General features: G+C 61.7%; 48 protein-coding genes and 1 tRNA gene (1 of these 49 only partly in view). 34 read left to right on the forward strand and 15 right to left on the reverse strand.

Annotated features, from left to right (window positions below):
* The 3 genes in view from ACX3P0_RS08160 to speB are tightly spaced (at most 38 nt apart) and all read right to left on the reverse strand, a layout consistent with a single transcriptional unit that may run on beyond the window.
* Positions 1–366: the beginning of an aminoglycoside phosphotransferase family protein gene (locus ACX3P0_RS08160; RefSeq protein ID WP_459087874.1), read on the reverse strand. It extends 477 nt beyond the left edge of the window; the window shows 366 of its 843 coding nt (coding positions 1–366); it begins with the start codon at positions 364–366; the stop codon falls past the left edge of the window.
* Entirely contained in the window at positions 363–1295 is a 933-nt protein-coding gene (gene argC, locus ACX3P0_RS08165; protein WP_459087806.1) for an N-acetyl-gamma-glutamyl-phosphate reductase, read from the reverse strand. The genes ACX3P0_RS08160 and argC overlap by 4 nt, the downstream gene beginning before the upstream one ends.
* Before the next feature lie 38 nt (positions 1296–1333).
* A complete protein-coding gene (gene speB, locus ACX3P0_RS08170; RefSeq protein WP_459087807.1) occupies positions 1334–2332 on the reverse strand; it encodes an agmatinase in 999 nt (332 codons plus the stop codon).
* 118 nt (positions 2333–2450) lie between these two features.
* Here speB and ACX3P0_RS08175 point away from each other — a divergent pair, with 118 nt between their 5' ends.
* The 4 genes from ACX3P0_RS08175 to ACX3P0_RS08190 all read left to right on the forward strand — a co-directional run bounded on the left by ACX3P0_RS08175 (position 2451) and on the right by ACX3P0_RS08190 (position 6107).
* Positions 2451–3659 (forward strand): acyltransferase family protein, encoded by a 1209-nt coding sequence (locus ACX3P0_RS08175; protein ID WP_459087808.1) that lies wholly within the window; start codon positions 2451–2453, stop codon positions 3657–3659.
* Positions 3660–3676: 17 nt separating this feature from the next.
* The gene (locus ACX3P0_RS08180; protein ID WP_459087809.1) at positions 3677–4975 is read left to right on the forward strand and encodes a DUF445 domain-containing protein; all 1299 of its coding nucleotides are present in this window, start codon (positions 3677–3679) and stop codon (positions 4973–4975) included.
* 67 nt (positions 4976–5042) lie between these two features.
* Complete coding sequence (locus ACX3P0_RS08185) at positions 5043–5474, forward strand: phasin family protein (protein ID WP_459087810.1); 432 nt, start codon at positions 5043–5045, stop codon at positions 5472–5474.
* 102 nt (positions 5475–5576) lie between these two features.
* Entirely contained in the window at positions 5577–6107 is a 531-nt protein-coding gene (locus ACX3P0_RS08190; protein WP_459087811.1) for a MaoC family dehydratase, read from the forward strand.
* Positions 6108–6130: 23 nt separating this feature from the next.
* On the opposite strand, the gene ACX3P0_RS08195 is transcribed toward ACX3P0_RS08190, so the two are convergent.
* A complete protein-coding gene (locus ACX3P0_RS08195) occupies positions 6131–6760 on the reverse strand; it encodes a MarC family protein (protein ID WP_459087812.1) in 630 nt (209 codons plus the stop codon).
* Positions 6761–7003: 243 nt separating this feature from the next.
* On the opposite strand from ACX3P0_RS08195, the gene gyrA reads away from it, so the two are divergent.
* Positions 7004–9811 carry a DNA gyrase subunit A gene (gene gyrA, locus ACX3P0_RS08200; protein WP_459087813.1) on the forward strand — a complete coding sequence of 936 codons (2808 nt, stop codon included), beginning with the start codon at positions 7004–7006 and terminating at the stop codon, positions 9809–9811.
* A gap of 57 nt (positions 9812–9868) precedes the next feature.
* On the opposite strand, the gene ACX3P0_RS08205 is transcribed toward gyrA, so the two are convergent.
* A complete protein-coding gene (locus ACX3P0_RS08205) occupies positions 9869–10012 on the reverse strand; it encodes a hypothetical protein (RefSeq protein WP_459087814.1) in 144 nt (47 codons plus the stop codon).
* 169 nt (positions 10013–10181) lie between these two features.
* Between ACX3P0_RS08205 and coaD the strand changes: the two genes are divergently transcribed.
* The 14 genes from coaD to glpK all read left to right on the forward strand — a co-directional run bounded on the left by coaD (position 10182) and on the right by glpK (position 22923).
* Entirely contained in the window at positions 10182–10682 is a 501-nt protein-coding gene (gene coaD / locus ACX3P0_RS08210) for a pantetheine-phosphate adenylyltransferase (protein ID WP_459087815.1), read from the forward strand.
* Between the two features lie 16 nt (positions 10683–10698).
* Entirely contained in the window at positions 10699–11286 is a 588-nt protein-coding gene (locus tag ACX3P0_RS08215) for a peptidylprolyl isomerase (RefSeq protein ID WP_459087816.1), read from the forward strand.
* A gap of 39 nt (positions 11287–11325) precedes the next feature.
* On the forward strand, positions 11326–11841 hold the full coding sequence (locus ACX3P0_RS08220; RefSeq protein ID WP_459078626.1) for a peptidylprolyl isomerase: 516 nt from the start codon (positions 11326–11328) through the stop codon (positions 11839–11841).
* Positions 11842–11847: 6 nt separating this feature from the next.
* A complete protein-coding gene (locus ACX3P0_RS08225; protein WP_459087817.1) occupies positions 11848–12300 on the forward strand; it encodes a DMT family transporter in 453 nt (150 codons plus the stop codon).
* Positions 12300–13376 (forward strand): tRNA preQ1(34) S-adenosylmethionine ribosyltransferase-isomerase QueA, encoded by a 1077-nt coding sequence (gene queA, locus ACX3P0_RS08230; protein ID WP_459087818.1) that lies wholly within the window; start codon positions 12300–12302, stop codon positions 13374–13376. The genes ACX3P0_RS08225 and queA overlap by 1 nt, the downstream gene beginning before the upstream one ends.
* The gene (gene tgt, locus ACX3P0_RS08235) at positions 13373–14503 is read left to right on the forward strand and encodes a tRNA guanosine(34) transglycosylase Tgt (RefSeq protein ID WP_459087819.1); all 1131 of its coding nucleotides are present in this window, start codon (positions 13373–13375) and stop codon (positions 14501–14503) included. Before queA ends, tgt begins: the two co-directional genes overlap by 4 nt.
* Before the next feature lie 85 nt (positions 14504–14588).
* Positions 14589–14825: an Lrp/AsnC ligand binding domain-containing protein gene (locus tag ACX3P0_RS08240; protein WP_459087820.1), complete on the forward strand. Its 237-nt coding sequence runs from the start codon at positions 14589–14591 to the stop codon at positions 14823–14825.
* Positions 14826–14908: 83 nt separating this feature from the next.
* Positions 14909–16321 (forward strand): circularly permuted type 2 ATP-grasp protein, encoded by a 1413-nt coding sequence (locus tag ACX3P0_RS08245; RefSeq protein ID WP_459087821.1) that lies wholly within the window; start codon positions 14909–14911, stop codon positions 16319–16321.
* 21 nt (positions 16322–16342) lie between these two features.
* A complete protein-coding gene (locus ACX3P0_RS08250; RefSeq protein ID WP_459087822.1) occupies positions 16343–17284 on the forward strand; it encodes an alpha-E domain-containing protein in 942 nt (313 codons plus the stop codon).
* 61 nt (positions 17285–17345) lie between these two features.
* Positions 17346–18140, forward strand: coding sequence for a transglutaminase family protein (locus ACX3P0_RS08255; RefSeq protein ID WP_459087823.1), 795 nt, complete (start codon positions 17346–17348; stop codon positions 18138–18140).
* Positions 18141–18169: 29 nt separating this feature from the next.
* The gene (locus ACX3P0_RS08260; RefSeq protein ID WP_459087824.1) at positions 18170–18901 is read left to right on the forward strand and encodes a peptidase; all 732 of its coding nucleotides are present in this window, start codon (positions 18170–18172) and stop codon (positions 18899–18901) included.
* A 100-nt stretch (positions 18902–19001) separates the two neighbouring features.
* Entirely contained in the window at positions 19002–19769 is a 768-nt protein-coding gene (locus ACX3P0_RS08265) for a DeoR/GlpR family DNA-binding transcription regulator (RefSeq protein ID WP_459087825.1), read from the forward strand.
* 122 nt (positions 19770–19891) lie between these two features.
* Positions 19892–21391, forward strand: a complete 1500-nt coding sequence (gene glpD, locus ACX3P0_RS08270; RefSeq protein ID WP_459087826.1) for a glycerol-3-phosphate dehydrogenase — start codon at positions 19892–19894, stop codon at positions 21389–21391.
* Between the two features lie 38 nt (positions 21392–21429).
* A complete protein-coding gene (gene glpK, locus ACX3P0_RS08275) occupies positions 21430–22923 on the forward strand; it encodes a glycerol kinase GlpK (protein WP_459087827.1) in 1494 nt (497 codons plus the stop codon).
* Between the two features lie 57 nt (positions 22924–22980).
* On the opposite strand, the gene ACX3P0_RS08280 is transcribed toward glpK, so the two are convergent.
* Positions 22981–23418 (reverse strand): BA14K family protein, encoded by a 438-nt coding sequence (locus ACX3P0_RS08280; RefSeq protein ID WP_459087828.1) that lies wholly within the window; start codon positions 23416–23418, stop codon positions 22981–22983.
* A gap of 369 nt (positions 23419–23787) precedes the next feature.
* Here ACX3P0_RS08280 and ACX3P0_RS08285 point away from each other — a divergent pair.
* A tRNA-Lys gene (locus ACX3P0_RS08285) sits at positions 23788–23862 on the forward strand.
* 16 nt (positions 23863–23878) lie between these two features.
* On the opposite strand, the gene dprA is transcribed toward ACX3P0_RS08285, so the two are convergent.
* The 4 genes from dprA to ACX3P0_RS08305 are packed head-to-tail and all read right to left on the reverse strand — an operon-like array spanning position 23879 to position 27877.
* Positions 23879–25003, reverse strand: coding sequence for a DNA-processing protein DprA (gene dprA, locus ACX3P0_RS08290; protein WP_459087829.1), 1125 nt, complete (start codon positions 25001–25003; stop codon positions 23879–23881).
* Positions 25000–25599 carry a glycerol-3-phosphate 1-O-acyltransferase PlsY gene (plsY, locus tag ACX3P0_RS08295; RefSeq protein WP_459087830.1) on the reverse strand — a complete coding sequence of 200 codons (600 nt, stop codon included), beginning with the start codon at positions 25597–25599 and terminating at the stop codon, positions 25000–25002. Before plsY ends, dprA begins: the two co-directional genes overlap by 4 nt.
* A 32-nt stretch (positions 25600–25631) precedes the next feature.
* Positions 25632–26918 (reverse strand): dihydroorotase, encoded by a 1287-nt coding sequence (locus tag ACX3P0_RS08300; protein WP_459087831.1) that lies wholly within the window; start codon positions 26916–26918, stop codon positions 25632–25634.
* Positions 26915–27877: an aspartate carbamoyltransferase catalytic subunit gene (locus ACX3P0_RS08305; RefSeq protein WP_459087832.1), complete on the reverse strand. Its 963-nt coding sequence runs from the start codon at positions 27875–27877 to the stop codon at positions 26915–26917. Before ACX3P0_RS08305 ends, ACX3P0_RS08300 begins: the two co-directional genes overlap by 4 nt.
* 163 nt (positions 27878–28040) lie before the next feature.
* On the opposite strand from ACX3P0_RS08305, the gene ACX3P0_RS08310 reads away from it, so the two are divergent.
* Positions 28041–29672 (forward strand): DNA alkylation response protein, encoded by a 1632-nt coding sequence (locus ACX3P0_RS08310; RefSeq protein WP_459078643.1) that lies wholly within the window; start codon positions 28041–28043, stop codon positions 29670–29672.
* Positions 29673–29877: 205 nt separating this feature from the next.
* Complete coding sequence (locus ACX3P0_RS08315; RefSeq protein WP_459078792.1) at positions 29878–30207, forward strand: DUF6105 family protein; 330 nt, start codon at positions 29878–29880, stop codon at positions 30205–30207.
* Here the strand turns inward: ACX3P0_RS08315 and ruvX are convergent.
* Positions 30137–30631: a Holliday junction resolvase RuvX gene (gene ruvX, locus ACX3P0_RS08320; RefSeq protein ID WP_459087833.1), complete on the reverse strand. Its 495-nt coding sequence runs from the start codon at positions 30629–30631 to the stop codon at positions 30137–30139. The two genes, ACX3P0_RS08315 and ruvX, sit on opposite strands and share 71 nt — an antisense overlap.
* A 70-nt stretch (positions 30632–30701) precedes the next feature.
* Between ruvX and ACX3P0_RS08325 the strand changes: the two genes are divergently transcribed.
* The 8 genes from ACX3P0_RS08325 to ACX3P0_RS08360 all read left to right on the forward strand — a co-directional run bounded on the left by ACX3P0_RS08325 (position 30702) and on the right by ACX3P0_RS08360 (position 37861).
* The gene (locus tag ACX3P0_RS08325) at positions 30702–31409 is read left to right on the forward strand and encodes a metal-dependent hydrolase (protein ID WP_459078645.1); all 708 of its coding nucleotides are present in this window, start codon (positions 30702–30704) and stop codon (positions 31407–31409) included.
* An 83-nt stretch (positions 31410–31492) separates the two neighbouring features.
* Positions 31493–31780, forward strand: coding sequence for an Asp-tRNA(Asn)/Glu-tRNA(Gln) amidotransferase subunit GatC (gatC, locus tag ACX3P0_RS08330; protein ID WP_459078646.1), 288 nt, complete (start codon positions 31493–31495; stop codon positions 31778–31780).
* 75 nt (positions 31781–31855) lie between these two features.
* A complete protein-coding gene (gene gatA / locus ACX3P0_RS08335; protein WP_459087834.1) occupies positions 31856–33337 on the forward strand; it encodes an Asp-tRNA(Asn)/Glu-tRNA(Gln) amidotransferase subunit GatA in 1482 nt (493 codons plus the stop codon).
* 152 nt (positions 33338–33489) lie between these two features.
* Positions 33490–34284, forward strand: coding sequence for a YdcF family protein (locus tag ACX3P0_RS08340; protein WP_459087835.1), 795 nt, complete (start codon positions 33490–33492; stop codon positions 34282–34284).
* A 146-nt stretch (positions 34285–34430) separates the two neighbouring features.
* On the forward strand, positions 34431–35834 hold the full coding sequence (locus ACX3P0_RS08345) for an L-serine ammonia-lyase (protein ID WP_459087836.1): 1404 nt from the start codon (positions 34431–34433) through the stop codon (positions 35832–35834).
* Between the two features lie 65 nt (positions 35835–35899).
* The gene (locus ACX3P0_RS08350) at positions 35900–36337 is read left to right on the forward strand and encodes a DUF1489 family protein (protein ID WP_459087837.1); all 438 of its coding nucleotides are present in this window, start codon (positions 35900–35902) and stop codon (positions 36335–36337) included.
* A gap of 97 nt (positions 36338–36434) precedes the next feature.
* Complete coding sequence (locus ACX3P0_RS08355; RefSeq protein ID WP_459087838.1) at positions 36435–37166, forward strand: vWA domain-containing protein; 732 nt, start codon at positions 36435–36437, stop codon at positions 37164–37166.
* The gene (locus ACX3P0_RS08360; protein ID WP_459087839.1) at positions 37166–37861 is read left to right on the forward strand and encodes a J domain-containing protein; all 696 of its coding nucleotides are present in this window, start codon (positions 37166–37168) and stop codon (positions 37859–37861) included. Before ACX3P0_RS08355 ends, ACX3P0_RS08360 begins: the two co-directional genes overlap by 1 nt.
* 39 nt (positions 37862–37900) lie before the next feature.
* Here the strand turns inward: ACX3P0_RS08360 and ACX3P0_RS08365 are convergent, their stop codons facing one another.
* A complete protein-coding gene (locus tag ACX3P0_RS08365; RefSeq protein WP_459087840.1) occupies positions 37901–39274 on the reverse strand; it encodes a D-alanyl-D-alanine carboxypeptidase in 1374 nt (457 codons plus the stop codon).
* Positions 39275–39684: 410 nt separating this feature from the next.
* On the opposite strand from ACX3P0_RS08365, the gene clpS reads away from it, so the two are divergent.
* The 3 genes from clpS to ACX3P0_RS08380 all read left to right on the forward strand — a co-directional run bounded on the left by clpS (position 39685) and on the right by ACX3P0_RS08380 (position 43728).
* Positions 39685–40014: an ATP-dependent Clp protease adapter ClpS gene (clpS, locus tag ACX3P0_RS08370; protein WP_459087841.1), complete on the forward strand. Its 330-nt coding sequence runs from the start codon at positions 39685–39687 to the stop codon at positions 40012–40014.
* A 6-nt stretch (positions 40015–40020) separates the two neighbouring features.
* Positions 40021–42513, forward strand: coding sequence for an ATP-dependent Clp protease ATP-binding subunit ClpA (clpA, locus tag ACX3P0_RS08375; protein WP_459078655.1), 2493 nt, complete (start codon positions 40021–40023; stop codon positions 42511–42513).
* Between the two features lie 201 nt (positions 42514–42714).
* Positions 42715–43728, forward strand: a complete 1014-nt coding sequence (locus ACX3P0_RS08380) for a glycoside hydrolase family 25 protein (RefSeq protein WP_459087842.1) — start codon at positions 42715–42717, stop codon at positions 43726–43728.
* 789 nt (positions 43729–44517) lie between these two features.
* Here the strand turns inward: ACX3P0_RS08380 and ACX3P0_RS08385 are convergent.
* Positions 44518–44700: a YegP family protein gene (locus ACX3P0_RS08385; RefSeq protein WP_459087843.1), complete on the reverse strand. Its 183-nt coding sequence runs from the start codon at positions 44698–44700 to the stop codon at positions 44518–44520.
* 159 nt (positions 44701–44859) lie between these two features.
* Between ACX3P0_RS08385 and ACX3P0_RS08390 the strand changes: the two genes are divergently transcribed.
* Entirely contained in the window at positions 44860–45108 is a 249-nt protein-coding gene (locus ACX3P0_RS08390) for a GIY-YIG nuclease family protein (RefSeq protein ID WP_459087844.1), read from the forward strand.
* Between the two features lie 143 nt (positions 45109–45251).
* Here ACX3P0_RS08390 and ACX3P0_RS08395 read toward each other — a convergent pair whose 3' ends face one another.
* Entirely contained in the window at positions 45252–45740 is a 489-nt protein-coding gene (locus ACX3P0_RS08395; RefSeq protein WP_459087845.1) for a DUF4145 domain-containing protein, read from the reverse strand.
* A 218-nt stretch (positions 45741–45958) separates the two neighbouring features.
* Entirely contained in the window at positions 45959–46831 is an 873-nt protein-coding gene (locus ACX3P0_RS08400) for a COG3904 family protein (protein ID WP_459087846.1), read from the reverse strand.
* Positions 46832–46992 lie beyond the last annotated feature (161 nt).

A 46992-nucleotide genomic window follows, 5' to 3' on the forward strand; every position in this document is an offset into this window, starting at 1 on the left:
TTGCGGCGGGGCAGGGCGGTCCGATGGGCGATGCAGCCTTGCCAGCACGTCGGCTGCTATCTCGGTTGCGGCCTCGTCCCCTTCAATATCGAGAACCGATGTGAGCAACCGGTCGCCGCCATATTCGAGCAGCATCTGGCGGCGGTCGCGTCCATAGAGGCGCACGGCCCCTTCGCCCCCGCGCCATTTGAGGAAATGCGCGCCGCGCAATTCGTCTTCGGCATCGTCGAACGGCTTGAGCGCCTTGACTACGGCAAGGCTGCCATCGGCGCGGGTAACTTTCCAGATGCGGCTGGCGAAGGTGTCGGCAATCAGCACCGCGCCGCCGATCTTCCAGCGGCGCGGAAAGGCCGGCGGCTTCATCAGGGATGGAGGCCGAGCATCAGGTTCATGTTCTGCACCGCAGCGCCGGACGCACCCTTGCCGAGATTGTCATAGACGGCGACGAGCAGCGCCTGGGCCCGATCGTCATTGGCGAAGACGTAGAGCTTCATGCGGTTGGTGCCGTTCAAATGCTCCGGTTCCAGTTCGGGCAGGCGTTCCACCTGTGCAAAGGGCGCGACCTCGACCACGCTGCCTTCGATCCCGGCAAAATGATCGGCGATGGCCTCGTGCAGTTGAGCACCAGTTGGCACATAGTCCAGATTGCCGAGTTGCAGCGGCACGACGGTCAGCATGCCTTGCGCGAAATTGCCGACCGCCGGCTGCATGATCGGATCGTGCGTCAGCTTGGCGTACGTTTTCAGTTCCGGCACATGCTTGTGGTGCAGGCTGAGGCCATAGGGCAGGAACTCGGGCGCGTTTTCGCCCTGGGCGACATAATCCTCGATCATCGGGCGGCCACCGCCGGAATAGCCGGTGACGCCGTTGACCGTGACCGGATAGTCAGGAGGCAACAGGCCGGCCGCAATCAGCGGGCGTAGCGTGGCGATCGGCCCCTGCGGCCAGCAGCCGGGATTGGCGACGCGCTTGGCCGCGGCGATGCGCTGCGGCTGATCCTTGTCCATCTCGGCAAAGCCGTATTGCCAGCCGTCCGCCACGCGATGCGCGGTCGAGGCATCGATCACGCGGGTGGTGTCATTGGCTATCAGCGAGACGCTTTCTTTCGCCGCGTCGTCGGGCAGGCACAGGATGGCGACATCGGATGCGTTGAGGTATTCGGCCCGCGCGGCAGTTTCCTTGCGCCGCTCCGTCGGGATCGAGATGATCTCCACATCCTTGCGGTCGGCGAGCAGCGCACTGATCTGAAGGCCGGTCGTGCCGTGTTCGCCGTCGATGAAGATTTTCGGTTTCATGGTATCGTGCGTCCGTTAAAATGCCTGATAATTCAAGACTATATGCCGCTTCCCGGATTCGACGACGTAACGCCGTTGTCGGTCTCCGTCAGCCTGGCCTTTCGTTCCGCCAGCAGGCCCAGATACTGCATGGCAATGGTCGAGCCGGCGATCGCCGTAATATCGGCATGATCGTAGGCGGGTGCAACCTCGACGATGTCGGCGCCGACAATGTCGATCTGGTTCAACTGGCGAAGCGTCGACAGCATCTTTGCCGAAGACGGCCCGCCTGCCACCGGCGTGCCGGTGCCGGGCGCATAGGCCGGATCGAGGCAGTCGATGTCGAAGGTCACATAGGTCTTCCTGCCGCCGGTGCGCTCGACGATGGCATAGGCGATGTCGGCGGCCCGCATCTCCTCGATCTCATGGCCGTACAGAATCTTGATGCCAAAAGTTTCCGGCGCGTGCGTGCGGATGCCGATCTGGATCGAGCGGTCCGGGTCGATGACGCCTTCCTTGACGGCGCGCCCGACGAAGGAGCCGTGATCGATGCGCTTGCCGTCGTCGGGCCAGGTATCCTGATGCGCGTCGAACTGCACCATGGCCAGCGGCCCGTGAATGGCCGCGTGCGCCTTGAGCAGCGGCCAGGTGATGAAATGATCGCCGCCAAGCGTCAGCAGGAACGCGCCGGACTTGAGGATTTTTGCGGCTTCGCGCTCGATGGTGCCGGGCGTCTTCTGGTGGTTACCGCTGTCCAGCAGGCAATCGCCATAGTCGACCACGGCAAGCTGTTCGAAGATGTCGCGCGCGAACGGGTATTGCGGGTCGTTGTCGAGGATGGCGGCGGCGCGGCGGATGGCCTGCGGCCCGAACCGCGCGCCGGACCGGTTGGTCACGGCGGCGTCGAAGGGAATGCCCCAGACGACGGCGTCGGCGCCTTTCACGTCCTTGGTGTATTTGCGCCGCATGAAGGACAATGCGCCGGCATAGGTAGGCTCCAGTGAGGCGCCGGTCTTGCTCCGGGCGGTAAAAGCGTGGTCGATACTGTTGTTCGCCATCGTGATTCCTCATGGTGGTTGTCGGGTGCACCACTATAGAACCGGCAGGAAACTTGCCAGTCACAGCTCTGCGAAACCGCTGGCCGCGCGCTGCGACGATAAGAAGAGGCGGTTCGGAATGACGCAGGCAGCTTTTGTCGGCCGCATCGGCGGCGCGGTCCATGCCGCGCCGGCCGTCGGCGAACGCTTCACCGTGCTGGACACCTTTCGCGGCCTGTGTGCGCTTCTGGTGGCGCTGTTTCACTTTCCGACCAGTTCGGCGATTTCACAAAACGCCTTCGTCGGCGCCTCCTACCTGTTTGTCGACTTCTTCTTCGTCCTCTCCGGCTTCGTCATCGCCAGCAGCTATGCGAACCGTCTCTCGCGCCCGGACGAGGTCGCTCGCTTTGGCCTTGTCCGCTTCGGCCGGCTTTATCCGCTGCATCTGTTCATGCTGATGGCGTTTGCCGCTTTCGAGGCGCTTCGGCTGGTCCTGCCGCAGGTGAACGGTGGCGGCGACGCGCCGTTTACTGGCGCTTTCGACTTTCAAAGCCTTCTTGCCAATCTGTTCCTGCTGCAAGGCATGGGCGTCGAGGACCAACTGACCTGGAACGGGCCAAGCTGGAGCATTTCGGCGGAGTTCTTCGCCTATCTGCTGTTTGCCGGCATCGTGCTTGCGGCCGGCCGCCGTGCCTGGATCGGGCTTGCCGCCGCAGTCGTCGTCGCGCCTGCTGTCCTGCTGGCATTCTCGGAGCATCACATGGACGTGTCCTACGATCTCGGCTTCGTGCGTTGTTTCTACGGGTTTTCATTGGGCGCGCTGCTGTCGCTGTTTCAGCATGACGCCATCACGGCGGCTCGCCGCTCGCTGTCCGGCCGCGCAAACCGCACGATCTGGACACTGGCGGAACTCGCCATGATGGCCGTCATCGTGTTGTTCGTTACGCTGGCTGGAGACAATAATCTCGGGATCGCCGCGCCTTTCGTCTTCGTGGCAGCGCTGTATCTGTTTGCGCATGAAGGAGGCGCCATCAGCGCGTTGCTGCGCAACCGCGCCATGCTGATGCTCGGAACGCTCTCCTATTCGATCTACATGATCCATCTTTTCGTTCAGGGGCGGATGATAAACGCCGGCGGAATCCTGGAGAAAATCCTGCATGTCGATCTCGTCAGCGATCTCTTGCTGCGCGGCGAACCTGCCATCGGTTTTGGCCCGCAATCCCCGTGGATCGGCCTTGCCGCCGCGCTGTCGATGCTTTGCCTGGTCGTTGCCGCCTCCTGGTTCACCTGGCGCTTCGTCGAAATGCCGGCGCTTGGCTGGTTCCGCCGCCTGGCGAAACGAATATGAAACAGTCGGAACGCAGCATGCCAGCACCACAACGCGACGGAAACGATGGTCTTGCGCAAGCCGGCGTCGATACGGCGGTCAAGCTGGCGGCGCTGCGCCGCACCAAATTCGTCGCCGCCGCGGCCCTTGTGCTGTGCGCTGCGGTATTCGCCGTGGCCAAGTCGTTCCAGGGCCGCTATCCGCTGCTTGGGTTCGTGGCGGCGTTTGCCGAGGCCGCGATCATCGGCGGGCTGGCCGACTGGTATGCGGTGGTGGCGCTGTTTCGGCGGCCGCTCGGCCTGCCCATCCCGCATACCGCGATCATCCCGGCAAACCAGGAACGGATCGCCGATAATCTCGGCCGCTTCATCGAGGTGAATTTTCTGGCGCCGGGGCCGGTGCGCGAAAAACTCAACGAGGTCGATTTCGCCGCGCTGGTCGCCGACTGGCTGTCCGATGCCGGGCGGGCAGACGGCCTGTCGCGCTTCGTTGCCCGCCTCGTGCCGCAGACGCTGGACGCGATCGAGCAGTCGGGCCTGCGCGGCTTTTTTACCAGCCGCCTGATGGAGCAGGTCGAAAAGGTGCAGCTTGCGCCGCTTGCCGCCGAATTGCTGTCGGCCTTCACCGACGACCGCCGCCATCAAAGACTGTTCGACGAATTCATCAGGGTGATCGGCCGGTTCCTGAGCGACGAAAAGGCGCTCGCGGCGATGCGCGAAAAAATACACGCCGAATTGCCGTCGCTGTTCAATCTGTTTCGTGCCGACGCCTATCTGCTGAAGAAGATCGTGGCGTCCGCCGGTTCCTTGCTGGAGGAGGTGAGGGCGGACCCCGATCATCCGATGCGCGAAGAGTTCGACCGCTTTGTCGTGACCTTCATCGAGCGGCTGAAGACGTCGAAACCCTATGCGCGGCGCGCCGAAAAGCTGAAACACGACTTCCTGGCCCGCCCGGAACTGCGCGAAATGGCGCTTACTCTATGGGCAAGCATGCGCCAGTTCATCGAGCAGGACGCGCAGGCTGAAAATTCCACCATCAGGGCGCATCTGGCCGGCATGTTCGTGGAAGTCGGAAAACACCTGACCGACGACGCGCAGATACGAACGGACATGAACAAGGGTTTTGTCGTGGCGCTGTCGTCCTTCGTCGAAAGCCAGAAAAGCGGCGTCTCCACCTTCATTGCCGATCAGGTCAAGCGCTGGGATCTGGGGCAACTGACGCGGCTCATCGAAATCAACATCGGCCGGGACCTACAATATATCCGCTTCAACGGCATGATCATCGGTGGCCTGGCCGGGCTGGTGCTCTATTCGGCGCAACTGCTCCTTGCCGATTGACGATGCGGACGGCTTGTCTATTCTCAATGGTGTAGTGTCGGCTTTGCGGAATCGGGAGAAGACAGTCATGGCCAAGCAATCGGAAACCCCTTCCTTCATGGATATGTTCACGAAGTTCGGCCACGATCTGAAGCTTCCCGATGTGGACATAGAATCCATTCTTGACCATCACCGCAGGAACCTCGAGGCGCTGGAGCAGTCGGCCAAGGCGACGGCGGCTGGCGCCAGTTCGCTGATGAACCGGCAGCGCGAGATGCTTCAGGAAACCTTGCGCGAGGCGACGGAAATGGCCCGCAGCTACCGCGCACCCGGCGATGCGCAGAAGCTGATCGCGCAGCAGACGGAATTCGCCAAGAAGGCCTTCGAAAGCGCGGTCAGCAACGCCAGCGAGGTGGCCGAACTGGTCAAGAAGTCCGGGACCGAATCCATCGACATCCTGCGCAATCGCATCAAGGAAGCGATGGCGGAGGTTCGTTCCGGCTACGAGAAAGGCAAATAGGCCATTTAACCCCGATAGATTGGAACCGAACCACGTCGAAATGGATTTGTCCCAGGTCTTGGGATGGGATGCCCCGCGGCGCAACGAGGCAAAACGCAGTAGATGACGAAAACGCCACCGACCTATGAGCAACTCAGGACCATGCAAGGGCAGGAACTGGGCGTGTCCGACTGGATAATTGTCGACCAGGCGCGTATCGACCAGTTCGCGGAATGCACGGGCGACCGCCAGTGGATTCATATCGACCCCGAGCGGGCCAAGCGCCAGAGCCCATTCCGCACGACGATCGCGCATGGCTACCTGACCCTGTCGGTCATCGGCTGTCTCAGCCAGGAAATGGGCGTGATTCCCGAAAACACCCAGGCCGCGTTCAATTACGGGCTGGACAGGGTGCGCTTCATCTCGCCCGTCAAGGTCGGTTCGCGGATAAGGCTGCGTGCGACCCTTCTTTCCATGGAGGATAAGGGGCCGGGCCAGTATCTCATGAAGGTTGCCAACACCATCGAGATCGACGGCGAGGAAAAGCCCGCCTTGATGGCCGAGACGCTCGCCATGTTCTACGAGCGTCGCAAGAAGAAGGCGGCTGCCGCATCGCCGTGCCCCGAAATGGCAAAGGAAGCCCGGAGGCTTTAGCCGACCATTAGCGCCTCGAGGCTCTAGCCGATCATCAGCGCCTTGATGCCGTCGGCGACGAACTGCACCGCCAGGGCCGCCAGGATGACGCCGAGAAGCCGTGTCAGGATGGACCGGCCCGTCTGGCCGAGGAAACGGTCGATGCGCTCCGACAGCACGAACACCAGAAAGGTGATGGCGAGGCAGACGAAGATGATGCCGACCAGAGCCGCCTGCGCGGCAACCCCCTGAAACGTGCCGGACAAAAGCACAGTGGCCGAAATCGCGCCGGGGCCGGCGATCAGCGGGATCGCCAGCGGAAAGGCGGCGATGTTGTGGATGTGGTCGCGGGTGATGGCGACCGCGCCGATCTTCTCCTTGCGGTCCTGACGGCGCTCGAACACCATTTCGAACGCGATGAAAAACAAGAGGAACCCGCCCGCGACGCGGAAGGCGGGAAGCGTGATGCCGAATACCGAGAGGATAGACGCGCCGGCAACGGCAAACAGCGCCATCACCACGAAGCCGATGATCGAGGCGCGGATCGAGACCTGCCGGCGTTGTTCGCGGTTCATGCCGTGCGTCACGGCTAGGAAAAGCGGGGCCAGGCCGGGTGGATCGATGGTCACCAATATGGTGACGAAGGCATTGAAAAGGCTGTCGAAATTTGGCATGTGCCATTCCCCTCGGCGTCAGGCTAGCGCGATCGGCCAAGCCGCGCCAGCCCCGGTTTCGTGGTGTTTTCCCCGCCCGGTCCGGTAGCGTTGCCGGGCATGCTGTCGCAGTTCGACAAAATTCCCGATATCCATTTGAATTTTCTGGAAAATTCAACGCTGGAAAACTTGCCGTTTCATTGGAGAAATCGTTGGCCTTCCTATATAAACACTCAGTGATTCCCAAATTTCGTGTGATCTGATTTGACCGACCAAAAACCACCTCGCGGCGCCGAAGGCGGCCCGACAGGCATTGAGCCGATCTCCATCATCGAGGAGATGCAGCGCTCTTATCTCGACTACGCCATGAGCGTCATCGTCAGCCGTGCGCTGCCGGACGTGCGCGATGGCCTGAAACCGGTACACCGGCGCATCCTCTATGCGGCGCATGAGAGCGGCTACCACTGGAACCGCAAATATGTGAAGTCGGCGCGCCCCGTCGCCGACGTGATGGGTAAATACCACCCGCACGGCGACGCCTCGATCTACGACGCCTTGGTGCGCATGGCGCAAGACTGGTCGCTGCGGGTGCCGCTCGTCGACGGACAGGGCAATTACGGCTCCATCGACGGCGATCCGCCGGCGGCGATGCGCTACACGGAAGCGCGGCTCACCAAGGTGGCGCACGAACTGCTCGAGGATATCGACAAGGATACGGTCGATTTTCAGGACACCTACGACGCTTCCGGCAGCGAGCCGCGCGTCCTGCCGGCGCGCTTCCCCAATTTGCTCGTCAACGGTTCGGGCGGCATCGCCGTTGGCATGGCGACCAACATTCCGCCGCACAACCTTATGGAAGTCTGCAACGGCGCCATTGCGCTGATCGACAATCCGGCGATGGATTTGCCGGACCTGATGGAAATCATTCCCGGACCGGATTTCCCCACGGGCGCCATCGTGCTTGGCCGCTCAGGCATCTACAGCGCCTACGCCACCGGTCGCGGCTCCATCGTCATGCGCGGCCGCGCCAGCGTCGAGCCGCGCGGCAACGACCGCGAATCCATCGTCATCACCGAGGTTCCCTACCAGGTGAACAAGGCGACGATGATCGAAAAGATGGCCGAACTAGTGCGCGACAAGCGCATCGAAGGCATTTCCGATATTCGCGACGAGAGCGACCGGCAGGGCTACCGCGTCGTCATCGAGTTGAAGAAGGACGCCAACGCCGAGGTCATCCTCAACCAGCTTTACCGTTTCACGCCGCTGCAAACCTCGTTTGGCGCTAACATGGTCGCGCTGAACGGCGGCAAGCCGGAGGTGATGAACCTCACCGACATGCTGAAGGCCTTTGTCAGCTTCCGCGAGGAAGTGATCAGCCGGCGCACGAAATTCCTGCTGAAGAAGGTGCGCGACCGCGCGCATATCTTGGTCGGTCTGGCGATCGCCGTCGCTAATATCGACGAGGTGATCAAGCTTATCCGCTCCGCCCCCGATCCGGCGACGGCGCGCGAGCAGTTGATGGAGCGGCGCTGGCCGGCCGGTGACGTCGAATCGCTGATCCTGCTAATTGAAGATCCGCGCCACCGCATCAACGACGACAAAACCTACAATCTCTCCGAGGAACAGGCGCGCGCCATCCTCGAACTGCGCCTGCAACGCCTGACCGCGCTTGGACGCGACGAGATCGCCGATGAGTTGAACACGATCGGTGCAGAGATACTCGACTATCTCGACATCTTGTCGTCACGCCTGCGCATCCAGCAGATCGTCAAGGACGAACTTGCCGCCGTGCGCGACGAGTTTGGCACGCCGCGCCGCACCGAGCTTACCGACGGCGGCTCGGATATGGATGACGAAGACCTGATCCCGCGTGAGGACATGGTCGTGACCGTCAGCCACACCGGCTACATCAAGCGGGTGCCGCTGTCGCTTTACCGGGCGCAGCGCCGTGGTGGCAAGGGCCGCTCCGGCATGTCGACCAGGGACGAGGATTTCGTCACGCGCCTGTTCGTCGCCAACACGCATACGCCGGTGCTGTTCTTCTCGTCGCGCGGCATCGTCTATAAGGAAAAGGTGTGGCGTCTGCCCATCGGCAACCCGCAGTCGCGCGGCAAGGCGCTGATCAACATGCTGCCGCTCGAGCAGAACGAGCGCATCACCACCATCATGCCGTTGCCCGAGGATGAGACGAGTTGGGGCGAACTCGACGTCATGTTCGCAACCACGCGCGGCACGGTGCGGCGCAACAAGCTTTCGGATTTCGTTCAGGTCAACCGCAACGGCAAGATCGCCATGAAACTGGAGGAAGAGGGCGACGAGATTCTCGGCGTCGAAACCTGCACCGACAATGACGACGTGCTTTTGACGGCGAATTCGGGCCAGTGCATCCGCTTCCGGGTAGACGATGTGCGCGTGTTCCAGAGCCGCAATTCGGTCGGCGTGCGTGGCATCGCCATGGCCAATGGCGACCGGGTCATCTCCATGGCGGTGATCGAGCATGTCGATGCCGCGCCGGCGGAGCGGGCAGCCTATCTCAAGCGAGCCGCAGTCGAGCGTCGCCTGCTTTCGGGGACTGGCGACGAAGAAGAGATCGCGCTGACCAATGAGGAGGTCAGCGAGGAGGCCGAGCTTTTAGACGACCGCTACGAACATCTGAAGCAGCATGAGCAGTTCGTGCTGACGGTGACCGAGTTCGGCTATGGCAAGCGTTCGTCGTCCTACGATTTCCGGCTGACCAATCGCGGCGGCAAGGGCATTCGCGCCACCGACGTCTCCAAGGTCGACGAGATCGGCAAGCTGGTGGCGGCATTCCCGGTCGGCAATGACGACCAGATCATGCTGGTTTCGGACGGCGGCACGGTCATCCGCGTGCCGGTCGCGGGCATTCGCTTTGCCAGCCGCGCGACCAAGGGCGTGACCATCTTCCATACGGCCGAAGGCGAAAAGGTCGTGTCCGTGGAGCGGATTTCAGAACCGCAGACCGACGATGAAGGGGAAGAGCCCGGCAGCGTCGGAAATGGGGACGCAACCCCCGTTGTCGAAACCGATTCTCCGGATGAAAGCCAAGGCTGAGGATTAAACCTGCACGCGCCGGCGAAAAGCCGGCGGTGCTTTGCAGAAGAACAGGCGTCAGAAGCGGGCGTTGAGGTCGAAACCGCTGGAGCGCTTGGCCTTGGTTCTGACGCGCACGCGCTCGGCCTCCTGATGCAGGCCGAAAAGAGTGGCAATCAGCATGGCGACGGTCATTGCGATAGCGAGCATGTAGATCATCATGGTTTTAATCTCCTGCTTCATTAACGTTCAGGTAGGAATTTGGTTTCATCCCGGTAAGGGTCACGATAGTGAACGCTCTGTGAAGAACGCGTGATCGACCCGTTCATCGGGCGTTCATCCACCGTCGTCCGATTGCCTTTGACCGGCTGTCTCGCTAGAAGCACCTGCCATGACAGAACGCATTGTCCTTTATGCCGGCTCCTTTGACCCGCTGACCAACGGCCATCTCGATGTGCTGAAGGCGTCGCTTGCGGTTGCCGATACCGTTTATGCCGCCATCGGCGTTCATCCCGGCAAGAAGCCGCTGTTCTCGTTCGAGGAGCGGGTAGCCCTCATCGAGCAGGCCACGCGTGAAGAGTTCGGCGGCGACGGCGCGCGCATCAAGGTCGTCGCCTTTGACGGGCTGGTGATCGATGCAGCGAAAAAGCATGGCGCGTCGATCATGATCCGCGGCCTGCGCGATGGCACCGATCTCGACTACGAGATGCAGATGGCCGGCATGAACGAAACCATGGCGCCCGACCTGCAAACCGTCTTTTTGCCGGCAAGTCCTTCAGTACGCACGATTACCGCCACATTGGTCCGCCAGATTGCCTCAATGGGCGGCGACATCCGCCCCTTCGTGCCCGCAGCAGTCGTCGGCGCGCTCACTTCCAAATTCGCGAAATAGCCCCGGAGTTTTCCCAATGCAGCTTAAAAAGCTCGCCGCGTATTTTCTCGTTATCGCCGGATTGCTGGCCGGCTCCGCGACGGCTTTTGCCGCCGAGCCTGAGAACACCATGGTAATCACCCTCAAGGATGGCGATGTGACCATCGCGCTGCGGCCGGATCTCGCGCCCAAGCATGTCGCGCAGATCAAGAAGCTGGTTCGCGACGGCGCCTATGACAATGTCGCTTTCCACCGCGTCATCGACGGCTTCATGGCCCAGACGGGCGACGTGCGCTACGGCGACATGAAGGACGGGTATAATGCCGAAGCCGTCGGCACCGGCGGTTCGGACCTGCCCGACCTGCCGGCGGAATTCTCCACCAGCGAACATTTCGTGCGCGGCGTGGTCGGCATGGCGCGGTCGCAGGACCCGAATTCGGCCAATTCGCAGTTCTTCATCATGTTCGCGCCCGCATCCTCGCTCGATGGGCAATACACCATCGTCGGCACCGTCGAGAGCGGCATGGAACTGGTGGACAAGATCAAGAAGGGCGACCAGGCGCAGAACGGCGTTGTCGCCGACCCCGACAGCATGCTCAAAGTGCGCATTGCCGCCGACAAATAAACAGAACCACATTATTGTTTCCAAAAGGATATTTCTGACATGGCTGAGATCAAGGACCGCGAGAACGCGCTCATCATGGAGACGAGCAAGGGCAAGGTCGTCATCGAACTGTTTCCCGACCTGGCGCCCGGCCATGTCGGCCGCATCAAGGAACTGGCGCGCGAAGGCGCGTATGACGGCGTGGTGTTCCACCGCGTCATCGACGGTTTCATGGCCCAGACCGGCGACGTGAAATTCGGCAAGACCGGCAGCAAGGATTTCGCGCCGGCGCGCGCCGGCATGGGCGGTTCCGAGAAGCCGGACCTCAAGGCCGAGTTCTCCAACGTCAATCACGCCCGCGGCACCTGCTCCATGGCCCGCTCGCAGAACCCGAATTCGGCCAATTCGCAGTTCTTCATCTGCTTTGGCGACGCCGCCTTCCTCAACCGCCAGTATACGGTCTGGGGCCAGGTCATCGAAGGCATGGAAAATGTCGACAAGATCAAGCGCGGCGAGCCGGTGCAGGATCCCGACACGATCGTCTCGGTGAAGGTCGCCGCCGACGTCGCCGCGTAAACCCACATGATCTGGGGCGTGCTCTGGGGTGCGTTCGGCGTGGTGGCCGGGTCCTTCCTGGCCATCCAGGCGCCGATCAACGCTGCGCTCAGCCGAGGGCTGGGCATGCCGCTTGCGGCAGCGGCGGCATCCTTCCTGGCAGGCACAGTGGCGCTGTTCATTGTGACGGCCGTGGTATCCCAGGCGCAAGGCGTATCGCTTGCCTGGCGCGCGCCACCGCTCTGGATGTTCGTGGCCGGCGGCTGCCTGGGCGCCGCCTTCGTCACCGCCATCATCATCCTGATACCCAGGCTTGGGGCCGCATCCACGATGGGCTTCGTGGTTGCCGGCCAATTGTGCGCTGGCATTCTGGTCGACCGGATCGGCTTTCTGGGCCTGGCGGTGCGCGAGATTTCTGTCGGTCGCATCGCCGGCGCGGTGCTGTTGCTCGCGGGCGCCGTGCTCATACGGATTTACTGATGCGCGTCGACCTTTTCGATTTCGATCTGCCGGAGGCGTCCATCGCGCTACGCCCGGCGGCCCCGCGCGACAGCGCCCGATTGCTGGCGGTCAGGCCGGGCGAGGGGCTCGAGGACCGGCTTGTCAGCGATCTTCCTTCCATGCTGAAGGAGGGCGACGTCATGGTGTTCAACGACACCAAGGTCATCCCGGCCCAATTGAAGGGCATGCGCCGGCGCGGCGAGGCGGTGGCGCAGGTCGAGGCGACGCTGCATATGCGCACCGGCCCGGATCGCTGGCTGGCCTTCATGCGGCCCGGAAAGCGCGTCGCCGAGGGCGACCGCATCCATTTCGGCCATGACGGAAATTCCTGCTTTCTCGGGCAGTTGGACGCAACGGTGATTGAAAAAGGCGAGGGCGGCGAGGCGCTGCTCGGCTTCGATGTTTCCGGGCCGTTCCTGGACGAGGCGCTGCATAGCGTGGGCCACATTCCCTTGCCGCCCTACATCGCCTCCAAACGCGACGACGACGAGCGCGATGTTCGCGACTATCAGACTATCTACGCCCATGAAGAGGGTGCGGTCGCTGCCCCCACCGCTGGCCTGCATTTCACGCCGGAACTGTTTGCTGCCCTCGACGCAAAGGGCGTTGAGCGCCATTTCGTGACGTTGCACGTCGGCGCCGGCACCTTCTTGCCGGTAAAGGCGGACGATACCGCCGACCACAAGATGCATTCCGAAATCGGCTCTGTTCCGCCGGCGGTTGCCGAGGCGCTGAACGCGGCCAGAGCGCGCGGTGGTCGGATCATTGCTGTCGGCACCACGTCGCTTCGGCTGCTGGAAAGTGCTGCCGGCAAAGACGGCAAGCTCGCCGCATGGTCCGGGCCGACCGACATTTTCATCACGCCGGGCTATCGCTTCAAAATGGTGGACATGCTGATGACCAATTTCCATCTGCCGCGCTCGACGCTGTTCATGCTGGTTTCGGCGTTTTCCGGGCTTGAAACCATGCGTGCCGCCTATGCGCATGCCATTGAAACCGGCTATCGCTTCTATTCCTACGGCGACGCCAGCCTGCTGTTCAGGCAAGAAAAATGACCACAGAATTCTCCTTCAAACTCCTGGCCACTGACGGCAAGGCGCGGCGTGGCGAAATTTCGATGCCGCGCGGACAAATCCGCACCCCGGCCTTCATGCCGGTCGGCACCGGCGGCACCGTGAAAACCATGTATATGGACCAGGTGCGCGATCTGGGCGCCGATGTCATCCTGGGCAATACTTATCATCTGATGCTTAGGCCCGGCGCCGAGCGTGTCGCAGGACTCGGCGGATTGCACGAATTCGCCCGCTGGCCGCACCCGATTTTGACGGATAGCGGCGGGTTTCAGGTCATGTCGCTGTCGAAATTGCGCAAGCTGACCGAAAAGGGCGTTACCTTCCGCTCGCATATCGACGGCGCGGCCTATGAAATGACACCGGAACGCTCCATTGAGATTCAGGGTCTGCTCGATTCCGATATCCAGATGCAGTTGGACGAATGCACCGCGCTTCCGGCCGAGCACAAGGAAATCGAGCGCGCCATGGAATTGTCGGTGCGCTGGGCCGAGCGCTGCAAGACGGCCTTTGGCGACCAGCCCGGCAAGGCGATGTTCGGCATCGTGCAGGGCGGCGATATTGCCGATTTGCGCGTGCGCTCCGCGCAGGCGCTCGCCGCCATGGAACTGAAGGGCTATGCGGTCGGCGGGCTGGCGGTCGGCGAACCGCAGGCGGTGATGCTCGACATGCTCGAAATTACCTGTCCCGAACTCCCTTCGAACAAGCCGCGCTATCTGATGGGCGTCGGCACGCCCGACGATATCTTGAAATCGGTGGCGCGCGGCATCGATATGTTCGATTGCGTCATGCCCACCCGCGCCGGCCGCCACGGCCTCGCCTACACGCGGCGCGGCAAGGTCAATCTGCGCAACGCCCGCCATGCCGACGATCCGCGCCCGCTGGACGAGGAAAGCGATTGCCCGGCCGCCCGCGATTATTCCCGCGCTTACCTGCACCATCTGGTGCGTTCGCAGGAGGCGCTGGGGGCGATGCTCCTGACCTGGAACAATCTTTCCTATTACCAGAAGCACATGCAGGACATCCGTGCCGCCATCGAGACACAAACTTTCGAGGCGAGGGCGGCGGAAATCTCCGAAGGCTGGGCAAGGGGCGATATCCCGCTGCGCTGAGCCTGATGAAGCGCGCGATGCTTGAAAGGCCGGCTGCAGTCTGCGACAAGAGCAGGCATCAGCGTACAATAGACAGGACCGTGCCATGAAGGCGTTTTTCGTGCAGATAAAATGCGATCTGGGCAACGCCTATGACGTGGCGAGCGCGCTTGCGGATGCCGAGATCGCCTCTGAAATCTACTCGACGGCCGGCCAGTACGACCTGCTGGCCAAATTCTATGTCGATGACGCGGAAGACATCGGCCATTTCGTCAATCAGAAGGTGCAGGTCATCCCCGGCATCAAGGACACTTTCACGACGGTGACTTTTCGCGCCTTTTGAGCGCCGTTCCGCTGCGTAATCCCTAAATCGCTTGCTTTTCTTGCTTTCCGCATTTGAAATGGCGGCGGCAGGAGAGCGGGCGATTGACAGCTTTCGACGAGATGCTTCCGGAAACATCGGGACTGAGAAGTCCTTATTTCGTGTACGATCGCTGGTTGAAGGAACAGGAGCCGGAAAGGCTCACCCAGAAAATGCAGGACGCCGAGCGCGTCTTCCGCAAGACGGGCATCACCTTTGCCGTCTATGGCGAGCAGGAGGCGGCCGAGCGGCTGATCCCGTTCGACATCGTGCCCCGCATCATTGCCGGCAACGAATGGCGCAGGCTGACCCAGGGCATCGAGCAGCGCGTGCAGGCGCTCAACGCCTTTCTCGACGACATCTACCATCGCCAGGAAATTTTGCGCGCGGGCCGCATTCCCAGGGAACTGATCGCCAATAATGAGGCTTTTCTGCCGGAAATGATCGGCGTGCGGCCGCCGGCCGGCGTCTACACCCACATTATCGGCGTCGATATCGTGCGCATCAGCGAGAACGAGTTCTACGTGCTGGAAGACAATGCCCGCACGCCTTCCGGTGTTTCCTACATGCTGGAAAACCGCGAAACCATGATGCAATTGTTCCCGGAGCTGTTCCAGAAAATCAAGGTTCGCCCGGTCGAGAACTATCCGCAGCTTCTGCGCCAGTCGCTGGCGGCGGTGCGGCCTGAAGGCGTAGAGGGCGTCCCCACTATCGCGGTGCTGACGCCGGGCAGTTTCAATTCCGCCTATTTCGAGCACGCCTTCCTAGCCGACCAGATGGGCGTGCAACTGGTCGAAGGGCAGGATTTGCGCGTCGTGGACGGTCATGTCGCCATGCGCACCACGCAAGGCTACAAGCAGATCGACGTGCTTTATCGGCGCGTCGACGACAATTATCTCGATCCGCTGACTTTTAGGCCGGACTCCACGCTTGGCGTGCCGGGCATCATGGACGTCTACCGCGCCGGCAACATCACCATCGCCAACGCGCCCGGAACCGGCATCGCCGACGACAAGGCGATCTATTCCTACATGCCGGAGATCGTGGAATTCTATACCGGCCGCAAGGCGATCCTCGGCAACATCCCGACCTGGCGCTGTTCGGAGCCGGACAGCCTGAAATACGTGCTCGAGCATATCGATGAACTGGTCATCAAGGAGGTTCACGGTTCAGGCGGCTACGGCATGCTGATCGGGCCTGCGGCGACGAAGCAGGAATGCGAGGATTTTTCGAAGAAACTCGCCGCAAAACCCTCCAACTACATCGCTCAGCCGACGCTGGCGCTGTCCACCTGCCCGATCCTGACGGAAAAAGGCCTCGCGCCGCGCCATGTCGACCTGCGCCCCTATGTACTGGTGTCCGACCGCATCCAGATCGTGCCGGGAGGCCTGACACGCGTAGCGCTCAAACCGGGCTCGCTGGTGGTCAACTCCTCGCAAGGCGGCGGGACGAAGGACACGTGGGTGCTGGATGATTGAACCTCAATCCTGGGGCTGCTGATGTTGCTCGGTCGTACCGCCAACGGGCTTTACTGGATGAACCGCTATATTGAGCGGGCGGAGAACATGGCGCGGCTGGTCGATGCCGGGCTGCGCATGGCGCTGACCAGAACGCAGGAGGCATCCGAGGAGTGGGCCTCGGTGCTGTTGAGCGCCGGCGCCGACTACGCCTATTCGCAGAAATATGCCGATTATACGTCCGCCAACGTCGCCGACTTCCTGCTGCGCGACGTGTCGAATTCGTCGAGCGCCATGGTGTCCATCGAGACGGCGCGCAACAACGCCCGCATGGTGCGCACCGCGTTGACCCGCGAGACGTGGGAGGCCATCAACGAAGCGTGGATGTCGCTGAAGCGGATGCTGGCCACGCCCATCGACGAGCGCGACCTGCCGGCCGTTCTCGACGCCATCAAGCGCGAGACGGCGCTGATCCGCGGTGCGTTCTACGGCACCATGCTGCGCAACGAGATTTTCGACTTCTCGCAGCTTGGCACCTATGTCGAGCGCGCCGACAACACCGCCCGCATCCTCGACGTGAAATATTATGTCTTGTTGCCGTCGATTTCCTGGGTCGGTTCGAGCCTGGACAATTCCCAGTGGGAATCGATCCTGCGCTCCGTGTCGGCGCATCGTTCCTATCGCTGGAACTACGACGCCGCCTACAAGCCGGCCAACATTGCCGACTATCTCATCTTGAACGCGCGCATGCCGCGCTCGCTGACCTTCTGCTATCGCTTCATCGCGGAACATCTGAAATTTCTCGGCGACGATTACAGCGAGCGCCACACCTGCCATGCCACGGCGGAAACGACGCACGCGATGCTGAAGGGCGGCTCGATCAAGAGCATATTCGACACCGGCCTGCATGAATTCCTGACCGACTTTATCCAGTGCAATACGCGGCTCGGCGACGAGATCGGGCAAGATTACCGGTTCTACTGAGCATGATCCCGAAAAGTGGGAAGCGGTTTTCGGATGAGATCATGCGTCTAGGGAAAGTTGGATGAAACTAAAGATCACCCATCGCACCGAATATCGCTACGACGCGCCTGTGCAGTATGCGTTGCAGCGGTTGCGCCTGCTTCCGCAGAGCGGGCAGACGCAGACGGTTCTGGCGTGGTCGCTGGCCATCGATGGCGCGCGCGAGGAGGTGCGGTTCGCCGACCAGTTCGGCAATGACACGCGCCTGCTGAGCGTCGATGGCGAAAGGAATTTCATAACGGTCGAAGCTTCCGGCGACGTGGTCACGCACGACACCGCAGGCGTTGTCGGCCAGCATCAAGGCTTTGCGCCACTGTGGCTCTTCAAGAGCCAGACGCCGTTGACGACAGCCGGCGACGGTATCCGCGCGATGGCTGCTTCGCTGGGCGAGGGCACGGAGATAGAACGCTTGCACCAACTGATGGCGATAATCGGCGAGCGGGTCGCCTATACGCCGGGCAGCACCACCGTGGCGACCCCGGCCGAGGATGCTTTGGCGCTGGCAACGGGCGTCTGCCAGGATCATACCCATATTTTCTGCGCGGCCGCGCGCGTTCTGGGTTTTCCCGCCCGCTATATCAGCGGCTATCTGATGATGAACGATACGGTCGAGCAGGCGGCCAGCCATGCCTGGGCGGAAGCGCATGTTTCGGGGCTGGGCTGGGTCGCCTTCGATGTCGCCAACAGCATCTCGCCGGACGAACGCTATGTCCGGGTGGCGACTGGGCGCGACTACCGCGATGCCATGCCCGTCTCGGGAATTCGGGTAGGGCAGGCGCAAGAAGAGCTTGCGGTCACCGTCACCGTAGAGCAGTAATCCCGAAAAATTCGCTGTTAGAGGACTGCATGACCTATTGCGTTGGCCTGAAGCTGGATCGCGGGCTCGTATTCATGTCGGATACGCGCACCAATGCGGGCATGGATTCCATTTCGACGTTCCGCAAGATGCATGTCTGGGAGGAGCCGGGCGAGCGCGTGATCGTTTTGATGTCGGCCGGCAATCTGGCGTCGACCCAGGCCGTCGTCAGCCTGCTGGACGAGCGCAGCAAGGCGGTGTCTGACCGGCAGGCAACGGTGCTGGCGACGCCTTCCATGTACCAGACGGCGCGCATGGTCGGCGATACGATCAAGGAAGTAATCGCCAGTTCCTCGCCGGAGGGCGAGAGCGCCGATTCTTCCTTCAATGCGTCGTTCATCCTGGGCGGGCAGATCAGGGGCAGCGAACCGCGGCTGTTCATGATTTACCCGGAAGGCAATTTCATCGAAGCCAGTGACGACACGCCGTTCTTCCAGATCGGTGAGACCAAATACGGCAAGCCGATCATCATCCGGGCGTATGAAAGAGCGATGAGTTTTGCCGAGGCGGTAAAGCTGTTGCTCGTCTCGTTCGATTCGACGCTGAAATCGAACCTTTCCGTGGGCCTGCCGCTCGATCTTCTGTTCTATGAGAAGGAAAGCTTCAAGGCAGGCTTCAGGAAACGGATAGGCCAGGACGATCCGTACTACCGCACCATTTCGGAAGGTTGGTCGAACGCGCTGAAGGAGGCGTTCCAAAAACTTCCGGATTTTCCAGAATAGGACCGGTTAGCCGCAAGCGCTCCACCGATGAATGCCGCGAAAGCCTTTTCCATTTTCGTTTTTGGTTATAAATAAAGAAAACGAAACTGGAAATCGACCGATGTTTCTTTCGCCGCGCCATTCCGAAATCGTCCAGCTGGCCAAGGATAATGGGCGCGTGCTGGTCGACGATTTGGCGACGCATTTCAACGTCACGCCGCAGACCATCCGCAAGGATCTGAACGATCTGTGCGACCAGCGGCTTTTGTCCCGCATCCATGGCGGGGCGCTGTTTCCGTCCGGCATCGAGAACATGGAATATGAGGCGCGCCGCAAGATCGCCGCCGACGAAAAGGACGCCATCGGCCGCGCGGCGGCAAGGCTTATTCCCGACAATGCCTCGCTGTTCGTCAATATCGGCACCACGACGGAAGCCGTCAGCAAGGCGTTGCTCGATCATCAGGGATTGATGGTCATCACCAATAATATCAACGTTGCCAACAGGATGCGTGTCTATCCTTCGATCGAAGTGGTGATCGCCGGCGGCGTGGTGCGCGGCTCCGACGGCGGCGTCGTCGGCGAGGCGGCGGTGGATTTCATCAAGCAGTTCAAGGTCGATTATGCGGTGATCGGTGCGTCCGCGATCGACCATGACGGGGCGCTGCTCGACTTCGATTTTCGCGAGGTGAAGGTGGCCCAGGCGATTATCGCCAATGCGCGGCATGTCATCCTGGTTTCGGACCAGACCAAGTTCGAGCGCACCGCGCCGGTTCGCATCGGGCATCTGTCGCAGGTCGATACGTTCATAACGGATCGCTGCGACATCGCTTCGATCCGCCGTATATGCGCGGAATCCGAAGTGGACCTGATCGAAGCTGCGCTCGAATGAGCGGCGTTTTCAGGCAGTTGTCGCTCCGATATTTCGTTTGACACGCGTTATAATTTCGAAATAATCAAAACGTATTTCGAAATCAGCGATTGCGCTGCAATCCGAAAATATCGGAGGGGTCCGTGGACGCATCGCAGGTCCATGACATTTTTGTCATAGGGGGCGGCATCAATGGCTGCGGCATCGCCCGCGACGCTGCCGGGCGCGGCTTTTCCGTTTTCCTGGCCGAAATGAACGATCTGGCCAGCGGCACGTCTTCTGGCTCGACCAAGCTCATTCATGGCGGCCTGCGCTATCTGGAATTCTATGAGTTCCGGCTCGTTCGCGAGGCTCTTATGGAGCGCGAGGTGTTGTGGCGCAACGCCCCGCACATCATCTGGCCGATGCGCTTCGTGCTGCCCTACGCCAAGGGCCTGCGCCCCGCCTGGATGCTGCGGCTTGGCCTGTTTCTCTACGATCATATCGGCGGGCGCAAGCTGTTGCCGGCGACGAAAACGCTGGACATGCACACCGATCCGGCGGGCAAGCCGCTGAAACCGCTCTTTCAAAAGGCGTTCGAATATTCCGACGGCTGGGTCAACGACGCCCGGCTGGTTGCGCTGAACGCCCGCGACGCGGCCGACCGTGGTGCTGTCGTCCGAACCCGCACGAAGGTCATTTCCGCGCGGCGCGAGGGGGAACTGTGGTCGATCACGCTTGAAGATGCGCGCACGAAGAAGACCGAAGAGGTCAAGGCGCGCCTGCTGGTCAATTGCGCCGGGCCGTGGGTGGATCATGTGCTGTCCACCGTGGTCGGCCAGAAGGACGCGCACAATGTCCGCCTCGTTCAGGGCAGCCACATTGTAGTGCGCAAGAAATTCGACGATCCGCGCGCCTATTTCTTCCAGAACAAGGATGGCCGCATCATTTTCGCGATCCCCTACGAGGAAGAATTCACGTTGATCGGCACCACCGACCGCGATTTCACCGGCGACCCGCATGTCGTGAACATCAGCGATACCGAGATCGATTATCTGTGCGCTGCAGCAAGCGAGTATTTTGCCGAGCCGGTGCTGCGCACGGATATCGTCTGGACCTATTCGGCGGTCCGGCCGCTCTATGACGATCATGCCTCGAAAGCGCAGGAGGCCACCCGCGACTACGTGCTGAAGGGCGAGGGCGGCGACGGTCAGGCACCGATTCTCGACGCTTTCGGCGGCAAGATCACCACCTATCGCCGGTTGGCGGAATCGATGCTTGAAAAGATCGAGGGTTTCCTTGGCAAGCGCGGCAAGCCGTGGACCGCCAGCGCGCCGCTGCCGGGCGGTGATTTTCTGGCAACCGGGTTTGAGGCGGAAGTCGCGAAAGTGGAGAAGGCCTATCCCTTCCTCGATGCGCGGTATGCCCGCCGGCTGACGCGGCTTTACGGCACGCGCGTACGGGCGTTGCTGGGGGAGGCCAAATCGCTTGCCGATCTGGGCCGCGATTTCGGCGCGCAACTGTACGAGGCCGAAATACGCTATCTTGCGCAAAACGAGTGGGCGCAGACAGCCGAGGACGTGCTGTGGCGGCGTACCAAGCGCGGGCTGCATTTCAACGCTGCGCAGACGGCCGCGCTCGACGAATTCATGCAGGGGCTTTGACCCGGTTGATGCGCGACCATTGATTTCAGGGAGGGGGAATGACCGGTTTTATCCTGGCGATAGATCAGGGGACGACATCAAGCCGCGCAATCCTGTTCGACGGAAAGATGAAGATCGCGGGCGTTGGGCAAAAAGAATTCGCGCAACATTATCCCGCCTCCGGCTGGGTCGAGCATGACCCGGAGGAAATCTGGGCGAGCGTCCTCTGGTCGGTCAAGGCGGCGCTGAAGAACGCCGGGCGCGACGCGTCCGGGATCGCTGCAATCGGCATTACCAACCAGCGTGAAACGGTCGTCATCTGGGACAAGGCGACCGGCAAGCCGATTCATCCGGCCATCGTCTGGCAGGACCGGCGCACGGCACCTCTGTGCCAGAAACTGAAGAAGCAGGGGCTGGAGAAGAAATTCACGAAGAAGACCGGGCTTTTGCTCGATCCGTATTTTTCCGGCACAAAAATCGCCTGGATGCTGGACAAGGTGAAGGGCGCAAGAAAGCGCGCCGAGCGCGGCGAATTGTTGGCCGGCACCATCGACAGTTTCCTGATCTGGCGGCTGACCGGTGGAAAAGTGCATGCTACGGATGCCACCAACGCCTCGCGCACGCTGGTTTACAACATCGATAAGAATGCGTGGGACGACGAACTGCTCGACATCCTGAACATCCCGGCGATCCTGCTGCCGCAGGTGAAGGATTGCGCCGATGATTATGGAGTAACGGACAAAAATCTGTTTGGAGCCGAGATAAAAATCCTCGGCGTCGCCGGCGACCAGCATGCCGCGACCATCGGCCAAGCCTGTTTCCAGCCGGGGATGATGAAATCCACCTACGGCACCGGCTGTTTCGCGCTGCTCAATACGGGCACGGATATTGTGCGGTCCAGAAACCGGCTTTTGACCACCATCGCCTATCGGCTGAACGGCCGCACCACTTACGCGCTGGAGGGTTCCATCTTTATCGCTGGGGCCGCCGTTCAGTGGCTGCGCGATGGCTTGAAGATCATCGCCAAGGCGGAAGAGACGGGAAAGCTGGCGGCGGCAGCCGATCCGACCCAGGAGGTCTATCTGGTGCCGGCCTTTGTCGGGTTGGGCGCGCCGCATTGGGATGCGGAAGCGCGCGGCGCGATTTTCGGTCTGACCCGGAATTCCGGCCCGGCGGAATTCGCCCGCGCCGCACTCGAATCGGTTGCTTACCAGACGCGGGACCTGCTCGACGCCATGCGCAAGGACTGGAAGGCCGCTTCAACCGAGACGGTGCTGCGGGTCGATGGCGGCATGGTAGCGTCCGACTGGACGATGCAGCGGCTGGCCGACATTCTGGATGCGCCGGTTGACCGGCCGACGATTCTCGAAACGACAGCCCTGGGCGCGGCCTGGCTGGCAGGGTCGCGGGCGGGAGTCTGGCCGCAAGCGGACGAATTTGCCAAAGCCTGGGCGCTCGACCGCCGCTTCGAACCGGCAATGGCGGAAAAGCAGCGCGCCGCCAAGCTCAAGGGCTGGCGCGACGCCGTTCGCCGGACGCTGAGCGCCGGTTGACACGAAAAAGGCCCGCGCCGGTAACAGCGCGGGCCTTTTCCAGTCGATCAACTCTACTCAGTATGGCGAGCGGCACTGTTGGCGCGGGCCGTTATAGGGCTGGAACGTGTTGTCCGAAGCCCGATAGGATCTATACCGGTCATAGCAATATTGGACATGCGAATTGCCGCTATACGCCGGTGGCCTGTCATTAGCGATCGCGCCGGAAATGATCGCGCCCGTGGCGAATGCCGCCAGAGGGAACCATAGATTGCCGTGACGGCGATAGCCTCGGCGATAATGATCGTGGCCGCGATGTCCGCGCCAGTAGCGACGGCTATCGTGACGAGAATGACGCTGCCAATTCCGTCGCTTCCACTGCACTGTTTGCACGTTAGGCGTCGTCATTTGCTGTTGTGGAACATACACGGACGCCGCTTGGGCGGGGATCATTCCCGCACCCGCAAACGATACGCTCAACACGCCGGCCATTATGCCCGATGTAATCTTGTTCATGACTTTCTCCTCAAAAATTGGTTCCTTTGGTGCAAACAACGATTGGGCAACCCATTCGTTCCGAGAAAGCCCCATATTGTCAAACCGTATTGCGCGCGGTTCCGTTGGCAGCCGTAACGCAGCGCAATGTTGGCAGGTTGCCACCGCAGGGATCCGCCGCAAAAGCGAGGTCTGATGCCTTGCTTTTTTCGGTTGACCGGCCCGTGCAGTCTCCCTATGTTCCGCGCACTTTCCGGGGTGCCTTGGTGCTCGCGAAAAGACGCAATCCTGTCGGGTGCATCGAATACGTGCTACCGGCTTGCGGAAGGTATATTGCACGCTGCAGGTCAGGCCGCTCGCCGGCATTGCAGGACGGCGATCGATCAAGGCGGGCGGGTAGCTCAGTGGTAGAGCATTCGACTTTTAATCGAATGGTCGTGGGTTCGATACCCACCCCGCCCACCACTGACAAATCAAGCAGTTAGAAAACAAGCGAGACATGGCCCCCGGCATGGCGTTCCAGCCGGCTCGCCAGATCCAGTTCGAGCAGCACCATGAACACCTGCGCCGGATGCAGGCCGGTGTGATGGATGATCTCGTCGGCGGCCACCGGCGTCGGTCCCAGCGCTTCTACGATACGTGCACGGTCGTCCTCGCCGGGCGGCGTTACGGAGAAATCCGGCGGTTCCTCCAGCGGCAGGGCGAACGACGCAGGCATCGCCGAAAGCGGGGAGAGAGCGCTGACAACGTCATCCGCCTCGGTGACCAGAATAGCGCCGTCCTTGAGCAGGCCGTTGGCGCCGCCGGCGCGCGGGTCGAGCGGCGAGCCCGGCACGGCAAACACCAGCCGCCCCATTTCGCCCGCAAGCCGCGCGCTGATCAGCGAGCCGGATCGCTTTGCTGCTTCCACCACCACCAGCCCGAAGGCGGCCCCTGCGACCAGCCGGTTGCGGCGCGGAAAGTCCTGCGCGCGCGCTTGCCAGCCGAACGGCATTTCGGAAATGACCGCGCCGCCGCGCTCGCAGATATCCTCGATCAGCCCAATGTTTTCGGGCGGGTATGGCATGTCTAGGCCGCCGGCGAGAACGCCCACCGTGCCTGTCGAAAGGCTGCCCTCATGGGCTGCGGTGTCGATGCCGCGCGCCAGGCCGGAGACGACGGCATAGCCTTCGCGGCCAAGGTCGGCGGCAAGCGCGCGGGCCATCTTGATGCCGGCAAGCGAAGCGTTGCGTGCGCCAACGATCGCCACCGCCGGCAAGCCGAACACAGCCCCTTGGCCCTTCATCGCCAGCAGCGGCGGTGGGTGGTCGATGGCTTTCAGCAGCGGCGGGTAATCCGCCTCGCCGATGCCGACGAAGCGCGCGCCGGCCTTTCTGGCGGCTTCCATTTCCGCTTCTGCTTCCGCAATCGAAGGGATGCGCACAAGGCGGTTCGCACCGCCCGAAATCATCAGCTCGGGCAGCATTTCAAGCGCTGTTTCGGCTGAGCCGAAGCGGTTTATCAGATCGCGAAACGTGGCCGGGCCAACATTCTGGGTGCGGATCAGACGAAGCCAGGCGAGCCGCTGCCGGTCGTTGAGACGAGGCGCAGCAGTGCGCTCGTTCATCCCTTGGCGCCGATCCGGCCTTCCGTGCCTGCCATCAGCCGGGAGATGTTGGCGCGATGCTTGATGAAGACGATGAGGCTCATGACCGCAAACAGCATGGCGATTTGCGGCGATGCCTGAAACCACAGCGCTATCGGCACCACGATGGCGGCCGTCAGCGCCGCGAGCGACGAGTAGCGGAAGATGATGGCGACGATCAGCCATACGGCCGCGAATACCAGCGCGCCCTGCCATGCCAGCCCGAGCAGTACGCCGAGATAGGTCGCGACGCCCTTGCCGCCCTTGAAGCCGAGCCACGCCGGAAAAAGATGGCCGATGAAAGCGCCAAAGCCGGCCCACAGTCCCAAGGTCGGGCCAAGGGTCGGGCCGTAATGCGCGGCGATAAGCACCGCCGCCGTACCCTTCAATATGTCGAGGATCAGCGTGGCGGCTGCGAGGCCTTTATTGCCGGTTCGCAGCACGTTGGTCGCGCCGATATTGCCGGAGCCGATGGCGCGCACGTCGCCCAGTCCGGCGGCGCGGGTAAGCAGCAGGCCGAAGGGAATCGAGCCGAGCAGATAGCCGAAAATCAGCGCGATAATGTAAAAACTGGTCATGGCTCCCCCAGATTGGCCGGGCCCATGCCAGCCTAAGCCGAAAACACTGTGCGGCCCGCGACCATCGTTTGCAAGACCTTGCCCTGCAGGCGCGCGCCCTCGAAACAGGTGTTCTTGGAGCGCGAGCGGATGCCGCTTTCGCTGACCACCCATGGCTCGTCCAGATCGACCAGCACCAGATCGGCGGATGCGCCGGGCTTCAGCGTGCCGCCCGGCAGGCCGAACAGCTTTGCCGGTGCTGTGGACAGAAGCTCGATCAGCCGCAGCAGCGACACGTCCTCATTGTGATAAAGCCGAAGGGCCGCGCCCAGCAGTGTTTCTAGCCCGATCGCGCCCGCTGCGGCGTCGGCAAAGGGCAGGCGCTTGGTGTCGACGTCCTGCGGATCGTGCGAGGAGACGATGAGGTCGATGGCGCCGTCTTTCACGGCCTCGACCATCGCCAGCCGGTCGTCCTCGGCGCGCAGCGGCGGCGTCAGCCGGAAAAAGGTCCGGTATTCGCCGACATCGTTTTCATTGAGGCAAAGATTGTGGATCGACACGCCGGCGGAAACATTCGCGCCGTCTGCTTTGGCGCGCGCGATCGCGTTCGAGGCCATCGCGGTGGAGATTTTGGCGGCGTGGTATGCGCCGCCGGTCAGCCGCGCCAGCGCGAGATCGCGCTCTAGCGGAATGATTTCCGCCTCGCGCGGAATGCCGGACAAGCCCAACCAGCTTGCATAGAGCCCCTCGTTCATGACGCCCGACGCGGCGAGGTCGGCGTCCTGCGTCTCATGCGCGATGACGGCGCCGAAATCGCGTGCATAGGTCAGCGCGCGGCGCATCACCGCCGAACTGGCGATGGTGTGGCGGCCGTCGGTGAACGCGACGCTACCGGCCTCGCGCAACAGGCCGAACTCGGTCATTTCGCGCCCCGCGAGCCCCTTGGTGATGGCGGCGGCGGGATAAACGTTGACGCTGGCCGTGTCCCTGGCGGTGCGCAGCACGAATTCCACCAGCGCCACATTGTCGATCACCGGATCGGTGTCGGGCATCATCACGATGGAGGTGACACCGCCGGCCGCCGCCGCATGGCTGGCCGAGGCAATGGTTTCGCGATGCTCGCCGCCCGGTTCGCCGATGAAAACGCGCGAATCGACCAGACCGGGGATGATCGTTTTGCCGGTGCAATCGATGACGGCAGCACCTTCCGGCGCGCCCTGATTGAGCGCGGATTCTCCTGCCGCCGCTATCTTGCTGCCGTCGATAATGACTGATCCGACCTCATCGATGCCACGCGACGGATCGACGATGCGGGCGCGCTGGAGGATGGTGATGCTCATGCGCCGCGCCCCTCGTTACGGCGCGGGTCGAGCAGCGCTTCCATCACGGCCATGCGCACGGCAACGCCCATCTCCACCTGTTCCTGGATGACGCTTTGCGGACCGTCGGCGATCTCGGAGGCGATTTCGACGCCCCGGTTCATCGGCCCCGGATGCATGACCAGCGCGTCGGGCTTGGCCGCCTTCAGCTTTTCCGCATCAAGCCCAAAATAGCGGAAATACTCGCGGATCGAAGGTACGAAGGCACCGGCCATGCGCTCGCGTTGCAGGCGCAGCATCATCACCACGTCGGCGTCCTTCAGCCCCTCGGCCATGGACTTGGCGACGATGACGCCCATGCGTTCGATGCCGGTGGGTAGAAGCGTCGAGGGGGCCACCACGCGCACCTGCGCGCCCAGCGCGTTCAATAGCATGATGTTGGAGCGCGCGACGCGCGAATGCAAAATATCGCCGCAGATTGCCACGATCAGCTTCGACAGCGGCCCCTTGGCGCGGCGGATGGTCAGCGCGTCGAGCAGCGCCTGCGTCGGGTGCTCATGCGCGCCGTCGCCGGCATTGACCACCGAACAGCCGACTTTTTGCGCCAGAAGAGCGGCAGCGCCCGCCGACTGATGGCGGATGATCAAGATGTCGGGCCGCATGGCGTTCAGCGTCATCGCCGTGTCGATCAGCGTCTCGCCCTTCTTCACCGAAGAACTGGCCACCGCCATGTTCATCACGTCCGCGCCGAGCCTTTTTCCCGCAAGCTCGAAGGAAGCCTGCGTGCGCGTGGACGCTTCATAGAACAGGTTGATCTGCGTTCGCCCGCGCAAGGTCGAGGTTTTCTTCTCCGGCTGGCGCGAGATCGCCACCGCGCGATCCGCACGGTCGATCAGAAGCTCTATGTCGGCGGGAGAAAGCGTGCTGATGCCAAGAAGATGGCGATGAGGGTATAGCGGCAGGGGGGGCGCGTCTGTCATCTTAAAGGCGTGCTATAGGGCGCGGCCGCGCACCTCGCAAGCACAGGCTCTGGATTACATGGCTTTCCCCCGGTATTTTCGTCGCGCACACGCCAGGCCTTAGGCTATAACGCCGCGACGGCGCGGATTCTTCAACCGGTGCCTTCCAGCATGAGGAGAGGGCGTGAGCGACGAAGTGACCAACCAGCCGCCGCCGCTGACGGGTGGCAATGCCTGGCGCGGCGATCCGCTGCTGATCCAGCTTGCCGAGCAGTTTTCCGACCCCGTGCGCAAGGATCTCGACGCGCTCGGTCGCTTCGTGCTGACGCATGAGGCGCAGGATCTGGCGCGCCTGGCCAACACCGAGACGCCGAAGCTCAAGACGCATGACCGTCAGGGCCGGCGGCTCGATCAGGTCGAGTTCCATCCGGCCTATCACGCGCTGATGCGCCGTTCGGTGGCGAATGGCCTGCATTCGTCCGTCTGGGAAAACGGCGATGCCGAGATCGGCCGCCGCCATCAGGTGCGCGCCGCGCGCTTTTATCTCACCGCCGAACTCGAAACCGGCCATCTGTGCCCCATCACCATGACCAGCGCTTCGCTGGCGGCGCTGATGGCCAGCCCAAAACTGTTTCGCGAATGGGCCCCGCGCGTCACCACGCGCAAATACGACCAGAGCCAGAAGCCACCGGTGGAAAAAACCGGGCTGACGCTCGGCATGGGCATGACCGAAAAGCAGGGCGGCACCGATGTGCGCGCCAACGTCACCCGCGCCGAACGGGCCGGCAGCACCGGCTTTTACCGCCTCAATGGCCACAAATGGTTCATGTCGGCACCGATGTCCGATGCCTTTCTGGTACTGGGGCAGGCGGCGGAAGGGCTGTCGTGCTTCCTGGTGCCACGCATTCTGGGCGACGGCTCGGGCAACGGTTTTCATTTCCAGCGGCTGAAGGACAAGCTCGGCAACCGTTCGAATGCTTCCTCGGAAGTCGAGTTCGACAACGCCATCGGCGAAATGGTCGGCGATCCCGGTGCTGGCGTCAAAACGATCATGGACATGGTGACGCTGACGCGGCTGGACTGCGCCGTCGCTTCCTCGGCGCTGATGCGGGCGGGACTGGCGGAAGCCGTCCACCATGTACGCCACCGCCAGGTTTCCGGCGCAAAACTGATCGACCAGCCGCTGATGCAGCGCGTATTGGCCGACATGGCGCTCGATGTCGCGGCCGCGACCGCGCTGTCCTTCCGGCTGGCGCGCTCTTTCGACGAGGCGGCGGGCGACCGGGGCGAGGCGGCTTTTGCCCGCGCCATGACGCCTGTGGTCAAATACTGGGTCTGCAAGATCGCACCGCCGTTGCTCTACGAGGCAATGGAGTGCATGGGCGGCAACGGCTATGTCGAGGAAGCGCCGCTCGCGCGCTATTACCGCGAGGCCCCGGTCAACGCGATATGGGAAGGTTCGGGCAACGTCATGGCGCTCGACGTGTTGCGCGTGCTCAACCGCGCGCCCGGCCTGTTCGAGGATGTGCTGGCTGGCATCGACCGCGATCTGGGGGCGGGCGGACGCGGCACTATCGGCGTGCTCAAGGCCGCCATGCAGGTGGCCAGCACCGACGAAGGCTCGGCGCGTCTCTTGACGGAGCAACTGGCGCTTTCGGCGGCGGCGGCGGAACTGCGACGGCTGGGGGCAGGGCGCATCGCCGACGCCTTTGTCGAGACGCGGCTCGCCGGGCAATGGCGCAATACCTACGGCATGTTGGATGCCCGTCACGATGCCCGCATGATCATCGATACGCTGTACCCGCCGACAAGTTGAATTTTAGCGGCTCGGCAAGGGGCATTTGGCTACCTGTTAATTTCCGTTAACCTTAACAAATGGTTTAGATTGCGGCTTCGGCCGGCAAGGCTCACTGTTATGGTTACCGAAACGGAATCGCCATGCAGCCACTGGTAGTCCTATTATCGATATTTCCGTTGCCAGCCTCTGCACGCCGCGGAAGGGCGTTCTGATGCGCCATTGGATGCGCTATCTGCTGGTGATGTGGGCAGCCCCGCTGGTTTTGTTCTGGGGCTGGTTCTTCCTGTCCTACTACGACATCAATTTTGGCTACGTGATGCTGACGCGCCAGCTCCACGATCTCGTTTTCGAGCTTTATGGCGAAATGCTGGGCATCGATCCCACAATCATCCCCGGCATGATTGCCAAGGCCTGCGTGTTCGATGCGTTGATCGTGCTGGCGATCTGGGCGTTCCGCCGCCGCCGCACCATCGCCGTCTGGTTCAGGTCTGCGCGCGAGCGCTGGCAGGGCCATTCAGCACACGAAGCCGGTCCAAGGCTCCCTGCAGAATAAAGGCGGCGGCTGCCGAATCGATCTTGCCGGCGCGCTTCTTGCGTGAAAAATCCATCTCGATCAGCGTTCGCTCGACTGCCACGGTCGAAAGCCGCTCGTCCCACATCACGAAGGGCAGGTCCGAAACCTGCTTCATGCTGCGCACGAAGGCACGTGATCGTTGTGCGCTCGGCCCTTCCGAGCCGTCCATGTTGACGGGCAGGCCGATGACGACCGCACCGACATTTTCTTTTGCGAGCTGCGCAAGCAGCGTCGTTGCATCGAGCGTGAACTTCTTGCGCATGATAACGGGGCGCGGATGGGCGAAGGAAAAATTCTGGTCAGACACCGCGATGCCAATGGTCTTGTCGCCGAGATCAAGGCCGGCCAGCGTCTTGCCGCCGGTCAGATAGGCGGGAAGCTCTTCTATCGTGACAATGCCCACAGGCTTTCCTTTGACTTGAACCGACAGGGTTCTATCCTTGGCCCGACAAAAAATCGAGGAGACGTAGATAATGAAACTGACCTGGTACGGCCATTCCGCCTTCAAGGTAGAGACGGCGGATGCGAAAATCCTCATCGACCCGTACCTCATCGGCAATCCATCCTGGAACGGCGGGGTCGAAGGACCGGCCGAAGGCGTCACCCACGTTCTGCTGACCCACGGCCATGACGACCATATCAGCGGCGCGGTCGAGGTGCTGAAGAAGACCGGCGCGCAGCTCGTCGCCAATTTTGAGATCTGCATGTATCTGGTCGGCAAGGGCGTCAGCGGCGACACGATCAATCCGGGCAATATCGGCGGCACCGTCGATTGCGGCTCGTTCACCACGACATTCGTGCAGGCGCTGCATTCCTCATCCACGCAAGGGCAGGGTGGCGAAAACACCTATCTCGGCAATCCGGGCGGGCTGGTGCTGCATTTCGGCGGCGAAAAGACGCTCTACCACATGGGAGACACCGATATTTTCTCCGACATGGCGCTGATCCACGAACTGCATCAGCCGCAGATCGGTATTGTCCCCATCGGCGACCGCTTCACCATGGGCGGCGCGGTGGCGGCCCTTGCCTGCCAGCGCTTTTTCAAGTTCGACACGGTGGTGCCGTGCCATTTCGGCACCTTTCCGATCATCGACCAGACCGCCGACAAATTCACGGCCGGGCTGGAAGGGTCGGGCATCAAGGTCGCGCTGCCCAAGATCGGCGAGACCATCGAGCTTTGACACAAGCCCGACCTGTTGCGCCGCGCGCCGAGCAAAGCTATAGCGCGGGCTGGTTTTCCAAGGCCTAACCTAAGGGTCCCATTATGTCCGTTGATCTTCCGACAGTGAAGCGCGTGGCGCGCCTTGCCCGCATTGCGGTGAGCGAGGAGGACGCGCAGCGCATGGCCGGCGAACTCAATGCCATCCTCGGCTTTGTCGAGCAATTGAACGAGGTCGATGTGGCCGGCGTCGAGCCGATGACATCGGTGATGCCGATGGCGATGAAGAAGCGCCAGGATGCCGTCACCGATGGCGGCAAGGCCGACGACATCGTCGCCAACGCGCCCGCGACCGAGGAGAATTTCTTCCTCGTGCCGAAAGTGGTGGAGTAGGCGGCAGCGCCGTCTCCACCCCACCTTGAATTTCATGAAGCAGCCTAGCGCTGCATGAGCCGAAACGATCCCGCCATGACCGACCTGACCAGACTGACGATTTCCGAGGCCCGCGCAAAGCTGCGTGGCAAGGAGATCACGGCAAGCGAATTGACCGACGCCTATCTGGCGGCAATCGAGCAGGCTAATCCCTCGCTCAACGCCTATGTCGCGGTGACCGCCGACAAGGCGCGCGCCATGGCCAAGGCGTCGGACGAAAAGCTCGCCAAGGACGACAGCGGCGCGCTGGAAGGCATCCCGCTCGGCGTCAAGGATCTGTTCGGCACCGAAGGCGTGCATACGCAGGCCGCGAGCCATGTGCTCGACGGCTTCAAGCCGCGCTACGAATCGACTGTCACGGCCAATCTGTGGGCCGATGGCGCGGTCATGCTGGGCAAGCTCAACATGGACGAGTTCGCCATGGGCTCGTCCAACGAGACGTCCTATTACGGCCCGGTCGTCAACCCGTGGCGCGCCAAGGGCTCGAACAGGCAACTGGTTCCGGGCGGCTCGTCCGGTGGCTCGGCCTCCGCCGTCTCCGGCTTCCTGTGCGCCGGCGCCACCGCCACCGACACCGGCGGCTCGATCCGCCAGCCGGCGGCGTTCACCGGCACGGTCGGCATCAAGCCGACCTATGGCCGCTGTTCGCGCTGGGGCATCATCGCCTACGCCTCGTCGCTCGACCAGGCTGGCCCCATCGCTCGCGACGTACGCGACGCGGCGATCCTGCTCAAATCCATGGCCTCGGTCGATGACAAGGACACGACCTCGGTCGACCTGCCGGTGCCGGATTATGAAGCGGCGCTCGGCAAGCCGATCAAGGGCCTGAAGATCGGCATTCCGAAGGAATATCGCGCCGACGGCATGTCGCCGGAAATCGAAACGCTGTGGCAGAAGGGCATTGCCTGGCTGAAGGACGCCGGCGCCGAGATCGTCGACATCTCGCTGCCGCACACGAAATATGCGCTGCCGGCCTACTACATCATCTCGCCCGCCGAGGCCTCGTCCAACCTCGCCCGCTATGACGGCGTTCGCTACGGCCTGCGCGTGCCTGGCAAGGACATTGTCGAGATGTACGAAAACACCCGCGCGGCCGGCTTCGGGCAGGAGGTCAAGCGCCGCATCATGATCGGCACCTATGTGCTGTCGGCCGGCTATTACGACGCCTACTACATCAAGGCGCAAAAGGTGCGCACGCTGATCAAGAAGGATTTTGAGGACGTCTTCGCCGCCGGCATCGACGTCATCCTGACGCCGGCGACGCCTTCCGCCGCCTTCGGAGTCGCCGATCAAGAGATGGCCGCCGATCCGGTGAAGATGTATCTCAACGACATTTTCACCGTGACCGTGAACATGGCCGGCCTGCCGGGCATCGCCGTTCCCGCCGGCCTCGACGCCAACGGCCTGCCGCTCGGCCTGCAACTTATCGGCAAGCCCTTCGATGAGGAAACGCTGTTCCAGACGGCGCATGTCATCGAACAGGCAGCGGGCATGTTCCAGCCGGAAAAGTGGTGGTAGTGGGTCTTAGTGCGTCCTTCGAGGCTCGCTTCGCTCGCTCCTCATCCTGAGGTGTGAGCGAAGCGAGCCTCGAAGGACGCAGGACGATACTGTAATCGACAAAGCTCCACGCTCCTCATCCTGAGGGACATCTCGAAGGACGCACTACCCCCATGTTCTTCCTTCTCTCGAAAATCGTCGGCTTCTTCATCCAGCCGCTTAATTTCGCGATCCTTCTGCTTTTTGCCGGGCTTGCGGCAACCGTCTTCAGCCGGCGCCGGCTGGCGGCGGGCAGCAGCGCGGCGGCCTTGGCGGTGCTGGCGCTCTCCGTCTGGACCTCGCTCGGCCCTCTGATGCTCACCCCCCTGGAAGAGCGCTATCCCAAGCCGGCCCTGCCGCAAGAGGTCGATGGCATCGTCGTGCTTGGCGGCGGTTTCGAGGGCGCGATCAATCTGGCGCGCGGTGGTTATGAATTGAACGCCGGCGGCGACCGCTATGTCGAGGCCGCAATCCTCGCCCGCCGCTTTCCGGCGGCGAAAATCGTCGTGTCCGGCGGTGCCGGCGCGCTGGTGCTGGAGGGCGAGAGCGATGGCGATACCGCGCCACGCCTGCTGATCGCGCTCGGCGTCGAACAGGACCGGCTTGTTCTCGAAACACGTTCGCGCAACACCTACGAGAACGCGGTCTTCACCAGAGAGATGGTGACGCCGAAACCCGGCGAGACATGGCTTCTGGTAACATCGGCCTTCCATATGCCGCGCGCCAAGGCGCTGTTCGACAAGGCCGCCTTTGCGACGGTGCCGTGGCCTGTCGACTACCGCACCACCGGCAAGGAAGGCGTCAGCCTCTTCGCCGACAATGCGGCCGATTCGCTTCAGGCAACCACGCTTGCCATCCGCGAATGGGTCGGGCTCTTCGCCTATTGGCTGACCGGCAAGATCGATTCTCCGTTTCCGGGGCCGGCCTGAGCGTTTTTCCCGCGGATGTCGCGGCCGGATCAGGCAAAGTCGGCGCATGCGGCGTGTACGGATGCGAATCCGCAGAAAGAGAGTGCAAGTTCCTATATATAAATCTGTCTGTATGCTCGTTCGGGGTTACTTGGGAGATTTCGCGCGTGTTCCTTTCGGTTTTCGACCTGTTCAAGATCGGCATCGGGCCGTCGAGTTCGCACACGATGGGGCCGATGACGGCTGCCGCCCGCTTTCTCGACGAAATCCTGCATGGCGACTGGCCGCGCCCGGCCGGCGTCGCTGTCGATCTCCTCGGGGCCAGCCTGCATGGCTCGCTCGCCTATACCGGCATCGGCCATGGCACCGACCGCGCGGTCATCCTCGGCCTGACCGGCGAAACGCCGGTGACGATCGATCCCGACAAGGCCGATGGCATCATAGCCGCGATCACGGCGGACAAGCGTATCTCGCCGCCCGGCCACCCGTCCTACCGCTTCGACCCGGCCACCGATCTGGTGATGGACCGCAAGACGAAACTGACCGGCCACGCCAACGGCATGGCGTTCTATGCCTATGACGGCAGCGATCGGCTGCTGCTCAAGCGCATCTATTATTCCGTCGGCGGCGGTTTCGTTCTGTCCGAGGAAGAACTGCAGCGCGCCAAGGCCGGCGGCTCCGTGACCACGGAAGGCAAGAAGGTGCCGTATCCGTTCAAGCGCGCCGACGAAATGCTGGTGATGGCGAAAAAGAGCGGTCTTTCCATCGCCGAGATGAAGCGCGTCAACGAAGAAACCTATATGACGCGCGAAAAGCTCGACGCCGGCCTCGACGGCATCTGGGACGCCATGCGCCGTTGCATCGAGCGCGGGCTTGCGCAGGAAGGCATCATGCCGGGCGGCCTCAAGGTGCGTCGGCGCGCGCGCATGCTGCACGACAAATTGCAGGAACAGTGGAGCCAGAACAAGCCGAACCCGCTGCTCGCCAATGACTGGCTGTCGGTCTACGCCATGGCGGTCAACGAAGAAAACGCCGCCGGCGGCCGCGTCGTCACCGCGCCGACCAATGGCGCTGCCGGCACGCTGCCTTCGGTGCTGCGCTACTGGCTGCATTTCCATCCCGAAGCCGACCAGCCCTCGATCCGCGATTTTCTGCTGACGGCGGCGGCGGTTGGCGGCATCATCAAGACCAATGCCTCGATTTCCGGTGCTGAAGTCGGTTGCCAGGGTGAGGTCGGTTCGGCTTCCGCCATGGCTGCGGCGGGCTTGTGCGCCGTCATGGGCGGCACGCCCGAGCAGGTCGAGAACGCCGCCGAAATCGCGCTGGAGCATCATCTGGGCATGACCTGCGATCCGGTCGGAGGGCTGGTGCAGGTGCCGTGCATCGAACGCAACGCGCTTGGTGCGGTAAAGGCGGTGACTGCGGCCTCCCTCGCCATCAAGGGCGACGGCACGCATTTCGTGCCGCTCGATGCCGCCATCGAGACGATGCGCCAGACCGGCCGCGACATGAACGAGAAATACAAGGAAACCAGCCTTGGCGGCCTCGCCGTCAATGTCGTGGAGTGCTGACAAACTGCCTGTGCACAACGCGACTTGGCGTTGAACCGCCGCCGCATCAGCGCTAAATTCCGGTCATGCCTCTGAACATCCTGAAATTGTGCGTCGGTGCCGACAGCGTTGAAGACTTGGAAGCGTGGGTCGCGACGTGCCTCGACGAGCGTCGCCGCAAGGGTGAGCCGCTCGAACATTGGCACACCACCCGCATGATGCCGACACGGGGCGCCGAGATCGTCGCTGGTGGCTCGCTCTACTGGGTCGTCAAGGGCAACGTCCAGTGCCGGCAATTGATAACCGAGATTCGCCCGTTCACCGACGCCGAGGGCATCAAGCGCTGTAAATTGATGCTGGACCAAGACATCGTCCGCACCGATTGGCAGCCGCGCCGCGCTTTCCAGGGCTGGCGTTATCTCAAGCAGGCCGATGCCCCGGCCGATCTTGGCAAGGGCAAGGCGGGCATGGCCGAGATGCCGCCGAAGCTGCGGCTCGAACTGGCTGAACTTGGCCTGCTGTGAGGCAGATGGTCCGGCAGTCGGATATTCTTGCCTGCAAGCCAGGTCGGCATAGGGTGACGGGCTTGCAAGCCGTCCGGCTAGGCCACATCTTGTCTGCATGACCGAAAAGAAATCAACGCTGCCGGCAAGCGCCGACAAATCGGCGGCTATGGCGCGCTCGGACAAGAGCGAGATCGAAGCCTTCGTGCAGCAGGCGCGCGCGCTTGGCGCGACGGCGGGGGGCTCGGGGCGATTGATCCTGTCGCTCGATGCGACGATGAGCCGGCAACCGACCTGGGATCTGGCCTGCACGCTGCAAGGCGAGATGTTCGACGCCGTCGGCAAGGCGGGGGCGCTTGCCGTGCAATTGGTTTACTTTCGCGGGCTGGGCGAGTGCCGCTCGTCCGCCTTCGTCACCGACACCGGAAGTTTGAAGCGGCTGATGACGCGCATCGAATGCCGCAGCGGTCATACTCAGATCGGCAAGGTGCTTTCCCATGCCCTGAAGCAGACCGCATCCGCCAAGGTCAACGCGCTCGTCTATATCGGCGATGCGATGGAAGAAAATGTCGATGACCTGGCGGAAAAGGCCGGCCGCCTCGGGCTGCACGGCGTTCCGGTCTTCATCTTTCAGGAAGGCCACGATTCCGGTGCGGAGGCAGCGTTCAAGGAAATCGCGCGGCTGACCAAGGGAGCCTGGTTTCGATTCGACCGGTGCGCCGCCGCCAATCTCGCCGGGCTGCTGTCAGCGGTAGCCGTGTTTGCGGCCGGCGGCCTGAAGGCGCTGGAGGCGAGGAACAGGCCGGAAGACCGGCTTATGATCCAGCATCTGCAAGGTGGCGGACACTGATGGGCGTCCTTATCGCACTTGTCGCGTTGCTGCTTGTTCTCCTGGGCGCTGTCATGCTCTTCCTGCGTACAGATCCCGCGAAACTGGCCGGCGGCATGAAGACGCTTGTACCTGTGTTGCTCGGGCTGGCCGGTCTTGCCGCGCTGGTGGTTGGCCGCGAAGGTGTCGGCGGCCTGCTGCTGTCGGGCGCGTTCGCCTGGTATGGGTCGATGCGGATGAGGCGCGGGCCGAAGCCGCTGGCGAGCAAGCATTCCATGGTGCGCACGGCGGCGCTCGAAATGGAACTCGATCACGGCACCGGCGCGCTGGAGGGGCTGGTGCTTGCCGGTCGCCATGAAGGCAAGATGCTGGGCTCGATGGGGCTTGGCGAATTGCAGCAGCTTTACCGGGAACTGCCGGGCGATCCCGAAAGCCGGCAGTTGCTAGAGACTTATCTTGACGGCCGTTTTCCCGTCTGGCGCGACAACGCGCAGGCGAATGGTGGCGAGGGGCTGGGTGTGTCGCCAGGTTCTGGCGCCATGACTAAGGAGGAGGCCTACAAGATCCTTGGTCTTGAAGCGGGAGCCGCCGCGACGGATGTCCGCAATGCGCACCGCCGCCTGATGCAGCGCCTGCATCCCGACATCGGCGGCACGTCTTTCCTGGCGGCGCGGATCAACGAAGCCAAGGACGTCTTGCTCTCCAACCACAACTGATCTCCTTCGACAAAAAACATTTCCGGGAGAGGGCGCCGCCTATTGCTGGACGGCGTAACACTGAATTTTCTGCTTCTTCAGGCCATTGCAGGCCTTCCACGCCGCGCCCTTCGAATCGAAACCGCCGAAGCGGGCGCGGAAATAGGTCACGCCGTCCATCTTGAAGGGCATGGTGAAGGCCGAGGCGTCGGCGAGCAGCCGGGGTGCCTGCTTGGAGGTCTTGTCGAGGATCGCCTTGGCTTCGCCCTTGCTGGGCGAGGAGGCGACCTGCACGGCCCAGCCGGATGGCAGCGAAGCCGTATTGACCGGGTCGACCGGCTGTTCTGCCTCGGCGTAGGCGGCGGCGACCACCGGGGCGGCTGCCTTCTCCCGGGGCGCTTCCTGTTCAGCCATCTTGAAGGGGATGTTTTCCTTCAAGGGCTTCACATTGTCCGGCGCTGAGGCAAGTTCCTCCCGTTCCGGGCGGCTGTCGGGAGTAGGCGCGTCCGTCTTGGGCAGGAGCGACTTCACCAGCGCCACGACAGTCTGGCTGTCTTTGGTCTTGGCGATCAGGTCGCCGCCACCGCCGCGCGGCGAAGCTTTCGGCATATAGGTTTTGATCAGCGCCGCCATCTCGTTGTCGCGGCTGGCGCCCGACGTTCCGCCCATGACGACGGCAACGATGCTGCGCCCGCCATCCTTGGCGGATGAGACGAGGTTGAAACCGGACGCACGGGTATAGCCGGTCTTGATGCCGTCGACGCCCTTGATGCGGCCAAGCAGGCGGTTATGCCCGTTGATGCGCCGCTTGCCGTACATGAAGGAGCGTTGCGAAAAATAATCGTAATATTGGGGGAAATGCTCGCGCAGCGCGATACCAAGGATCGCCATGTCGTGCGCCGAGGTGAACTGGCCGGGGTCCGGCAGGCCGTTGGCATTGCGGAAGACGGTGCTCTTCATCCCGAGTGCGCGTGCCTTGGCGGTCATCATGCGGGAGAAATTCGCTTCGCTGCCGCCGAGAAGTTCGCCCAGAGCGGTCGATGAATCATTGGCGGATTTCGTCACCATGGACAGGATCGCGGTGTCCACGCTGATCGCGCCGCCCTTCCTCACACCGAGCTTTGTCGGTGGTTCAGCGGCGGCGTTGGCCGAAAAGGTAACCTTCGAGGATTTGCTGATCTTGCCTTTGGCGAGCGCCTCGAACGTCAGGTACAGCGTCATCATCTTGGTCAGCGATGCCGGATAGCGGCGTCCGTTGGCGTCCGACGCGTAAAGCGTCCTGCCGGTGTTGGCGTCGACCACGATCGCCGAATGCCGTGCCGCGAACGATGAAGTCGCCCCGGCCACCGTGAATGTCATCGCCAGCGCGAGCATCATCACAGCCTGAAGCGGAGAACGAAATTTGGAGTTGATGCCTGCCGACGCCTGACGCACTGCCACATCCTTTGAATTTTGTTGCAATCGGAGGCGGCAAAGGGTCCAACCTCACTTTTCGAGGCAACCTACGTCGGCAGCGTTACCAATCCGTTTATGGTAACCGGCGCGTTCACCATTTTTGTCGGGTTAGACGCGAATTTTAAGAAAATCTTGGCTAACTTCGGCGGGTCCACGCCCTTCGCCGCCGATCCATATCGGGGCGCTTACTCTGGAATAGGCGTGCTCCCGCTTCAAGATTTTGAAAATCGCCCTAGATTGAATAGCCAGCCATATTGTCACCCGGCGAGAAGGGCTTAAAATCCCGTACCAAGCACCTACATGTCGATCACATGAGGATGAGTTCAGCGGCCAGAGCCAAGAGGCAGGAATACGTGAATAGACTTTCTGCCATAACGCGCGTTGCGCGCATGCAAGACGGAGAACGCGGCGGCAATGGTGTCGGCCGGGGCACCGCCGTCATTACGCGAACCAAAACCAAAACCAAGAAACCCAGTCTTTACAGGGTCCTGATCCTCAACGACGACTACACGCCGATGGAGTTCGTCGTTCATGTCCTGGAACGTTTTTTCCAGAAGGACCGCGAAGGCGCCACACGCATCATGCTCCATGTTCACAATCACGGAGTGGGCGAGTGCGGTATCTATACATTCGAGGTGGCCGAGACCAAAGTGTCCCAGGTCATGGATTTCGCCCGACAGAATCAGCATCCGCTGCAATGCGTGATGGAAAAGAAGTGAGGTAACATGCCGGCTTTCTCCCAGGGCCTGGAAAAGGCGCTTCACCAGGCATTGACGCTCGCCAATGAGCGTCACCATGAATATGCAACCCTCGAGCACCTGCTGCTCGCGCTGACCGACGACGCGGAGGCCGCTGCCGTGATGCGCGCCTGCAATGTCGATCTGGACGATCTGAAGCATACGGTGCTGACCTATATCGACACCGAACTGGACAATCTCGTCACCGGTTACGACGAGGATTCCAAGCCGACCGCCGGCTTCCAGCGCGTCATCCAGCGCGCCGTGATCCATGTGCAGTCCTCCGGCCGGGAAGAAGTATCCGGCGCCAACGTGCTCGTTGCGATTTTCGCCGAACGCGAGAGCCACGCCGCCTATTTCCTGCAGGAACAGCAGATGACCCGCTACGATGCGGTCAACTACATCTCGCACGGCATCGCCAAGCGCCCCGGCGCTTCCGAGGGCAGGGCGCCGCGCGGCGCCGAGGAAGGTGAGGGCGGCGCGAGCGGTTCCGAGCAGCAGGAGGATCCGGCCAAGAAGAAGCAGCAGGACGCGTTGACCGCCTATTGCGTCAATCTGAACATCAAGGCCAAGTCCGGCAAGATCGACCCGCTGATCGGCCGTGCATCGGAAATCAACCGCACCATCCAGGTGCTGTGCCGCCGCTCCAAGAACAACCCGCTCTATGTCGGTGATCCCGGCGTCGGCAAGACAGCCATTGCCGAGGGGCTGGCCAAGCGTATCGTCGAGGGTGACGTTCCCGAAGTGCTGCTCGACGCAACCATCTTCGCGCTCGACATGGGCACACTTTTGGCCGGCACCCGCTATCGCGGCGACTTCGAGGAACGGCTGAAGCAGGTCGTCAAGGAGCTTGAGGACTATCCGGGCGCGGTTCTGTTCATCGACGAGATCCACACGGTGATCGGTGCTGGCGCAACATCGGGCGGTGCCATGGATGCATCGAACCTGTTGAAGCCGGCGCTTTCTTCGGGCGCGATCCGCTGCATCGGATCAACGACTTACAAGGAATTCCGCCAGTTCTTCGAGAAGGACCGCGCGCTGGTGCGGCGCTTCCAGAAGATCGACGTCAATGAGCCGACGGTCGAAGACGCCATCGAGATCATGAAGGGCCTGAAACCCTATTTCGAGGAATTCCACAAGGTCAAGTACACGGCCGAGGCGATCAAGGCCTCCGTGGAGCTTTCGGCCCGCTACATCAACGACCGCAAGCTGCCGGACAAGGCGATCGACGTGATCGACGAGAGCGGCGCGTCGCAGATGCTGGTGCCCGAAGCCAAGCGCAAGAAGACCATCGGCATCAAGGAGATCGAGGCGACGATCGCTACCATGGCGCGGATTCCGCCTAAAACGGTTTCGGCCGACGACGAGAAGGTTCTGTCCGGTCTTGAGATCGAACTGAAACGCGTCGTCTACGGCCAGGATACGGCGATCACCGCGCTGACCTCGGCGATCAAGCTGGCGCGTGCCGGCCTGCGCGAACCGGAAAAGCCGATCGGCTCCTATTTGTTCTCAGGCCCGACCGGTGTCGGCAAGACCGAAGTGGCCAAGCAGTTGGCCGCCTCGCTCGGCGTCGAGCTGATCCGCTTCGACATGTCGGAATATATGGAGCGCCACACCGTCTCGCGGCTGATCGGCGCGCCTCCCGGCTATGTCGGCTTCGACCAGGGCGGCCTTTTGACGGACGGCGTCGACCAGCACCCGCATTGCGTGCTGCTGCTGGATGAGGTCGAGAAGGCGCATCCGGACCTGTTCAACATCCTGTTGCAGGTGATGGACCATGGCAAGCTGACCGACCACAACGGCAAGCAGATCGACTTCCGCAACGTGATCCTCATTATGACCACCAATGCGGGCGCATCCGATGCGCAGCGCGCGGCGATCGGCTTCGGCTCGACAAAGCGCGAAGGCGACGATGTCGAGGCGATCAACCGGCTGTTCACGCCGGAGTTCCGCAATCGGCTCGATGCGATCATCCCGTTCGGTTCGCTGCCGATCCCGGTCATCCACCAGGTCGTGCAAAAATTCGTCATGCAGTTGGAGGCGCAGCTTTCGGAGCGCGGCGTCCTGTTCGACCTGTCGCCGGACGCCATCGCCTGGCTGGCCGACAAGGGTTACGACGAGCGCATGGGCGCACGCCCGCTCGGCCGTGTCATCCAGGAGCACATCAAGAAGCCGCTGGCCGACGAAGTTCTGTTCGGCAAGCTGAAGAAGGGCGGCACGGTAAAGGTCACCGTCGAGAAGAAGGAAACCGGCGAGACCGGCCTAAAGCTCGAATCCATCGCCGACGAAGCGCCGGTAAAGCCCAAGCGCGAGCCGGAAGAGGGGCCGAAGGCCAAGAAACCGGCGGCAAAAAAGCCCGCAGCCAAGAAGGCTGTTGCGCAAAAGCCGACGCCAAAAGGCCCCGATTCCAAGGGCCCTAATGCCAAGAGCAAAGACGGCGGCAAGCGCAGCCTGGTGCCGCAATTGCCCCGCAAGAACTAATTTTTGCCACCGCATGAGAAAAGCCCCGGAAACGGGGCTTTTTTCTTGGCGTGAGCATCGGCTGAGTGCCCGCCGATTTGCTGCCAATATGGTAAAAATTCGATTCAAACTTTGTTGGTAGTTTCTTGTTAGGACTTGGGTTCGGCTTTGTCCGGCGGTGCGTTCTGCCGCCGATCTGTTTTGTCTTGCGTACAGGTTCAGATGCGAACGCCAAGCGTTGTCGCCCTCATTTCGGTATTGTGCCTGGCTGGCTGTACGTCCACTTCCGGTATCGATTCGCTCCAACTGGACCAGCCGTCGAACGAGACGACAAGCTCGGTGGTGCGGCCAAGCGCGCCGATCACTGCCAGCGCGATGGCCTCGGTCGAGGCCGCGCCGGCCTTTCCCGATGCCTCTCCCCCGTCGTCGCCGATGCCGCCCATGGCGCTTGCCGACCCGGATGGACTGGCGACCAGTGCGGCGAAATCGATCACCCTCGTCGCGCCGACCAAGCCGGCGGTCGCCCGCACGATCTACGGCTACGGTTTTCGCGATGCCAAGCCGATCAATTTCGGCAAGCGCTCGCCCCGGCGTCTCGATGTCCACGGCGTCGACGTGTCGCGCTGGCAGGGTGACATAGACTGGCCGAAGCTGCGCCGTCAGGGCGGCAATTTCGCCTACATCAAGGCAACCGATGGCGGCGACCATCTCGATCCGATGTTCAAGAAGAACTGGCGCGAAGCCAACGAGGCCGGCCTGCGGCGCGGTGCCTACCACTTCTTCTACTGGTGCCGGACGGCCAGTTCGCAAGCCGACTGGTTCATCCGCAACGTGCCGAAGGTGGACGGCGCGCTGCCGCCGGTGATCGACGTGGAATGGAACGGCGAATCGAGCTGCAAGCGCCGCCCGTCGCGCGCCGCGGTGCTGGAAAAGATGCAGGTGTTCATGGACAGGCTGGAGCGTCATTACGGCCAGCGGCCCATCATCTACACCGCCCCCGATTTCTACGAGGACAATCTGGAAGGCGCGTTCAAGAACCACCCGTTCTGGCTGCGTGCGGTGGCCCAGCATCCGTCAAAAGTCTATCCCGGCCGCAAATGGCTGTTCTGGCAATATTCCGGTTCCGGCCTGTCGCACGGCGTGAGCGGCAGGATCGACCTCAACGTATTTCACGGCTCCGAGCGCGAGTGGCGCAACTGGGTGAACGGGCGGCAGACGGTAGCCGACGCGGACTGAGCCCATAACTCGCCATCGTCACGCTGCTCAGCCCGTCTGAAGCCTACTTGCTCCAGACCAACGGCACGCGCCACCATCTGGCTCGCGACAAGAAAAGCCTGACTTTTCCGGTGCTCGGAAGCGACAGCCGCCCCAAACGCGTTTCACCGTTGCCACGCCCGCTTTTGCGTCTGGCCATTTCAAAGAACGCTGCCCTGCGGCAGGTGGGAAGCGCGACGCGAGGCCGTGCCTTCGATAATTTGATACATGGCGCGAACCTCGCGTCACGCCGGCGTTTTCCGTTTCCGTCCGATCCGCTACACCGTCCGGCATTTGCGCCTTCCAGCTTGTGTGCTCGCTCCAGCACGCACGGGCCATAGTACCCGCGGGTGACCCTCTGGACGGAACCTCCCCGGGCGACAGGCACGTTTCCCTGCCACCGGAGGCGCCGGTTTCTCCCCACACGTTCACCGTCGCGACCGGCGTTCCCATGGGAGAAACTGCGAGGGATTATGCGGGGAGGTGGAGAGGGTGTGGATATATTTATTTCGAGGGAGCGCTTCGTCCAGCACCTCTCATCCGACCCTTCGGGCCACCTTCTCCCACAAGGGGAGAAGGCAAGTCCTGCGCCGGCATTTCGCCAATCGCCAACGTTGGTGGTTGGCGGCGGCGTAAATGCCATGCTCTTACCTTCTCCCCTTGTGGGAGAAGGTGGATCGCCGCGAAGCGGCGAGACGGATAGGGGTGCTGGACGGAGCGCTCCCAGTTCCGTCATCCCCGGTCCCACGGGGCTTACCAAATCGAACGTCCTTAGCTTGGCGTGCAATTCATGCCATTACGGCGAGCGTTGTCGATGCAATCCTGCCTGTTCGAATAGCCTTGGGTGGAAGAACCGACGATCCTGCCGTTGGAGGCAGTGCGCCGCCAGCGCCAGCCGTCATTGCCGTTATAGATTTCCCACGTATCGCCGTTCCCGTCCTTGCAACTCGCCATTGTAGTTCTCCTGTTGAGAACACGGGCGTACGGCGAGTCGGGGAGGGATTTCTACGAATTGGGCACAACCGGAGGGTGGTGGAGGCGAGGTGGATGGTTGTGGGCTTGGCATAAGGCGAGGGAATTTGCTTTTGCGTGACGCACAGTTAGCATTCCGGCATGACGGGTTATGTCTACATGACCGCCAGCCAGAAGCGCGGGGCGATCTATATCGGCGTGACCAATGACCTCGGCCGCCGTAGCACAAGGCGGGAGGCAGGAGGCAGTTCCCGTTTTACAAGCCGCTATGGCGTGCAGCGTCTCGTCTTGTATGAGGAGCATTTCGACATGCGTGACGGTAATGGAAGATCGACCTGGCCGAAAAGCCAACCTGACTGGTATGAGCTCTTTCGCGGGTTAGGCTGTTAGCGCTTCGTCATCCTCGGGCAAGCGAAGGCAAAGCCGAGCGCGACCCGAAGATCCATGCCATGCCATCGATCCTATACGCCGATGCTCATGATCTAGGCCCTTCCTCGGCCTCGGAGCATTGCCGAAAAGGAACGGCATGGATCCTAGGGGCTACGCCTCGCTACGCTCGCCTCCGCCCTAGGATGACGAAATGCGTGTTTATACTCTTTCATTCTGCCTTCAAATTCCGCTGCACGCATTTCAAAGTCGAGAGGAATTTCATAAAAAAAGTCAAAGAGTGTCTCGAGGATCTGAAGGCACCACTGCGCATCTTCGTACTCAAGCTCAAATGGATGGTCGGCAGATTCCAAATCGGAAGGATGTGCCGCGAGATTGCCGATCCGGCGAATGGTGTCTGCGAACAATGAGAAAAGCCCGACGCCCGTGAAATCGGACCCTTGTTTGGCAGAAATGATTTGTTTGCTGAGGCTTCTGTCATTGTGGCCGAGAGTTTGTAACAGTTGCTCTAAGCAGCGCCTTGAGACAATAGCTGACGCCGACGGGCTGCTTTCAATGATTGCGCAAGCTTCTCCATATGATCTGCCGGGAGTATTGGGAACGTGGATGAAGTCTCGTTCTAGGTAGATCTGCATCAGCTCTGATCTCCATGATATTTCGACCCGATCTTAAGATCGGGCCGAAATATCAGCGCTTACTGTCGTTTTTTTCCGTCGTGAAGCGCACCTTAAAGAACGTCCTTGGCATCGTGTAAGCCATTGAGTTCCCGATGCGTGGTTTCGGGCTTGTTCCGTGAAAGAGTCCTTGGGCTACTTAAGCTGAGTCCCTTGTGGCGATTTGCAAACTGGGTCCATCAATGTGCTGAAGATTGAACACCTGTCATTATCTCTCTCTCGCAAAGCCCAGGATTCTCACTTCCAATGCATTGATGAGCGTTCCAAAATCGTAATTCGAATTCTGGAGCAGTGATGCCCCATAGAAGAGATTCAGCGCACGCTTGTGCTCTTGATGGAATTTTTGGATCGTTACTGTCCAATTTTCCGTATGTCGAGTAGCATCTATTTCCGGCAACGAAGCGTTTTCTGTACTCGCCAGTAGAAATACCGTATTTCGTAGCCTCTTTCGCTGCCTTCTTCTCGTCATAGACGATATCCAACCTTGGCACGATTACATCCGTCTCTTTCCCGTGGTAGCGCTTCACCTGTTCTGGAGGCGTGTTGACCATGATTTCGAAGAAGGAAGGAGTGATGTTCATTTCGGACAGGTATACACGGACCTCTTCGAAAACTTGATTTAAGGTCGTCCCGATCATCTCGGACCGTAGTGGTTCGCCAGCAAGGTATGGGCGATGCAGGCCGAGGACGCCGAAATTTTTGCGATCAACGGCTCCCACATAAATGAGTGCGCAACTGCTGTAGCACCTTCCACCGTATGGGATTATCGCGGACAGGTTGGACTTTCGGATCATCCGGCCAATTTTCATTGCTGTATCTATGTCGCCACCGTCGCTATCGAGATTGACCGAGACCAATGAGATGTTGTCAAAACGGGATATCGCCCGTTTGAAGTCTTCATCCATCCCTGGAACAATAGGTCCCCACACACGAATAGCCCACGATTTTAACGACGTATGGACACCCGTCGGCAGGTCGTCGACGAGCACTTGTGCTTGTGAGTGTCCGGAAAAAAGAACCATCAGCGCGACGGCCAACAACGCTCGCAGCATGTATACACCCTCCAAACAGAATTCACCGTGTGAGCCAGCTCGGGCGACTTAAGCCGAGTGTCAACGGCGGAGCAAAATCAGGCCAATGGGCGGAGTAAAACCAGGCCACGGTTTGCGTGCGTATGAGACCGCCGGGAGGGCGTAGCCCGAGCGGGGGTCTC

Source organism: Mesorhizobium sp. A556, assembly GCF_054489545.1.

Coding starts and splice junctions, on each gene's coding strand:
- argC (WP_459087806.1), bottom strand. CDS start 1,295: ATGAAACCGAAAATCTTCATCGACGGCGAACACGGCACGACCGGCCTT.
- ACX3P0_RS08385 (WP_459087843.1), bottom strand. CDS start 44,700: ATGGCGAGTTGCAAGGACGGGAACGGCGATACGTGGGAAATCTATAAC.
- ACX3P0_RS08300 (WP_459087831.1), bottom strand. CDS start 26,918: ATGAGCATCACCATCCTCCAGCGCGCCCGCATCGTCGATCCGTCGCGT.
- glpK (WP_459087827.1), top strand. CDS start 21,430: ATGACCGGTTTTATCCTGGCGATAGATCAGGGGACGACATCAAGCCGC.
- tgt (WP_459087819.1), top strand. CDS start 13,373: ATGACCACAGAATTCTCCTTCAAACTCCTGGCCACTGACGGCAAGGCG.
- ACX3P0_RS08185 (WP_459087810.1), top strand. CDS start 5,043: ATGGCCAAGCAATCGGAAACCCCTTCCTTCATGGATATGTTCACGAAG.
- ACX3P0_RS08265 (WP_459087825.1), top strand. CDS start 19,002: ATGTTTCTTTCGCCGCGCCATTCCGAAATCGTCCAGCTGGCCAAGGAT.
- ACX3P0_RS08325 (WP_459078645.1), top strand. CDS start 30,702: ATGAAACTGACCTGGTACGGCCATTCCGCCTTCAAGGTAGAGACGGCG.
- ACX3P0_RS08215 (WP_459087816.1), top strand. CDS start 10,699: ATGCAGCTTAAAAAGCTCGCCGCGTATTTTCTCGTTATCGCCGGATTG.
- ACX3P0_RS08340 (WP_459087835.1), top strand. CDS start 33,490: ATGTTCTTCCTTCTCTCGAAAATCGTCGGCTTCTTCATCCAGCCGCTT.
- ACX3P0_RS08180 (WP_459087809.1), top strand. CDS start 3,677: ATGCCAGCACCACAACGCGACGGAAACGATGGTCTTGCGCAAGCCGGC.
- plsY (WP_459087830.1), bottom strand. CDS start 25,599: ATGACCAGTTTTTACATTATCGCGCTGATTTTCGGCTATCTGCTCGGC.
- ACX3P0_RS08355 (WP_459087838.1), top strand. CDS start 36,435: ATGACCGAAAAGAAATCAACGCTGCCGGCAAGCGCCGACAAATCGGCG.
- ACX3P0_RS08315 (WP_459078792.1), top strand. CDS start 29,878: ATGCGCTATCTGCTGGTGATGTGGGCAGCCCCGCTGGTTTTGTTCTGG.
- ACX3P0_RS08305 (WP_459087832.1), bottom strand. CDS start 27,877: ATGACAGACGCGCCCCCCCTGCCGCTATACCCTCATCGCCATCTTCTT.
- ACX3P0_RS08195 (WP_459087812.1), bottom strand. CDS start 6,760: ATGCCAAATTTCGACAGCCTTTTCAATGCCTTCGTCACCATATTGGTG.
- queA (WP_459087818.1), top strand. CDS start 12,300: ATGCGCGTCGACCTTTTCGATTTCGATCTGCCGGAGGCGTCCATCGCG.
- ACX3P0_RS08190 (WP_459087811.1), top strand. CDS start 5,577: ATGACGAAAACGCCACCGACCTATGAGCAACTCAGGACCATGCAAGGG.
- clpS (WP_459087841.1), top strand. CDS start 39,685: ATGCAAGACGGAGAACGCGGCGGCAATGGTGTCGGCCGGGGCACCGCC.
- ACX3P0_RS08240 (WP_459087820.1), top strand. CDS start 14,589: ATGAAGGCGTTTTTCGTGCAGATAAAATGCGATCTGGGCAACGCCTAT.
- ACX3P0_RS08220 (WP_459078626.1), top strand. CDS start 11,326: ATGGCTGAGATCAAGGACCGCGAGAACGCGCTCATCATGGAGACGAGC.
- dprA (WP_459087829.1), bottom strand. CDS start 25,003: ATGAACGAGCGCACTGCTGCGCCTCGTCTCAACGACCGGCAGCGGCTC.
- ACX3P0_RS08225 (WP_459087817.1), top strand. CDS start 11,848: ATGATCTGGGGCGTGCTCTGGGGTGCGTTCGGCGTGGTGGCCGGGTCC.
- ACX3P0_RS08280 (WP_459087828.1), bottom strand. CDS start 23,418: ATGAACAAGATTACATCGGGCATAATGGCCGGCGTGTTGAGCGTATCG.
- ACX3P0_RS08250 (WP_459087822.1), top strand. CDS start 16,343: ATGTTGCTCGGTCGTACCGCCAACGGGCTTTACTGGATGAACCGCTAT.
- ACX3P0_RS08400 (WP_459087846.1), bottom strand. CDS start 46,831: ATGCTGCGAGCGTTGTTGGCCGTCGCGCTGATGGTTCTTTTTTCCGGA.
- ACX3P0_RS08260 (WP_459087824.1), top strand. CDS start 18,170: ATGACCTATTGCGTTGGCCTGAAGCTGGATCGCGGGCTCGTATTCATG.
- ACX3P0_RS08255 (WP_459087823.1), top strand. CDS start 17,346: ATGAAACTAAAGATCACCCATCGCACCGAATATCGCTACGACGCGCCT.
- ACX3P0_RS08395 (WP_459087845.1), bottom strand. CDS start 45,740: ATGCAGATCTACCTAGAACGAGACTTCATCCACGTTCCCAATACTCCC.
- ACX3P0_RS08360 (WP_459087839.1), top strand. CDS start 37,166: ATGGGCGTCCTTATCGCACTTGTCGCGTTGCTGCTTGTTCTCCTGGGC.
- ACX3P0_RS08175 (WP_459087808.1), top strand. CDS start 2,451: ATGACGCAGGCAGCTTTTGTCGGCCGCATCGGCGGCGCGGTCCATGCC.
- ACX3P0_RS08205 (WP_459087814.1), bottom strand. CDS start 10,012: ATGATGATCTACATGCTCGCTATCGCAATGACCGTCGCCATGCTGATT.
- speB (WP_459087807.1), bottom strand. CDS start 2,332: ATGGCGAACAACAGTATCGACCACGCTTTTACCGCCCGGAGCAAGACC.
- gatC (WP_459078646.1), top strand. CDS start 31,493: ATGTCCGTTGATCTTCCGACAGTGAAGCGCGTGGCGCGCCTTGCCCGC.
- ACX3P0_RS08380 (WP_459087842.1), top strand. CDS start 42,715: ATGCGAACGCCAAGCGTTGTCGCCCTCATTTCGGTATTGTGCCTGGCT.
- clpA (WP_459078655.1), top strand. CDS start 40,021: ATGCCGGCTTTCTCCCAGGGCCTGGAAAAGGCGCTTCACCAGGCATTG.
- ACX3P0_RS08350 (WP_459087837.1), top strand. CDS start 35,900: ATGCCTCTGAACATCCTGAAATTGTGCGTCGGTGCCGACAGCGTTGAA.
- coaD (WP_459087815.1), top strand. CDS start 10,182: ATGACAGAACGCATTGTCCTTTATGCCGGCTCCTTTGACCCGCTGACC.
- ACX3P0_RS08390 (WP_459087844.1), top strand. CDS start 44,860: ATGACGGGTTATGTCTACATGACCGCCAGCCAGAAGCGCGGGGCGATC.
- gatA (WP_459087834.1), top strand. CDS start 31,856: ATGACCGACCTGACCAGACTGACGATTTCCGAGGCCCGCGCAAAGCTG.